Raw genomic sequence first — 52048 nt, 5'->3', positions numbered from 1 at the left:
TGGGGCTACCTCACGCCCCACGAAACACGCCTGCGCTACCAGCAGGGACAGGCCCTCGCGGCATAACGGAAACGTGTCCATGATCACGGGGAAACTTCATTGTCCACGAGAACGACTTCCGGCTCAGGCTGCCCCCAGCTTCAACCCGACTGCTGCGACAGCGGGTTGGTGCTGGCTTTCCACCTCCACTCGAACCAACAGCGCCTCACGGCGCAAACAGAAGCTGCTGCGGGACAAGGACGCCGGTGACGATGAGTGACAAGAGCCGAGAGTCGGCCTCCGCCCACGTTCTGCCGAACGTCGAGGCCCCAGTCGCCGCAGAGGTCGTCGCGGACTGCGCTGGTAATGCCCGGCACCGCTTCGGATGGATACGCGGCCCGTTCCCGAGCTCTTGGGGGCTCCGTCCGAAGCTGTCAGGCTGGCTGCGGCCCTGCGGCCCTGCGGCCCTGCGGCCCCGCAGCGACGACAGCGCACGTGTTCTACCCGGCGTCGGCAAGCGGGGCGCACTCGGGTCCGTTGCGCCACAGCCGGTCGGCCGTGCCGGCGGTGAGGTGCTGGGCGTAGATCTCGACCTTCGTGCGGATGATGCCGAGGGCCTCCTGCAAGTCGGCCACCTGCTGCTGCACCCTCGCCTCGTGCCGGCGCAGGATCTCGAAGCGCTCGGCCTCGTTGCCGGCGCCCTCCCGCGCCAGCTCCGCATAGCGGCGGATCTCGGGCAACGGCATCCCCGACGAGCGCAGCTTCGTACACACCTTCAGCCACTCCACCTCTTTCTGGGTGAACATGCGCCGCCCCGCCGCGTTACGCCGCAGGGGTGCGGCGAACAACCCCTCCTGCTCGTAAAAGCGCAGGGTGTGCGTGGTCAGGCCGGTCAGTGCGCTGACCTCGCCGATGCTCAGGGCGGTCTCCGCAGTCGTCATGCCCGCCAGTGTACGAGCTTGACTTCAAGTCGACTCGAACTCATAGCGTCCATGACGTTACCGACGAAAGGAACACCGTGCCCACCACATGGTTCATCACCGGCACCTCTTCCGGCTTCGGGCGTCTGCTCACCGAGCGCCTGCTGGCACGTGGCGACCGCGTCGCGGCGACCCTGCGCCGGCCCGAGGCGCTGGACGACCTGCACGCCAAGCACGGCGACCGCCTCTGGACAGCCTTGCTCGACGTCACCGACGCCGAGCAGGTGCACCGGGTCGTGGACGACGCCTTCAAGGCGCTCGGCACGATCGACGTGGTCGTCAATAACGCGGGCTATGGCGTCTTCGCCTCCGTCGAGGAGGCCGCCGACGAGCAGATCCGACGGGTGATCGACACCAACCTGCTCGGTTCGATCCACGTCATCCGCGCCGCGCTGCCGCATCTGCGCGCTCAGGGGCGCGGCCGCATCCTGCAGGTCTCGACCTCCGGCGGCCAGACCGTCTACCCGAACTTCAGCTACTACCACGCCTCGAAGTGGGGGATCGAGGGCTTCTGCGAGACGGTGGCCCGCGAAATCGCCCCGTTCGGCATCGGCCTGACCATTGTCGAGCCCGGTGCGACGCCGACCGGATTCGGCGCCTCCCTCGACACCGCGCCGGTCATGCCGGAATACGAGAACACCCCGGCAGGCGAGATGCGCCGCGCAATCACCAGCGGCGCCTTCAACCTCCCCAACGACCCGCAGAAGATCGCGGAGGCGATCATCAACCTCGTCGATACCGGCGCGGCGCCGCTCCGGCTCCCCCTCGGGTCCGACACCTACGACGACGTGCGCGCATCCCTTGTCGCCCGGCTCGCCGAACACGACGCGCATCGCGATGTCGCGTACTCCGTCGTGACGGATGAGCTCATATAACCGCAGCGGTCAACCTCCCGTACTCAACCAGTGACAGGTGTGCGAGCCTCGCACGCCTTCGCCGCCGGACGGAAGGAGGCCCTGCTCGCAGGACAGCCGCACCAGCCTGATGCCGCCCTTCGTCGCCGAGCACCCGGTCACGGACACCCTTCCCGGTGCAGCGATTGGCACTGAGGACACAGACCGCAGGCCGCGCACGCCGAACTCACCAGCCTGCCCGCGCCGGGCGACCGTGTCTCGTAGGCGGCCACGGTCCACGCGGTCTCGTGGGCCGGAGTTTCGTGGACGCGTTCGATGCGCAGGGTCTGGGACTCGTGGATGGCGTGGGTCGTCTTGTCCGACCAGGTCCGTTCCCTGTCAAGTTCTGCGTGTTGAGCTGAGAGCAGTACGCCGCGGACCGTAAGAAACACTCGTCCAAGGCCGACGGAGAGGGGGAGTTGTGGCGGAGTGAGGCACCCGTTTGGACGACGGAGCACTCAGGTGCGCCAATTGTGATCGCCCTACATACCGCGCGGCTTAAGGTGACCGCATGGAACAGGACGAACGGCTTCTTCACAGCTCGTCGTTCGGCGCGGCGGCGGCCTCGTATGCCGAGCACCGCCCGGACTACGCGCAGGCCGCGGTGCGCTGGGCGCTTGAGCCCGCGCCCGGTCCGCGCGTGCTCGACCTCGGCGCCGGAACCGGCAAGCTGACCGCCACGCTGGTCGCGTCGGGTGCCGAAGTCATCGCTGTCGAGCCCGGCCCGGAGATGCTGACCGAGCTGCGCCGCGCGCTGCCGGCCGTCCGTGCCCTGCCGGGTAGTGCGGAGGCGATACCGCTGCCGGACGGGTCCGTCGATGCCGTGCTGGCCGGCAACGCCATGCACTGGTTCGATATGGCCGTGGCGGGACCCGAGATCGCCAGGGTCCTCGCACCTGGCGGTGTCCTGGCGGGCCTGTGGAACGTCGTCGACGACCGGGTCGACTGGGTTGCCGGACTTGAGCGGGTCAGCGGGAGCGCGGCCATCGGCCCGCGCGACACGCTCAGCAGTTGGCGCGCCGCGACAGCGGACATGCACCTTCCAGACATCGGCGTCGCCCGGTTCGGCTCGCCGGAGCAGGACGAGTTCTCACACGGGCAGCGCCGCACGGCCGACTCCCTCGTCGCGACACTTGCGACGCGCGCGGGGATGCTCGTCATGCCGGAGCTGGAACAACAGACCATGCTCGGCCGGATCCGCGCTTTCCTCACGAGCAGACCGGAGACCGCCCGCGGCGAGTTCACCCTCCCGATGCTGACCGGTGTGCTGCGCGTCCGGAGACTGTGAAAAAACGTCACTGGTTCTGTTCGAGTGCGGCGAGTATGGCGAGGGCAGCGAGTTGCACTGACCGTTCTATGGCGGCTCGGACATCGGGTGAGGGGTAGAGCCGCGGCGTGACACGCAGAGCGTCGGACACGTCGAGGGCTTCCCGGGACAGCCCTTAGGCGCGGATCTTGCGTTTGGTTACCCATTCGGCCGGGGTCGGCAGCCGTGAGGGGTTGTGCCAGTAGAACTCCTGGGCGAGGTGGATCCGAGGCGGTCGGTGCAGGCGAGCAGGATGCGGAACTGGTGCAACGACCGCGTGGGTCGGGCACGTTGGTAAGCGCCGCCTATCTTCGCCACAAGGCTGCCGGTCGGGCTGGAGTGCCCGGTGGGCCGCGGCTGACGGAGTCCGCGCGATCGTGCCGTCTCCGCCGTCCTTCGACAGCAGGTAGAGGGTGTGTCAGTACTGGTGACGAGTCGGACGGCCGGAATTCGGGGATGTTCTCCTGTGGGGTGACCCACGAGGCGATCTCCGAGTTCAGCAGGGCGGCGGCGTACTGCCTCGCGGTCTTGTAGATGCCGTCCCGGGTTTCGGGCGGTCCCTCCAAGGTTCCCTTGAGCTGGGCGGCGACGGCTGTGACGGCGTGGTCGCGGAGGATGCCGAGGGGGCGCGGGCGGCGGGTGGCCCGGTCCCATCGGTCGGTCATCGCCAGCGAGACCGCGCGACGCTACTCCGAGGCCAAGTAACTCGGATAGTGGGGGCATTGGCCAACGGTGAGGGGATGCTTCGCCCTGGAACCAGGGGTGTGAGCTTGTCGGTATGCGCATCCGCGACATAGCCCCGCTGGCCTTTGTCGAATGGCACTACCTCACCGTCCGGATCTGCGAACCCGATGAGGGCGTAGCACCCAGTTTTGGGATCCATCTCGTACGCCATGCCCCAGCCGGCCGCTGCCGCTGTCGCTCCCGCTGAGGCGGTCCGACAGCTCGTTCCACTGGGTGTCCGTGAGATAGCCGCCTGCGGCGACCTCCAGCAGAGTGGGCGGCAGAGCCGGGCCGAGGCCCAGTCTGCGGGCATCGATGGCGGCGTCGATGAGTGCCCGTGCTCCTGTCACTCGGGTCGGGGTACGCGGTGAGCTCGGCCCAGTACTCCGGCCAGATGGTTCCCAGCACAAGCACCGGCCCGCGGCCTGGATCACGCAACGGCTCGCGCAGCCCGGCGGCCACGCGTTCCCCCACGTCGGAGGCCGGGGTAAGCAGGTAGTGCTGAGCCTCGTTCAGCCAGATCACCGTGCGGGGGCCGATCTCCTGCATCTCCGCAAGGGCGGCCTCTGGACGGGAGGGATCAATGGGATGCCACAGCCGCCAGCCGTCGGGCAGCAACTCAAGGGCTTCCCAGCACGCACGGGTCTTGCCCGTAGACGAGCCGCTCACCAGCACCACCACGCGGCTCACGCCGCTCACCGCCTCACTCACGATCGCGCCCAGCCGCGCATCATGAGCTCGGGGGATGTACGCGGGCAGGACGGGCAGTGTTACCGCCCGCGTCGGCTCAGCCTCGATCGCCTTATGCACTTCCAGCGCGAAGGGACCGGTGAAGAGGGCGACCGGGCGACCCGGCGAGGTACTCGCGATGCGATGCGTTCGTGCTGACTGGGCCCGGTCCAGCAGCGTGCGCCATTGGCGTTCCCTCGGCTCCTCCCCGGCCCAGCGGCTCCACAACTGCACCAGCGCCCACACCTTTTCGCTGCTGGCCGAGCTGGGGACCTTCGCTGCTCCAGGGTCGTCCGGAAGCCAGTCGCTGATCCGCTGCCCGCTCAGCTCCATCCGGTACGGCGCAGCTCTCAACGCTTGTTCTGTCTCACGGCGGGAGTACAGCCGGCCTGCCCTGTGACACGCTGCCTCAGCCCGCTTCTCCAAGGCGCGCAACTGGTCGTAGAAGGCGCGACCCTGCTCGTTCACCAATCCCCCTGAACACGCTGCCCGACTGGCGATACCGCCCGGAGCGGGAACAACGGGCACCGCCGCTGACCAGCAGAGCAGAACCAAAGCACCCGCCGCGCCCGCCGCTTCGGACGGAAGTATTGGCCCGACCGCACGCTCAGTCCTCCCGCCCGGCATCCCGTCGTGTGCGGTCAGTCAAAGGAGCCTCTGTGAGTCACGAGGGCATGAATGACAACCGGAACAGGAAGCGGACCGTTCGTCGTCTGATCCGTACCGCTGTCTTTGGCTTGGTTCGCGGCAGTGCCTCCGCAGCCGGATCCGCTGTTGTCGCCGGAATCGCGTGGTGGATACAGCGATAATCCTCGGCTGCCTCAAGTGCACTGGCTGGCGGCTTGTCATCTCCGGCAACGATCACTGCCCCCCGGCGCTGGAAGACGTCCTGAGCGGATCAGCCCTACTACCGGCGAATAGCTGAGGGCTGTCCTGTCGCGACGCATCTGGCGGGCGGAGGCCGCTGACCCGCTGGCGTGCCATGTCGTATGAGAACGTCGCCCCTCGGCGTTCTCAAACGACACGGCTTTCGCGGGTAGAGGTTCCGGGACTGCGGCAAGCCAGAGACGATATGCGAACACCGAAGCAGCTTGACAGACCATTTTCATCTGGGTCGGCCCCTCGGCGAGGCCAGTCGGACGACCCATCGGACAGTGCTCCGGCCTGCTGTCTGTCGCTCGGGCCGCTGGTGAAGAAGGCGAGCGCCTGCTCGGTCCGTCCTCGCTGAACATGGTCTTGAGGTTGCCCGGGCAGTGCCGTCCTCGTCTTCGGTACACGTGAGTCACCCCGGCGGGGGTGCTCACAGGTCGAAGACGAGCTGGCGCGTCCCACGGAGGGAGTCGGATTTCGGTGGTCCGCCACCATCCGCGGAGCAGAGGAGCGCGCGCCACCTGCGCGGTCTCGGTCCGCGGGCTCAGGCGAGGGCGGCGACCAGCAGGGCGAAGGCGGCGATGATGACGGCGACGCGGACATAGTGGAAGCGGTCCCAGCGGTTCATCTGCTGCTTCCAGTCGGCCGGCAGGCCGTCGGCGGTCCATGTCTTGACCCGGTTGTTGATCGGGACGAGCAGCAGGATCGACATGACCACGCTAAGGATCAGCAGCCCGGCGGCGGTGACGACGAGGCCGGCGCCGTGGTGGTGCCATCCGGCGATGGCCCAGATCGCGGCGAGGACGAGCGAGCCGATGTACCAGAACGGCATCACGGCGCCGAGCAGCCGGGCCCCGTGGGTGCGGCCGCGCAGGCCGTTGTCGCCGGGGAGGCCGTCGAGGATCGGGTTGACGAAGAAGGCGACGGAGAACTCCACCCCCACCATCACGCCGACGGCCACGATGGTGAAGACCTCAAGTGCGTTGAGCATGATGACCCCTCCTGGATCTAGCGCCGCTAGGTGACGAGGCAACGCTAGTACTTCTGTCGCTCGATTGTCTAGCGGTGCTAGGATCGAATCATGTCGGTACAGGAACGCAAGGAGCGCGAACGGGCGGGCCGCGAACGTCTCATCGTGGCGACGGCCCGCGAACTCGCCGAGCGGCAGGGCTGGGACGCGGTCACCACCCGCCGGCTCGCCGAGCGCATCGAGTACAGCCAGCCCGTCCTCTACAGCCACTTTCGCGGCAAGCGCGAGATCATCGGCGCCGTCGCCCTTGAGGGCGCCGCCGAGATGGCCGCGGCGCTGCGGGCCGCGGCCTCCGCCGTGGACGGGCCGCGCGCCCGGGTCAGCGCCCTCGCCCGCGCCTACCTCGACTTCGCCGCACGCAACCCGGCGGTCTACGACGCGATGTTCCAGCTCGACGGCGGCCTGGCGTTCGCGAGGGAGGACACCCCGGAGCCGCTGAAGGACGCCTTCGCCGCCCTGCTGGAGAGCCTCGGCGAGGTCGCCGGGGACGGCGTCCGCCCGGCGCTGTTCACCGAGGTGTTCTGGGCGGCCCTGCACGGGCTGGCGACCCTGACCCGGGCGGGACGGCTGCCACCGGGGGACGCCGAGCGGAGGGTGGAGTTGCTGGTGGACCGGCTCGCCATGGTCTGACGCACCGTCCGGGCGGCCAGCCGGGGTCTTCCGGCCCGGCTGCCCGCCTGTGGTCTTGCTCGTACCAGGTCCGCCATTGCCCAATGCGGGTGGCCGTGTGCTGGGTGCGGCGGAAACGAGGCGGACTCCCGTCCATCCGGGTTTCGGGGCAGCAGGTGGATGGCGTGTGCCGTAGTGGTGTTCAGAGCCTGCGCAACCTGGGCGATGGAGAAGTCGGCGCCGGGGACGGCCTGGTGGAGCTGGGCGGCGTTGGTGATGTCCGGGTCAGGTCCCGGCAGCCGGAGGTTGCGCAGGCTCGCGGCGTCGAGTTGTGGCGCCCATTGGACGGGCTTGTCGATGCCGTACTCGTCGAGGATCGTGCGTGCGGTGTGGGTGAGCAGTCCGGCCCCGGCAGACAGGATGCGCCAGCGAAGAGGACGGCGCACGCAAGTGCGCGGAGGCGCGCGACCGCCTGCAATCTGAGCGGGCAGGGCGACACCAGCGTGGCTCCCCGCTGTCGTCCTCCGGAGAGGGGCCGTGGCGGCTCGGGGTGTGCGCGGATTCCTCGATTGCGGGAATCTACAAGCGGGCAAGGTCAGCCAGCGCCAAACGCACCACAGCAGTCTGTCGCTCCAGCGGAGGGCGTACGTTCCTCGGAGCCCTCGACCCTCGTCACGGCGGCGGCACTCTGTAGTCGGCTCCGCCGTGCAACACCCACTTGGCTCTAACTGTCTGTTACGCGATCCTGCTGTATGTCACCCCGAGGGGCGCGGGTAAATTTGCCGCTCGGACACGACGGCCACAGGCAGGGGGACTGGCACGTGGGCTGGCGCGAGGAGATCGCCACGGCGCTCGGTGAGTGGATCAACCTGGAAGGTGGCGCCGGCAAGCAGCCCCGCTGGCAGCGTATCGGTCGGGCGGCCCGCACCGGGGGTGTCGGCCAGTATGTCGTTGACCTCCGTGGCTCCGACATCGGTCCCGATCAGCTCGACAGCCTGCGGCTCGCCGGACCGGAGAACGACGGCGTCGCGACGGACGGCTTCGCGGTCTCCGAGATGGTCCAGAACGGTTCTCTGCTGAGTTTGCGGGTGGCCGAGTTCGCCGACGTGGCCGACCCGCACTTGTGGATGTTGAAGCAGCCGCCCACGTTCCTCATCGAGGCTCTGCGCAGCGGCATCTCCGGTCTCGGTGAACATCCTCTGGCGGCAGCCCTGGCTGCTGGCCGCATCGGTGGAACACCGGCCCGTGACGCAGACCCGCCCGGATTCCACCCAGCGCAGGGAGACGCGTACCGAGCCTGTCTCGGCGAGGGGGTGTACCTGGTATGGGGTCCTCCGGGCACGGGGAAAACAACCGTCTTGAAGCGGGCGATCGGCGATCTCATCGCAAGGGGCGATCGGGTACTGCTGGTCTCAGCCACGAACATCGCCGTGGACAACGCACTGCTCGGAGTGATGCGGGCCAAGCAGTACAACCCTGGCGACATAGTCCGGGTGGGCCCACCGCATCTGCGCGAGGTGGCCGAGGACGCTTCGGTGTCGCTGCCGTTGATGGTCAGGGCGCGCCTAGCAGAGACGGCCGCCCGGCGCAGCGCTCTCGAAACCGAGCTCGTCGCGATCAAGAACCGGGCCGAACAGCTCGGCGCCCTGGACAGAGGTCTGGCCGGATTCGACTCCTCCGCCTACTTCGCAGCGCTGCAGCTGCTCCGTACGCCCGGTGAGGATCTCGCATCGGTGCGTTCACGAGAGGAAGTCGCCGGTCGACGTCTGGCTGATGCCGAGGCGATGTTCCGAAACGCGCTGTCCGCCGCCGAGACGGCCGCGGCCCGGGACAAGGCCGCGGAGATGTCGCGGGAACAGTGGCGTCAAGCCGACCGGTTGTCCGAGGAAGTGGTCCAGGTACGGAAGGCAGCGGAGCTCCGGGAGGCAGCTGCGCTCCTGGCGGACGGCGCCTGCGGCACCCTGCGCCAGGAACTGGAAGAAATAGAGGGCAAGGGCGCGGTGAAGAAGTGGCGTCTGCGTGAGAAGGCCGGTGAGCTGCAGCGGCTGCTAGCCGACGCCGAGCAGGCTGCCGCGTCTGCCAGGCAATCGGCGATCGAGGCCCGTGCGACTGCTACCACCCATATCGCGGCTCTGGGAGCTCAGGTTGCTGCCCTGGTTGACACCATTGCACTCACTCGGGAACAGACCGCCAGCCTGGCAGCCGACATAAAAGCCCGATTGGCGGCAGAACAGCAGGCTGGACGCCACTACGACAGGTGTAAAGCGGAACAGTCCCAGGCGGAGAAGGCCGTGGAGCGGGCTCAGCAGGCCAGCGAGCTGGCTGAGCAGGCAGAGCGGCAAGGCTGGCCGGCCCGGTTCGACCGTGCTCGCCGACTGCGCCCGGTTGTAGCCGCTGATACGACCCGGCAGCCTGTACTGGAGAAGCAATACCAGGAAGCCCAGGAGGAGTACGAGCGCTTCGCGCGCAATGCCGAGAGCGAGATCGTCAAAGGCGCCAAGCTGGTCGCCACGACCCTGGCCCGGTTTCGCACGAACCGGGCTGTCTTCGAGGGGCCGTACGACATCGTCCTCGTGGACGAGGCGGGAGCGGCCACTTTGCCCGAAGTTCTGCTCGCCGCGGGCAAGGCCGATCGGACCGCGGTCCTTCTCGGGGACTTCATGCAGCTGGGCGCGGTCATCCCGTCCGAGCTCAAAGGGCATGATCGCGCGGATGTCAGACGCTGGCTGCTTCCAGACGTCTTCCAGCACTGCGGAATCATGGAACCGTCTGATGCTCAGGCTCATCCGGCCTGCGTGACGCTCACCCAGCAACACCGTTTCGGCCCCGCCGTGATGCAGTTGGCCAATGGCCTCGCGTACGGCGGCGTCCTCGGCGGAGGCAGCCAGACACAGGCGGCACGTCCGGCCGACGATCCGGAGATCGTGCTGATCGACACGGACGGGCTGCACGAGCTGGCCAGAGCACACCTGACCGGGAGCCGGAGCGGCTGGTGGCCGGCGGGCTCGCTGATCGCGCGGGCGCTCGTGGAACTGCACCACGAGCTGGGTGAGGAGACGGGCATCGTCACGCCCTACCGTGTCCAGTCCGATGCCACTCTGGAGGCGCTACGGGACGTTGAGGGCCCCGGAGGTGGCGTGCTGGCAGAAGTTGGTACCGCGCACAAATTCCAGGGCCGGGAGTTCGACATCGTCGTCTTCGACACAGTGGAAGGTGGGGAGGGCAGCCGTGATTTGTGGATGGCCTGCGCCCATCTTCAACCGGCGGCCAGCAGCTGGCCCCGGGACGGTGTCCGCCTCTTCAACGTGGCTGTTACCCGGGTCAAGACCCGTCTTTACGTCATCGCCAGCGGTAAGCGTGTCAAGAACGCCGAAGCAGGAACGGCCCTGGCGCATCTCGCGGCCCTCATCGATACCCGGCGCGGGGTGCGGGTCCTCCAGGCCAAGACTTTGATCACCCCACCGACCGCGCCGTCCATGTTCCGTGGGGAGTTCGGCACAGCACTTGCCGAGGTATTGAGTCGGCACGTCGAGGTGACGGAGATCGACGACGAACGCGACTTCTACCGCACGTTCACCGAGGAGATCCGCCACGCACGGCATTCCCTGTGGCTCTGGGCTCCCTGGGTGGCGAGGCGGGTCAGTTCCCTTCTGCCCGAGCTACGCGCGGCGGCCGACCGCGGAGTGCGGATCAACGTTTTCATCCGAGACGACACCGACCAACTCCAGAAGAAGCCGGCCAACCAGAAACTCATCACCGACCTGCGAACCGTTGCGCACGTGGTCGTACCGATGAACGTCATGCACCAGAAGATCGCGGTCATCGACGAACGGACGGTAATGATCGGCAGCCTCAATGTTCTTTCTCAGAGCTGGACCCGCGAGGTCATGCTGACGATGCGGGGCGCCCACTTCGCCCGGAAGCTCCTGGAGCACGAACACGCGACGGTCTTCGCGGCTCCGCCGCGCTGCGGTCGTTGCGGAGGGGCGGAGATCGAGATCCGCCGCAGAGGGAATGGCACATGGGTGTGGCGCTGCTACGCCATCACCTGCAAGACCACACCGAAGGGCGGGACGAACGCCTGGACCCAGAACATCCGCTTGGGGCGCGGTAGCTGAGAAGCTGACCCGTGGCTTTTGACGGCACCGCTCGCCTTCGCATCAGGAGGAGAGTCGTGGCCGAGTGCCAGGTAGACATCCTGGATCTGGAAGGGGCGAGCAGCCCGAGTGCTTGGGCAGGGGCCGGCCAATGAGAGCAGCGGCGTTCCCCGGGGTGGCGCGGTGGTTCACCGCCGTAACACACGTATGACGCACAGCCTGACGCCTTGTCAGGTGGCACGCGTCGGCATGAACTGGCTGGAGGCTTCACCAAAACCGTTCGGAGGATGGGGAGTTGGTGCCGCGTCGGCCGGCGCGGAAGTGGCGGTCTCGATCAGCAGCGGCCGGCGGCCACCGACGCGTTCTTCCGGCTTGGTGCCTCAGTGTTCTAGTATGGTGCGAACAGTTGGGTTGACGTGGCTGCGGACTCGTCGGCCATGTACCGGCCCGCCGTGGGGAGGAGGCTTCGATGAATGGTCCGATCCCGGCGCTTGGTCCGAAGGGACGCGCCGCACTGGCCGTACTGCCCGGGGCAGTTGCCTGTGCGGGCATGGTGGCGGTCGCCGTGGCCCGGTGGGACGCGATTCCGGATCCCATCGCCATCCATTTCGCTGACGGTGGTGCCGACGGGTTCGCGCCCCGCGCGGTCGGAATTCTGGGCATGGTCGCGTTCTGCGTGCTGGAGACCGTGCTCTTCGCCGTTGTGGCCTACCGGCGCCCGGCGGCGAGGCACTCGCTGTATGCCACGGTCTTCGCGGTCCAGGCGGCCCTGGGATGTGCCTTCGTGGTGACGCTGCTGGCCAACGCCGCCGTTGCCGACGCCGAGCGGGCCGACTGGTCGGGATGGCGGAGCCTTGCTCCGATTGGTGCGGCCCTGGCGGGAGCGGCCGTCGGAGCACTGCTCGCGCCGGCGTCCGCGGGCCGGGGAGCGACCATCGGCAGCCCTCTCTCCGTAGGCCTGGCAGCTACGGAGACCGCGGTATGGAGCCGGTCAGCGTCTTCAGCCCGGACCAAAGGCGTGTTCACCGCTCTGATCGCGGCTGGCGTGGCAGGCGTGCTCTTCGACGTCGAGGAGCTGGCGTGGCTGGGTCTGCCGCTCGGGCTGATCGGGCTGGTGATGTCCCTGATGCGGGCCAGTGTCAGTGCGAACGGGTTTGCTCTCAGACTGCCGCTGCTGCCTTTTCCCCGGGTGACGGTCCCGCTGGAGGACATCCGCCAGGCCCACGTGCGGCTGGTCAGCCCCATGGGGGATCTCGGTGGCTGGGGCTACCGGTCGATGGGCGGCCGCCGGGGGCTTGCCTTCCACTCGGGCGAGGGCCTGTGGCTGGAGTTGGCCAACGACCTTGAGTTCCTCATCGTCATTGAGGACGCGGAATCAGCCGCCGGGCTGATCAATGACCTGCTCGCACGCTCCGCGGGCGAGCGCTGACATGCTGATCCGGATTGATGCCTCGTCATCCCAGCCTCTGGCCGAGCAGATCGCCGCATCCGTACGCCGTGCCTTGAGCGAAGGGACACTGCGCATCGGCGACAAGCTGCCCAGTGCGCGGGAGAGCGCGCGGCTGCTCAGGGTCAACATGCACACGGTGCTGCGGGGCTACCAGACCCTGAAGGCGGAAGGGCTGATCGACCTGCGTGCCGGGCGTGGTGCGTTCGTGGTGGCCGCACCACGCCGGGCGGGACTGCGGGAGATGGCCCGTCAGCTCGTCACGGAGGCACGCAGGGCCGGGCTGTCGGACGAGGAAGTGGCCGAGCTGGTGGGTTCCGTGCTCTCCGGCTCGCCGGGCTCGGGCCCGGTGGGCGCGTGAGCCTTGCGGAGGCTGAGGGAGGTGCCCAGCGGCAAGCACAGGAGCGCAAGGCCGCCCCACATCGCGGCGGCGAAGCTCCACAGGCCCGTCATCACCGCGATCGAGAGGTGGAAGGCCAGGCCGACGACCAGGAGCACTTTCCGCACCTTGAGCGGCAGCAGGAGTGAGGCGGCGAGTGACAGCTCGATCAGCAGCGGCACCCAGGTCAGCAGCGCCACCCAGAGGGGCGTGGTGACGAAGGGGTCAAGCAGCGGGCGGAGCCAGGAAGGCGCCCCGAACGACGGGTCGTTGGCCCAGTAGTACATGGCCGAGCCGTCCGCCCACTCGGCATGGCTGAACTTGGCGACGGACGACTGGAAGTACAGGATCGACATCTGCAGTTGGGCCATGGCCAGAGCACTGATGCCCAGCACGGACCAGACTTGCCGTGCCTTACTCGAAGGCACTTCCTCGCTCGGACTCCAATGCCACCGCCGTCGGTCGCCCAGGGCCGGCAGGACCAGCAAAAGCGACAGGTTCATGGCGATCTGGTCTCCGCCGTCGCTGATCGCGATGCCGGTGTAGACGCTGAAGTTGACGTAGGCATGGGGCAGTGCGGTCCATCGAGGCCGCCATCCAGCGGCGATGACCAGGAGCACCGCTATGCAGGCCCACTGCACCCACCCAAGGTCGTCTTTGGCGACCATGCAAAACGCGCCGGCGGCTTTGACGCCATCGCACTGAGGATGGTCTCCGACGGTCGCGACCGGCCTGAAGAGCGTTTCGGTGCTGCTGAACAGCAGCGTGCCGGCCGTGCCCAGAGCGATCAGTGTCCGGGCGATGCCGTAGACGTTGGTCCACGGCACCGGTATCCGCATCAGCATGCGACCTCCAGGGCCAGGACGCTCTTGGGAATCAGCTTCTCGGCTCTGAGGTCCCGCCAGGCAAACGGCGTCGGCGCCTCCTGGACGAGCGCGACGCGACCGCACAAGGAAGGCTCCGGAGAACGGTTGCTCGTCGCCACCGGCACATGAGCAGAGGCCAGACAGGTCGGCAGGTCGCCGCTGCACTCCTTCCACTTCGCTTCCTTGGGCGCCTCCAGGGAGAGCATCGCTATCTCTATCCCCTGCGAGCGCGAACGCCGGTCGAACCCGAACGCGTTGCGCGGCTCCGAGTGCGGAGCCAGCAACTCGTTCCGCCACACGCCGCCGCGCTGTATATAGGGAATCAGCGCGGGATCGCGCGGCGATTTCGTAAAGAACGCCCACCCCTGTGCCGCCACCGAGTTCGCCACGGGCGTCACAGCCTGCTGCCCCGGCAGGGTGAGCACGTTCCGTGGCAGATGGACCTGCGCGACATACAGCGAGAGAATCACGCACACGGCCACCGCGGCCCAAACCAGCTTCCGGGGAACGTCCATCGTGAGCCGCTGGTCCGTGCGCAATGGCAGCCGCTCCCGCCAGTCATTCAGGAATCTCTTCATTCGTCACCTCAGCTCTCCAGGATTCCGAGGACGTAAATCGGGCCACTCCGGCGTCCAAGGAGTGACCCGATCCGGTACCTCGGCTCGGCTTGATCAGGCAGTGCGCAGATGCGTGGTCAGCCTGGCCGTTGACTCGTCCTTGCCCAGCCCTTCGTCCTGAGCCGCCGAAATGGTCCAGAACTGGTTATACAGAACAACGAAGTTGACGCCCAGGGCGGTGGTGGCGACGTTGAAGGCAGCCACGACGTTGAACACGCACAGCCCTCGTGCGGCCCCGAGGTCGGCTTCGGAACTGTCGGCGACGTACTTCTTCAGCTCATCGGCGCTGGCGGACATGGCCTGGTCGACCTGTACGGGGTCTCCGCTGCGGAGCTTGGCCGAGAAATCGGCGAAGAACGTGGGAGACTTCTTGGCCACGTCGCCGACAATCCTGGCCACGGCTCTGCGTCCCTCGGGAGTCTTGTTCTTGGCCAGTGCGCCGGTGTCGTATTTGACGCCGAGCGCCTTGTAGATGCTCTCTCCGGTCTTTCCCAGTCCGAAGTAGAATCCGGCGAAAAGGTCCTGACCGTCTGCGGCGGCACTCTTGGCCGAGTGCGAAACAGAGGCGGTCGGCACCTCGCGAGCGGTGGACGCGGTCGCCATCGTTGTCGTTGTGCCGGCCAGGACGCCGGCGGCTGCGACCACTGCGATTAAGCCGGGTATGACCTTGCGACTCTTCACGAGATTCTCCTCTGCATCAACCCAGTCGGACAGCCGCCCGCCATGTCGCGTTGCGGCTACGAGAGATGTCATGAGCACGCGGTAAGGGCGATCATGGTTACATCTGGCTCGTCGTGGTCACTGTGTCGGGACAGTCTTGGGAAAACCTTGAGGAAAGCTGCAATCGGCACTCAACACGGCCTGTGTCCCGGAGATTTAGCCCGGACATCAGTCGCAAAGCAGGCCGCGCGATACGGCTGGCGCCGGGCCGCGGATCCGCCGCCGGCCGAGGCCCGCCCCGTGTTCACAGCTGTCCGCCGCCCGCCGGGCTCAGGGGCGAGTCGTGGCGTCGCAGCCGTGGCAATCGAACTGACAGATGCCCTGGTCAGCCTTTGGCGAAAGACGCTTGAGAAAGAGGCCAAGGCGAGGGCCGTCCCGTAATCCCCGGCGGGCGCGCGACGACAGCTACGGCAATCCGCCGCGTTGCCGGAGCGTCCCCATACATTCAGTACGGGGACGCTCCTCCGCCTCGCGATCCACCGCGTCTGACGCGCCGCGCGCTGTGATCCACCAGGGATCACGGGACAGTCCTCAGGCTGCCATCAGGTCAGATCGTCGGTGTGTCATCGATGACCTCCTTGTGCAGTTCGACAATGAACCTCCAGCCATCGCTGGGCTCCAGGAACCGCACCCGGGTCGGGTAGATGTCCAAGGCGCGGCGGTCGCGGTTCTGGCTGCTTGTGTTCTTCCGTCCCCGGGCCGGCTCCTCGAACAGGTCGACCTTGACGTCCGGCACCGCGACGACTTCCTCGCTCCAGCGCTGAACGGTCCCCGCGCCGAACGCGTCCCGTGCGGCGGAGTAGAGCGACTCCAGGGACTCCTTGTTCCCGTTGGGCACGAAAAGGGCGAGGTTCAGGAGGACGCCAGCGCTCTGGAGAACCTCGATTTCTTCCCCTGCCTTGTCGGCAATCCAGATCCCGCGCTCTTCAGTATCGTCAGGGAGAACACGGACTTCCTCACCGAAGATCGTCCTTGCGGTGAAGGAGCCTCCCTCGAAATTCTTACCCGGCTCCGTGAGGAAAGCCGGGGCGTAGCAGTCGAGAGGAAGGCCATCCATCTCTGCCAGGACGAAGATGCCGTCCTGGAGGCCCAATTCTGAAACCTCCACGGCCGTAAGACGTCGAGCCGTAACCTTCTCGGTATTCACGCCATTCCCCTTTTTTTCGCGGCGTCCTATGAATTCATTAAGACTCTACCACGACAACGTCGGTGCCTCATAAAGCTGACCGGCGCCGTATTGGAGTGGACGCGACCTTTCTCCCGGATCTCCGGGAGGAGTACTGGAAGCGCGATGCGCGACCTCGATCGTGGATATGTGAACCTAAAGGGTCAAAGTCACCAAGAGGTAGAACAGCAGGCGAATCTTCTCGCATCGCCGGCGAAGCTCGGCAGCATAGAGAAACGCGGTGAGGATCAAAGACGGACTAAAGGCTGTCCCGTAATCCCGGTGGGCGTGCGATGTCAGCCATGGCACCTCGCCGCGTTGTCGGAACTCCCTCATACGCCCAGTACGAAGACGTCCCTCCGCCTTGCGATGCACCGCGTCTGACACCGTGCGCTGATCCGCCAGAGATCACGGGACAAGCCTTAGCCGCTTCGGCGGTGTTTTCGATAAAGAGGTGAGTCGCCAAGTGGAATGCGAGCGGACTCAACTGAACGGCAACAAGCCGGCAAGAGGCGATTGATGCGCGGCATCGCGCTGTGCTTGTGCTCGCATCCGCTCGAAACTCTGCCCCGTCCTGGCCGCGAGCCGGACGCGTCACCTCGGGCATCGCTTGGTGGCGGATCAGGTGTGGACATTTCCGAGTCCGTATCCCCATGCCCTCCAAGGCAGCGGGACGGCTACGGCACCTCGCCGCGTTGTTTCGGAACGTCCCCATACACCCAGTACGGGGACATCCCTCCGCCTTGCGATCCACCGCATCCGAAATGCCGCGCGCTGATTTACCAGGGATTACGGGACGGCCCTCAGGATTGCTTGCTCTGGGCCGCTCTGCGGAAGAAGTTTCCGGTGAGCCTGGCCGCGGTCCGCGACGGGAGCACACGGCTGAATACGAAGGCCTGGAGCACATAGGCCCGGCCGTCGACGACCGCGGGGGCGCGGCCGCGCAGGGCGGCCATGACGGTTTCGGCGACCTGCTCGGGCTGGCGCTTGCCGCGAGCGCGACCGGGATTCATCGGGGTCTCGATCGCGCCCGGGCTGACCGCCACCACCCGGACGCCCGTGCCGCGGGTCTCGTGCCAGAGCGCTTGGGTGAAGGAGAGAACGAACGCTTTCGATGCGGCGTACGCGGCGTTGTAGGGCGCGGGCGCGTACGCGGCGGTGCTCGCGATGTTCACGATCGCGCCCCGTCCGCGGGCGAGCATGGCGGGCAGGAAGAGCGCGGTCGTCTCCGCGACCGCCGTGGCGTTCAGATCGACCAGCTCGCGTATCCGCGCCGGATCGATGTCACCGACCGGCCCGACGAGGGCAGCACCCGCGTTGTTGACCAGGATGTCGATCTCGACCCCCGCGTCCTTCAGATGCTTGGCCAGGTGCGCGGGCGCGTCCGGCCGGGACAGATCCAGCGGTACGGTCAGCACGTCGACCCGGTGCTCGGCGCGCAGCCGCTCGGCCGCCGTCTCCAGCCGTACGGAGTCGCGCGCCACCAGCACCAGGTCCCTTCCCTGCGCGGCCAGTCTTTCCGTGATCGCGGCTCCAATACCCGTTCCGGCTCCGGTGACCAGCGCCGCGCCCTGGTCGATGGCCCGCTGTCCGATTCGTTCAGTCGATGTCATGACCGTCACGCTAAACTTTCACATTGACGTCAATGTCAAGCCAGCGAGCGGGTTGGATGGAGAAGGTGGCGGAAGATGCGGATCGGGGAGCTCGCCAAGGCGGCCGGAATCAGCACACGCGCACTGCGGTACTACGAGGAACAGGGACTGCTGCCGGCCGAACGCCGTGCCAACGGATATCGGGAGTACGACGAGCAGGCGGTGCTCCAGGTCGCCTTCATCCAGGACCTGTACCGCGCGGGCCTTACGTCCGAGATCATCCGGGAAATCATTCCGTGTGCGGGGTCGAAGCGGCCGGACGGCGACTGCGACGCACTTGTCGGCCGCGTCCGGCAGGTCCGCGACCAACTGGCCCAGCAGGAGAAGCAGCTCGCCGAGCGGCGCGAAATGCTGGAGCGCTACCTCTCCGGCGCCGCACTCCCGGCCGGCCTCGACTCCCACCTGGACGACTAAGGGCTGTTTTGGAGCCGCACAGCAGCCCCGGCCGGCGGCTGGAGCCAATGCGCGGAGCCGCGACCGATCCCGGAGCGGTTTAACCGTTGGGGCTCCGCTCTCTCTCACGCTGTGGCCGACGCTGGGCTGGACCGGCACGGAGCCGGTCCGGCCCAGCAGGGCATCGTGACCACGAAGGGTCAGCGAGTGACCATGAGCTTGCGGACGCCGTAGTTGGTGCCGGTGAAGTCCATGGGGACCTCTTCCAGTGGAGTGGCGAGCCGCAGGTTCGGGAAGCGCTGGAAGAGCTTGGGCAGGACGGTCTTCAGCTCGGCGCGGGCGACGTTCTGCCCCAGGCAGGCGTGGACGCCGTAACCGAAGCCGATGTGGCGGGTCATCTTGCGGTCGATGTCCAGGGTGTCGGGGTCCTGGAAGGCGCGCGGGTCGCGGTTGGCCGCGTTCATCGCGACCACGACCAGTTCGCCCTTCTTGATCTGGGCGCCGCCGATCTCCAGGTCTTCCTTGGCCACCCGGCCCAGGCCGAACTGGACGATGGTCAGGTAGCGCGTCAGCTCCTCGACCGCGGTGCCGATCTTCTCGGGGTGCTCCTTCAGCTCCTCGCGCTGTTCGTCGTGGGTGAGCAGAGTGAGGGTGGAGAGGCCCATCATGGCGGCCGTGGTGTCGTGTCCGGCGAACAGCAGCAGTACGCCGAGGCCGATGAGCTGCCGTTCGGTCAGCATCGCGCCCTCGCCCTCGGTCTTGTTGATGAGCTCGGCGAGGATGCCGTCGGTGGCTCCGGTGCGGCGCTTCTCGGCGACCAGGCGGGTGATGTAGTCGATCAGCCAGTGGGCGCCCTTGTCGCGTTCCTCCCGGCTCTTGCCCATGTCCATCAGGTCCACGGTGGCCTCGTGGAAGCCGTCGCGGTCCTTGTAGGGGACGCCGAGCAGCTCGCAGATCACCAGGCACGGGATGGGCAGCGCCATGGCCTGGACGAAGTCGAATGTCTCCGGGCCGGCGGCGATGGCGTCCAGGTGCTCGTCGACGATCTTGTCGAGGTAGGGCTGGAGCTTGTTCTGTACGGCCTTGGGAGTGAAGCGGCCGGTGAGCAGCCGGCGGTAGGCGCCGTGCTCGGGCTCGTCCATCATCACGAACCCCGCGTCGAACGGCGCGTCCTCGCCGGCCTCCTCGACCTCGCCCTCGGGTGTGTCGTGGCGCGGACGCCGCGCGCTCAACCTCGGATCGTTGAAGACCTGGCTGCCCTCCTCGAAACGGGTGACCATCCAGCCGGTCGAGCCATTGGGAAAGCGCACCTTGACGATGGGCTGGTCCTCCCGCAGCCGGGTGTACTCCGCGGGCGGGTCGAGAGGGTTGTGGGGATCGCGGGTGACGGGCTGGTTGGTGAGGATCTCGGTCATTTCTGCTCCTGCGCGGTGGGGGGACGGGACGCGGTGTACGTGTCGATGGCGGCGGTGACGCCCGCGTGGGTGGCGGTGGCCTTGCACCAGCCGGTGTAGACGGCCAGGTGCAGTACGGCCTCACGGAGCTGGTCGGGAGTCAGCTCGTCGTTGACCAGGCCGCCGTTGGCGATGATCTGGATGAGTTCGGCGCGGCCGACGGTCGCGGCGACGCCGAGGGTGAGCAGCCGGCGGTCGCGTACGGACAGGCCCTCGCGGCCCCAGACCTGGGCGAAGAGGTAGTCGACGGTCTCGTCGGTGAAGGGATCGCCGCTGCCCTGGACCGCGGTGCTGAAGCCGGGGCCGTAGACCTGGTCCATCATCTCCAGGCCGTACTGGTGCAGATCGGCCTTGGCCGGAGGCGGTTGTTCGTCCAGTTCCAGCGTCTGGCGGGCCCGGGCGCGGACCACCTCCACGAGGGGGATGTCGGCGCCGAGTGTGGCGGCCAGCTCCCGGGCGGCGTCGAGGTCTTTGGTCATCAGGGGCTCGATCTGCCGGCCGACGGCGTCGGGCAGCACACCGTCCGGGCCGTGCATGCGCAGCAACTGCAACAGGGTGCGGCCCTCGGGGTCCGCGGTGTCGATGACCTCGGCGAGCCGGGCCGGATCCACTCCCGCGGCGCGGGCCAGCGAGGTGGCCTCGGCGACGGCGCGCCAACTGCCGTACGTGATGACGTTGCGGGCGATCTTGGTGGCCATGCCGGCGCCGAGCGGGCCGCACCGCACGACCTTCTTGGCCCAGTCGCTCAGTACGGGCAGCGCGGTGTCCAGCGTGGCCTGTTCTCCTCCGAGGATGGCGACCATGCCGTTCTCGGCGGCCTTGTCGCCCGGCGTCACTCCGCAGTCGAGGAAGCCCACGTCGTGCCGGGCGCACAGGTCCCCCAGCTCGTGGACGACCGGCAGAGCGACGGTGGCCAGCAGAACGATGGTCAAGCCCGGGCGCGCGGCCGACAGCAGACCGTTCTCCCCGCCGATCACCTCGTGCGCCTGGTCGGCGTTGACCACCGCGACCATCACCACGTCGCTGGCCTTGGCCACCTCGGCGGGGGAGCCCAGCGGGTCTGGGACGCCGGCCAGGTTCGCCGAGGCGTCCGGCGGGATGTCGTGGACCGCCGGGACGCGTCCGCTGCGGGCCAGGCTGACGGCCACGCCGCCGCCGATCATGCCCAGGCCGACCACACCGGCCCGGAGATTCCCGTCGTCGGTCATGCCGCGCTCCTCGCGTCGATGGTGGTCGCCTCGGCTACCTGCGGGCGGTAACTCCGCAGGGCCCGCGCCATGTTGATGCCGACCGCCGCGCAGACCCGGCCGTTTTTGCCGTACACGGCGACCAGCCTGCGCTCGGCCAGGCCGCCCTCGACGATCCGCACATCGTCGGCGCCGCGGGTGCGGCCGTAGATCTGGATCTTGAGGTCGTACTGGTCGGTCCACACGTACGGGACCGTCTCGAACGGAGTCGCCCGCTCCGGGCCGGCCAGCATGTTGCGGGCGACCGCCAGGCCCTGCTCGGCGGCGTTCGTGCGGTGCTCGACACGTACCGGCTCACCGGTCAGCGGATGCGGCCACGACGCGACGTCACCGGCCGCCCAGACGCCGGAGCCGGCGTGAAGCGTGGCGTCACACACGACCCCGTCGGAGACCGGGACACCGCTGTCGGCGAGCCACTCCACGTTGGGCTGCGCGCCGATGCCGACGAGAACGGTGTCGGCGGCGATGGTGCGGCCGTCGACGAGCCGGACGCCGGTGGCCCGTCCGCCGGCCGTGAGCACATGGTCGACCAGGGCGCCGGTCATCAGGCGGACGCCGTGCTCGGTGTGGACGGCACGGAGCATGGTTCCCAGGCCGTCGCCGAGAGCGTCGCCCATGGGCTGGGCGGTGTCGGTGACCAGCGTGACCTCACAGCCCAGACCGCGGGCCACGGCGGCGGTCTCGGCGCCGACGAAGCCGCCACCGACGACCACCAGATGCGGCTTCGCGGCCAGGTCCTCCCGCAGGGCGAGGGCATCCTCCAGGGTGCGCAGGACATGCACCCCGCTGATCCCGTCAGTGCCGCGCAAACGGCGGGCCCGAGTGCCTGTGGCCACCGCGAGAGCGTCGTAGCCGACACGACTGCCGTCGGCCAGCGCGACCTCACCGGCTCCGGTGTCGAGGGAAACGGCCGCGGTACCGAGCCGCAGATCGAGATCCAGGGCGTTTACAGCGCCGGAGGCGCGTAGTTGCAGCCGCTCGGCCTCCCATTCGCCGGACAGTAGCTGTTTCGACAGCGGTGGCCGGTCGTAGGGGAGATGCGCTTCCTCGCCGACGAGTGTCAGCCGGCCGGTGTAGCCCTCGCGCCGCAGTCCCTCCACGACGCTCAGACCGGCCGCGGAGGCACCGACGACGACGATCCGGGACGGGGCTCCGGTCCTCACTGCCGCACCTGGATGGCGGCAGCCGGGCACACCGCTGCGGCCTGACGCGCGTTCTCGTACTGCCCGGCCGGCGGATCGGCGTCGAGCAGCATCACGATGCCGTCCTCGTCCCGCTGGTCGAAGACCTCCGGAGCGGCCAGCACGCACTGGCCGGCACCGCAGCACTTGTCGATGTCGATGGAGATCTGCATGGGGGATCCACCTCCGTCAAGCCCCTTCGGGGGCGACGCGGGTCAGGCACCAGGAGTGGTTGCCTAAGTCACCTAACTAAGTTCAGCGGCGACTGTACTCCTGGCTGAGGGAGGCGGCAACTGACCGTCTGGATAAGGGTGTTCACCCCATACGATTCCAGCCGTACATGACGTTGGGGCACGCCGGCGGTCTTCCTACGGCCGCGGGTCGCCCTGCCGCGGGGCGGCCAGGATCTCCCGGATCCGGCGTGATGCCTCGGTCTCCGCGACAGCCGTGGGGAAAAGGGACGAGGCGCCGGGGGCGCCGGCGACGAGCGAGTCCACCAGCCCGTCCGCCAGATGCAGCGTCAGTGTTTCCGTCGACTCGTCGCGATAGAGACTGTGATGGAGCGCCACCATGCCGTGCAGTCCGGCCCACAAGGTCTGCGCCGCCTGTTCGACCGGCAGGGACAGCGCGTACCCGGACTCCTGGCACCTGCGCAGTCCCGCACGGAGACTGGCCGAGACATGACGGGCGGGATGGCCGCTGATCCTCGACGGCTCGACCGTCGGCTGACGCACCTCGAACATGAGCCGGTAGTGGCCGGGGTTGCTCATGGCGAACAGGCAATAGGCCTGCGCCTGCGCCCGCAGTCGGCTCCGCGGACCCGCCCCGTGACCGGCCTCGTCGGCGGCGGCCATCCGCGCGACGAGCTCGTCGTACCGGTCGGCCAGGGCCGCCCACACCAACTCGGTCTTGTCGGTGAAGTGGAGGTAGATACTCGGGGCGGAGATCCCCACCTCTTTGGCGACCGCGCGCATGGTCAGCCTGTCGGAACTGCCCCACTCCGCGAGGAGGCGTTGGACCGCGGCCACGATCTCCTGACGTCGCAGGGCGCCCTGGCCGCGCTCCCGTCCGCTACCCGCCCCGGTGCTCGCCGGCTGTGTCGCCATCAGGTGTCCTTCCCTTCCGGCTACAGGTTAGCCAGGCGAAGCACCGCGGGGCCTGGTCGAGCTCCCGGAGTTCGGCCAGGACGGCCGGGCCCCGGTCCCTCGCCTCGCCGAACAGCGGCGTGATCCCGGAGTCGCCCTTGAAGCCCGACGGGCCGTATGCCGACGGCACCGCGACCGGACAGCACTGAGGGCGAGCACCCAGGTGCTCGCCCTCAGTCGGGCCGCCTCCCCTGTCGGACCGCTCAGAAGCCGGCCCGCGGCGACTGCCCGCCGGTGTTGGTGACGGTCACCTACCGCCGTGCTTGTCCGGCACGACCTGGATGGTCTTCGAGGTCGTGATCGGCGCGAGCGAGCTGTCGTCGGTGTAGGCACGCATGGAGTCGTTCGTCACCGATACGGTCACGGTGCCCCGGTGCAGCGCGGTGAGCGTCCGGGTCCGCGGGTCGAGGATCGCGACCTTGCCATGGCTGCGAGCCTTGTCGATGGCGGCCTTTCCGCTGCCGATCGCCAGATTGGACGAGCCGCTCCAGTCGACCGACATCGGGTACCGCAGCGGCACCACCCGCGTGCCCGTCCCCACACCCTGCGGCTGCACGATGCTGCCGGAGAGCTGCGCCGTCCTGCTCACTTCGAGCGAGTCCGGGGTGTTGAGCGTGATGGACTGCGCGAAGGCACGTACGTCGGCCTCCAGCCACTGCTCATCGGCGTTCTGCCGCGAATCGACAGACCAGTCGACCCAGCCGGTGAAACCGCCGCGGTCGGGTGTGCCGTACGGGTCCTTGCCCGACGACGGCAGCACCATGTACGGCACGCCCTCGACGCGGTGGACATGGGCGACCTGGGCGTGGGATCCGACCATCACGGCGCCCTTGCCCGTGGAGTCACGGAAGTCCGTCAGCATGTTCTCGATGAGCGCGACCTCGTCGCGGTCGCCGAGCTGGCTGGACTTCCCCTCGCTGGGATCGTCCACCGGGTGGTGGGCGAAGACCGCGACGTTGTGCACCGACCGGTCCTTCTTGGCGTCGGCGAGCGCTTCCCGCACCATCGGGAGCTGGTCCCACGACGTGGCGCGCAGCGAGCCGAGAGAGCTGGCGAGCAGGATGAACCGCGTGCCCTTGTGGTCGAACGTACGGTACGGCCGGCCGAACTCGGCGGTGAAGTTGGTCAAGTCGCTCTGGACGTTGTTGAGGCCGTACGACTCGTGGTTGCCCGGCACGTAGTAGCACGGGACCGAGCCGGCCTTCGGGTTCGGTGTGCTGTTCTCCGACGGTTCCTGGCCGACCGGGATGAGGTCGCACCCGGCGTCGGTGAGCACCTGGCGGGCCAGCGCGAGGTCCTGCGGCAGTCCGCGGTCGGTGACATCACCGTTGAGGACGATCAGGTCGGGACGGGTCTTGCGGATCCGCTGGATGGCGGCCGTCGCGACCTGGGTCAGCGCCGGGTTGTCGGCCGTGAACTGTACGTCCGACAGTGTGGCGAACCGCCATGTGTCGCGGCCCTCGGGCAGCGAGCCGTCGTCGGACACGAGCGAATCCGGCTCCAGGTCCCGCTGGGCGGGCAGGTCGACCGACGTCGGTACGTCGGCCTCGATGCGGTCCAGGACGAACGTGCCCGCCTTCTGCTGGGCGACGTTCGTGTTGATGCCCTGGAAGCTGGAGACCGAGATCGGGAACGCCGCGGTCGCCGGCACCGTGAACGTCGCGTACTGCCAGTCGGAGCTCGCGGTGAGGGCGGTGCCGTAGACGCCGTTGCCCTTGCCGGCCGCGTCGGTGTAGCCCAGATAGGTCAGACCGCTCGGCACGCTGATGCTCGACTTGATCCGTACCCGCAGGCGCAGCGGCTGGCCGGGCACCGGGATGCGCCGGGCCGATGCCGCCGCGACGCCCACGTTGCGCATCGCGTCGAAGTCGATGCGCAGGCCGTCGGGGTCCACCGAGAACTTCGTGGCCGCGGTGCTGTTGTTGCTCCAGCGGGCGAGCACGTCGTCATCGAAGTCGTAGAGCGTCTGGGTCTGCACGCCGATCGTGATGGGGAGCTGGACCGACGTGCCGCCGACCGAGACCGTGAGGATCGTGCTCGCGCTGGTGCGCGGTGTGATCTTCAGCTTGCCGTCCACGGGCTGGATGTCCACGACGCTGTGGTCGTAGTCGAGCGAGAGGTCCCGCGGGTCGATCGGCGTCGTATAGCCCTGCTCGTCGCGGCCGGTCACGGCGACAGTGGCCGCGTCCTCGGGCTTCGCGTCGGCGATCGACAGGAGCTGGGAGGACAGTTCCACGCTGTGGACCGGACCGAGAACGGTGACCTTCTCCCGCGCCTTCTTGTTGCCCACACGCGCGTTGACCGTGATGCTGCCGTGCGCCTTGGCGGGAACCGTGAGCACGCCACCCTTGACGGAGGCCCCCTGTGCGGACCACCGCACGGACTTCGCACCGACCGTCACCGGCGTCTGGTGGTTGTCGACGCCGGCCGCGACGAGCGCACGGTGCAACCCCGGGAAGACCTTCACGCCACCGTCGGCCGACGCCGCGCCCGGCGCGGGCTTGAGGAGGAGCTGGTCCAGCCTGCCGTCGCCCTTCGCGACGAACACTCCCACGCCGTTCGGGTCGTTTCGCTCGTGGCCGTCGGACGGGACGTTACGGACGGTCGCCTCGTCCTCGCCGAGTTCGCGGGCCACCATGGTGGCCGAGCCGCCGCCGTCGAGGTTGACCGCGGTCTCCACGCCCATCGCGACGAGGTCACGTGCCTCCTTGTCGATCCCGACGCCGCCCTTGCCGGTGCCGCCCGGGCCGTCCCAGGTGGCGAGCACGAGCGTCCGGCCGTGGTCCTTGAAGCCGAGCGCGGTGCGCGGGGCTATCGAGGTGTCGAGGCCGTTGACGACCTTGCCGTCGGAGACGACGGCGCCGCCGTGGCCGATCGCGAACTTCAGCTTCTTGGCAGCGTCGTTGGCGAGCGTGTGGCTGAGCTTCGCCGGGTCGCCGGGCCGCAGCGCGCGGATCGCGGTCGCCGCGGCGCCGCGCCCGACGAGTACGAAGCCGCCGTCCGGGATCGTCCCCGAGCCCGCGGGCCCGTTCGGCGTGACGGAGACGACCGAGCCGTTCCTGACCAGGACCTCGGCGATCTGGTCGTTGGCCACGCCCGTCAGCCCGCCGTTGCGGCTGTAGTCGCCCCAGGCGGGAGTGAACGCGACCAGGCCGTCCGCGGGGATCCCGCCGCCGTTCGCGGCGTTGATCGACAGGACCGTGTGGTCCGTGCCGGCGAAGTTCGCCGTCGTGTTGACCGTGAGGTCCACGAGCTGGGCGATGCCCTTGTCGCTGACGCCGACGTGCTGGCGGCCGCCGGTGATGTCGGCGGTCTTGACGAGCTGCCCGTCCTGAACCTCGCCACCGAGCGCCGCGTTGGAGTTGCCGATGTCAAAGAAATCGCCATTGACACCCGCGACGGCGCCGGCCTTCTTGGCGGCCTCGCTGAGCGGGCCGCCGGACGCGACCGGTCCGGAGGTCAGCAAGTCGGTGCCGACCGCGCGCTCGGACAGGTCCACGGTCAGGAACTGCGCGTCGTACCAGCCCTTCTGGTCGAGCGCCTTCACATGCCGCAGGTTGATTCCCGGACCGATCTTCTCGGCCGTGTTGATCAAGGGAATTCCGCCGGTGACCGGCGCGGGCCGACCACTGTCCGCGTACGCGACGGAAGGTGCGACCGCCAGCGCGGTCGCCGTGGCGAGGACCACGAGCAGTGGCCTCGTACACCGATGGTTCAAGACCATCAATTTCATTGGAACCTCGGGTCAGGAGACGACACGGAGGCAACGCCTCCGCTACGCCCACTTCGATCGCGGGCGCGTACCCGATTAGAAAGATCAACTGAGAAGCGCGGATGACGCCATTGAGAGATTGCAATGAACCCTCGCTGTGGAATCGCGTCTTGTTCTTGTGACGGGCCGCAAGATTTCGCCGCGCCCATCCGCGAGGCGATGGGATGGTCTGGACTATTCCCCGGTCGGAGGCGAAAGGTGTGTGGTGACTGACCGGATCCCGTCCGAGGCTCGGCGCTTTTGGATTTTTATATAACGGGCGTTTCCCCGGCGGGAGTTGAGCCTGGATTCCGGGCTGGTTCGCGGGCATCAGGAAAGGGGCCCGTCACTCGCCGGCGTGCGGGTTACGCACAGTGGACGGGCCGGTTCCCGGCGTCGGCTTCGCGGCGACTCGATGGAGCGCCGCGTAAGCCACCGCCGCTCACGATCGTGTGGCGGTCCCGCACTGGGCTTCGCCGGCTTCCCGCATGCGCGCGTCCATCGACGCGCTCCGGTCGTACGGGTCGACCTCGGGGCCGTCTCCCGAGCCCGTGGCCGCGCGCTCGGCGCTGAACGCGGGGGTGAAATAGCCGGTGAAGGTGGCGCAGCCGCCGTTGGTGGTGTCCACCTTGTAGGAGACGAGGGAAAATGTTCCCGGCTCGATGACCACCTTCGCCGGGTTGTCCCAGCTCATCACGATCTCGCGGCGCGCGATGGTACGAGCGACCTCGTCGCTGCCCGCCGCGGCGCGTACGACCGGATAGACGTATGTGACATCGGTGGTCACCTCGACCGCACCGAGCCGGCCCTCCCGGTATGTGATCCGGCCTCGTGTCTTGACCACGTCCCCGACAAGCCGCGTCTTCGTTCCGGCGAAACGGCTGAACAGCAGCAGAGGATCGTTCTCCCGGCTGGGCGCGCGGAAGGCGTTCGCCAGGTAGTCCTGGACGTCCTGCTGATGCGGATTGATCAACGCGATCGCCTCCTTCGGCCGCTCCCCGCGCAGCACGCCGGGATCCAGACTGGACGCGACGAGGAAGTCCCGGGTCCGGTCGAGCACCTGCGCGACCTGTTCCTTGCTCATCCAGCCGGTCGCCCGCGCCGCGGGCAGGCTGATCCCGGCCGTCCCGTCGCCCCACCGCGCCGCAGGCGATCCCCTGAACGGCTCGTCCAACGTGGGCAGTTGAGCGGCCGCCTGGGTCGCGGGCGGCTGATCCGGACGTTCCGACTCCGCGGCGAGCGGCGTGCTGTCTCCGTCTCCGCCACCGAACCATCCGACCACCTGTCCCGGAGCCAGCGCCACGACCAGCAGGCCGACCGCGGCCAACAGGCCGACCACGTACCAGCCCTTGCCCCGCCGGCGCCGCGGCGGCTGGTGAGTCCGCCACCCCGTCGGCGGTCCGGTCTCTTCCCGCAGCCGCCGGGCCACCATCCGGGCCCGTGCCGACGGCTCCTCGGGCGCTTCCCGCGTCCCGGCCTCGGCCTCCCGCAGGAAGCGCTCCCACTCCTCGTCCGGTATGGACGCCCCGTCCTTGCCCACCCTGCGCTCCCGCTTCTGCTTACGCACCACGCCCCGCCCCGGGACGGGCCGACATCCGTGCATCATCACACAGCTCGACCGCACCGGAACGACCGCCAGTCCCCGCCTGACGAGCCCTGGAACTCCGCGTGTTCAGGGGTTCGTGGCCGGGCGCCGAAGGCGGAGCACTGTCGGCCCGGTGGCCCCCGTCGTCGGCCGCGCTCCCGGAGCGGACGGACTGACCGAGAACGCCAGACCGTCGGCCAGTCCCACGATCGCGTCGTCCGCCAGAGCCACTTGGGACGAGGCGGTACGCGTGGACCGGGCCTCGGCGCCGCTTCGGACCGGCGTCTGCCACAGCTTCTCACCATCACTCGCGCGCAGGGCCAGCAGCCGCCCGTAGCCGTTGACGAAGTACAGCGCCCCGTACTTCTCCGACAGCACGGGTGCGGAGAGACGCTCCACCTCCGTCGCGCGCCGCCACCGTGACGTGCCCGTGCGCGCCGACAGCGCGGTGACCGTGCCGTTGGCCCGCACCACATACAGCGTCCCGTCGAACACCCGCAGTGTGTCTTCCAGCGCCGCCGACGTCCCGTCCGGCAGTGGCACCGCACTGCTCTTGCCGCTGTCGGTGTGCACCCGCCGGAGTTTTGTGTACGGGCCCGGGCTGCCCGTGGCATCGGTCTCGTACTCCGCGAGCACCAGCGAGTCCCCGTCCACACCGGCCGGACGCGCGTACAGCGGTACCTGTCCCAGCTTCCGTGCGGCGCCGTCCGCCTGGTCGAAGCGCCACAGCGTTCCCTGGTAGGAATTGGCGGCGCTCGGATAGCAGAAGGCGTACAGGACTCCGTCTCCCACCCAGGGTTCGCAGGAGTCGTCGGGCGGCAACTGCCAGCGCCATGCCTCCGCGCCGTCGGTGGCGTTCATGGCGATCAGGCTCCGCTCGTCCAGCGACAGCACCACGATCCGCTCTCCGAAGGCCACCGGAGCCGAGCCCATGGCGACCGAATGCGTCCAGCGTGTTTTTCCGTCCTTCGCCGCGAGGCCGGTCACCCACTGCCGGTTGTCGTCCGACCACGCCGGCCCCTCGAAGTCGTTGACCACCACCGTCTCGTCGCGCACCAGCAGCGGTACGGAGGAGTCCGCCTCCGAGGAGACCCGCCACTCGGCCTTTCCCGTGGCGGAGTCCAGCCGGGACGCTCTGAACCCCTCACCGCCGCAGTACAGGGCCTGGCCCGCCGCGACGCAGCCGCTGTCGAAGCCGGTGTTTCCGGCGCTCAGCGACTCCTGCCGCAGTGTGGTCTGCCAGGGCCGCCAGCCGTCGGGCAGCGCCGGGTCAGGGCTGTGCGGAGCCGCGGACTCCGGGCTCGCGTCGGCGCCGGCTTGGGTGCGCCCGCTCCAGGCCACCGCCGTCACACCCAGTCCGGTCAGGGCCAGCGCCACGCTCAGCGAGACGAACAGCGTCCGCCGATCCGGCCTCCGTCGTCGCGGCCGGCCCTCCATGGTGGTGTTCCGCAGCGCGGTGGGAGGCTCGTCCGGCGTACCGGCCAGTGTGATGTCGGCGCCCACGCCTTCGACGGCGCCGCCCGGCAACCGCGCGAAAAGAGCGAGCAGTTCGTCCAGGCCCGGCCGGTTCACCGGATCCTTGTCGAGGCACCGCGTCACGATCGTCCGCAGTGGTTCCGGCACCGCGTCCACCACCGGCGCGTCGTGCACCACGTGATACGCCGTCATATACGGACTGTCCGCGTCGAACGGACCCTGTCCCGTGGCCGCGTGGACCAGCAGCGCGGCCAGCGAGAAGACGTCCGAGGCGGGACTGACGTCACGCGCCGAGTTCAACTGCTCGGGAGACATGAAGGGCGGTGTGCCGAACGTCCGTCCCGTCGCGGTCAGGGTCTGCCTGTCGGCGGCCCGCGAGATCCCGAAGTCGATGACCCGCGGTCCTTCCGCCGACATCAGCACATTGGCCGGCTTCAGATCCCGGTGCACCAGACCCGCCCGATGGATGTCCCGCAGCGCCTCGACCAGTCCGAGCGCCAGCCTCTTCAACTCCACGCCCGCCAGCGGACCGCCCTCGGCGACCCGCTGCGCCAGATTCGGCCCGGGGATGTACAGCGTCGCCATCCAGGGCTGTTCGGCATCCGGATCGGCGTCCAGCACGGGAGCCGTGAACGCACCACTCACCCGCCGAGCCGCCGCCACCTCCTGCCGGAACCGCACCCGGAACTCCTCGTCCTCGGCGAACTGGGCGTGCACCACCTTCACCGCCACCCGCCGGCCGGAAGCCGACCGGGCCAGGTAGACCACACCCATGCCACCGGCTCCGAGCCGCTCCATCAGCCCGTATCCGCCGATCGACTGTCCCCCCACACCGCTCAGCGGCACGCCCGCCACCCTCCCGTCGACATCGGAACGCGCTCAGCGTAGTGCGCGGCACGAGACGCGTAACGCACGCGAGTACGAAGGCCGTTACGCCGACGCCCCGTTGGGACGTACGGTCAGGTGGCCACAGCCTCGGTAACGGTGTCTCCGGAGCGTCCCGCGGTGTGCACGATGTTGGTCTGCCCCTTCACGGCCGAGCTCTGTCCCTCATGGCCGAGACACAATGGGGCCATGGCGGATCTCGACTTGCGCAAGGTGCGGTACTTCCTGGCCGTGGCCGAACATCTCAACTTCGGCCGCGCCGCCGCGGCCCTGCATATCGCCCAGCCCGTCCTCACCCGGCAGATCCGCGCCCTGGAGAAGGAACTGCACGCGCGGCTCTTCGACCGCGACCAGCGCCATGTCGAACTGACCGAGGCCGGAAAGCAGCTCGCCACCGACGCCCCAGGGCTGCTCGCCGAGGCCGACGCGGCCCGGCTGCGTGTCAGCCGCGCCGCTCGTGGCTCCGGCACCTTCGTCGTCGGCTTCATGCCGGGCCTGATCGTCTCCGGCCCGGTCAGGTCGCTGGGCGAGGCCCATCCCGACCTGTCCGTCGAGGTGCGGCGCACCGGATGGGACGACCAGGTGGCCGTCATCCTCGACGGCCGCGTCGACGTCGGCTATGTCCGCCTGCCGGTGGACCAGCGCGGTCTGACCGTGGAGCGGCTCTTCGAGGAGCCCCGCGTGGCGGTGCTGCCCGCCGGGCATCCGCTGGCCGGTGCCGGCGAGATCACCGTCGCCGAACTCGCCGACGAGCATCTGCTCCAGGATCCCGGCGCCGTACCGGAGTGGCGCGACATCGCCACTGAACCGCGCGGCCGTGACACGGCCCGTCGCGCTCCCTCCCTCCTTACCGTCGAGGAGAAGTTGGAGCATGTGGCCATCGGCCATGGCATCGTCGTCCTGCCGCTGTCCACCGCCGCCTTCTACCGCCGTCCCGATGTCGCCCAGGCCACCATCACCGACATCGGTCCCAACCGGGTGTGCCTGGCCTGGCGCGCGGGCCGCCGTAGCCGTCTGATCAGTGAATTCGTCGCGCTCGCCCGCGCCGAGCACGCCGACCGCCACTGACCGCACGCTCCTGGAGCGATACCCGCCGGGTATCGCGGCGCGCGATCTGGGTCTTGGACGCGTACCCGCCCTACGGCGCAGGCTTGGTCCCACGAGGACAACCGGCCTGACACAGGAGCACAGCACATGAACATGCGGGACCAGCGCGTTGTCGTCATCGGCGGAACTTCCGGTATCGGCCTGGCCGTCGCCCGCGCCGCCGCCGCGGCCGGAGCCCGGCTGAGTGTCGCCTCCAGCCGGCAGGAGCGAGTGGACGCGGCCGTCGCGCGACTGGGCGGCGATGCCACCGGCAGGACCGTCGATGTCCTGGACGGAGCCTCGCTCGACGCGTTCTTGCGTAGCTCCGGCGAGATCGACCACCTCGTCTACACCGCCGGCGGCGAGTTGTCGATGATGCCGATCGCCGGCCTCGACCTCGACGGCGCCCGTGACTTCTTCGAAGTCCGCTACTTCGGCGCTCTGAACGCCGTCCACGCCGCACTGCCGCACCTGGCCACGAGGGCTTCCATCACTCTCACCTCCGGCACCGCCGCCGACCGCCCCGGCGCCGGCTGGGCCCTGGGCGCCAGCGTCTGCGGCGCGATGAACTCCTTCACCAAGGCCATGGCACTGGAGCTGGCACCGGTGCGCGTCAACGCCGTCGCCCCCGGCGTCACCCGCAGCCCTCTGTGGTCCGGCATGAGCGAGACCGACCGCGAGGCCATGTACGACAACCTCGGCAAGGCGCTGCCCGTCGGCCGCGTCGGCGATGTCGAGGACGCCGCGGCCGCGTATCTCTACTGCATGACCCAGCCCTACACCACCGGCACTGTCCTGACCGTCGACGGCGGCGCTCTCCTGGTCTGATCGGCGCGCACCGAGTGGTCTGATCGCTGCGCACCGAAGGAAAGGCCTCCGGTGACGGGCCGCGTTGTGTTTCCCGTACACACGTGAGTGCGCGCCGTGCCACGGCTGGCAGGATCAGTGCCGTGAAGGTACTCGTCATAGGCGCGACAGGGACCATTGGCAGCGCTGTCGTCAGCGCGTTGGAAGTCTCGCATCAGGTCGTCGGCGCATCGCGTAGCGGCTCGATACGAGCGGACCTGGAGGATCCGTCCTCCTTGGACGCTCTGTTCGACGCGGTGGCGGACCTCGACGCGGTGGTGTGCTGCGCGGCCAGTGGTCCACTGGTGGCACTGGACTCGGCGACGGACGACGAGATGGCGGCCGGGACGCGAGGCAAACTGCTCGGCCAGGTGGCGCTCGCCCGGCGTGCTGTGCGCCATCTCCGGGACGGTGGCTCCATCACGCTGACCGGAGGCACGTTCTCCGCTCCGATGCCCGGCGGCTCACTGGGAGCCCTCATCAACGCCGGGCTGGAAGGCTTTGTCCACAACGCCGCGAGCGAGCTTCCGCGCGATCTGCGTATCAACCTCATCAGTCCTGGCTGGATCAAGGAGACCCTGGAAGGCATGGGAGCGGACGCGGCCGGCGGCACGCCCGTCGCCGAGGTGGCCCGGGCCTATGTACAGGCCGTGGAAGGCAGCGCGCGGGGCCGGACCGTCCGTCCATGACCGGTCGCCACCGGTGACACGACGCGAGCGCTTCGCCGTCAGCGCGGCCCGAGTCCGGAGATGATCTTCGCGCGGCGCGCATCCGGTCGCTCGTCCGATGTGTCTCATTCGGTGCGTGATCAAGCGCTATGGTCATGTGGCCGCGCAGTAGGGATATTTGGAGATTTTATTTTGAGAACCGGTATGAAGGACATGCGTCGCGCGTCCGCGATCACTGTCACCGCGGGAGTCGTCCTGACGGCCGGGGCATTCAGCGCCCCGGCGCAGGCCGCCACGCTCAAGACGCCGACGATCGTCGCCAAGGGCGGCTTCGTGATGAACAACGGGACAGGAAAGGCGCTCTTCAGCAAGGCCGCCGACACCCGTCGTCCCACCGGCTCCACCACCAAGATCATGACGGCCCAGGTCGTTCTCGCGCAGAAGAATCTCAACCTGGATTCCAAGGTCACGATCCAGAAGGCGTACAGCGACTACATCGTCTCCAAGAACGCGTCGTCGGCCCGTCTGATCGTCGGTGACAAGGTCACTGTCCGCCAGCTTCTGTACGGACTGATGCTGCCGTCCGGCTGCGACGCCGCGTACGCGCTGGCCGACAAGTACGGCGCCGGTTCCACGCGGGCCGCTCGCGTGAAGTCGTTCATCGGCAAGATGAACTCCACCGCCAAGAGCCTCGGTCTGAAGAACACGCACTTCGATTCGTTCGACGGGATAGGGAATGCCGCGAACTACTCGACGCCGCGCGACCTGACGAAGCTCGCGAGCGGCGCGATGAAGAACGCCACGTTCCGTACGGTCGTGAAGACGAAGTCGACAAAGCAGAAGGTCACGACGAAGAACGGCGGCTACCGCTATATGTCGTGGACCAACACCAACAAGCTGCTGGGCAGTTACACGGGCACCATCGGCCTGAAGACCGGCTCGGGCCCGCAGGCCAAGTACTGTCTGGTCTTCGCCGCCACCAGAAGCGGCAAGACGGTCATCGGTACGGTCCTCGCCTCCTCCTCGGAGGCCAACCGCACCGCGGACGCCAAGAAGCTGATGGATTACGGCTTCAAGAAGTAGGCCGTCCGGCACAGGTGTGGGGCCTGCTCGCGATCGTCGGGTCGCGAGCAGGCCCCTTTGTCGTCACAACAGACGCACAACAGACGCACAACAGACGCACAACAGATCTCGTCACACTGAAACGGCCCGCTCCGTCCGTACGGCCTTTCCGGCGATAGGTACCAGCCGTTCCGAGCTTAGGAATTGCCGGATATGTTCTGTGTGTCCCTCTTTGTCGGTGGGTACTGGGCAGGGTAGAGCGGCGCGGGTCGCCTGCCGCGTCATCCGGCCGCATCACAGGACAGCCGAGGTGAGGACGCCATGACCCACCACAACAAGGATTCGGCGGACCGTCTGGCCCGAGGGCTGGGATGGTTCAGCGCCACGCTCGGTCTGACACGGACCACGGTGCCGCACGCCGTCTGCCGATTGAGCGGGGTCGACGACTCCACCTGGGCCCGGACCCTGATGCCGGTGCTCGGAGTCCGGGAGCTGGGCCAGGGCGCACTGCTGCTGGGCAGCCGCAGACCCGCGCCTTGGGTCTGGACCAGGATCGCCGGAGACGCACTCGACCTGACGCTGCTGGTCCGCGCTCTGCGAAGCCGTACCGGTGGCAGGCAGCTAAGAGTCATGGCCGCCACGGCCGCCGTCTCGGCGATCACCGGCTTCGACCTCTACACGGCGGTCCGGTCGCTCGGACGGAGCGGTCCGAGGAGGAGTGACAGCATGCACACGCACGCGTCCGTCACGGTCAACCGGCCACGGAGCGAGGTGTACCGGTACTGGCACGCCTTCGAGAATCTGCCCGACTTCATGAGCCACCTGGAGGCGGTGCGGGCGGACGGCGACGGCCAGTCGCACTGGATCGCCAAGGCTCCTGTGAAAAAGCGCGTCGAGTGGGACGCGGAGGTGGCCCTGGACCGTCCGGGCGAGCTGATCGCCTGGCGCTCGCTCAAGGGCGCCGACGTGGACAACGCCGGATCGGTCAGCTTCCAGGACGCTCCCGGCGGCCAGGGCACCGAAGTCAGGGTGGAACTGGACTTCACTCCGCCCGGCGGCAAAGCCGGAGCGGCGGTCGCCAGGCTGCTCGGCGAACATCCCGAACAGCAGATACATGACGACCTCCGCCGCTTCAAGCAGGTCATGGAGGTCGGCGAGGTGGTCCGCTCGGAGGGCAGCTCCGAGGGCACCCACACCTGGCGTCCGGGCAGGCAGCACCCGGCGCAGCCGCACCACGAGAAGCTCTGAAGCAGCCCGTCATGTCCCTCCGTCGGGTACGGACGGGACAGTGGCCGGAAAGGAAGCAGCATCGTGAAAGGCAACTGCTGGATGGGCCGGAACTCCGTCGAGGTGCTGACCGTGCCCGATCCCCAGATCCTCAACGCCCAGGACGCCATCGTCAAGATCACGTCGACCGCCATATGCGGCTCCGACCTGCATCTTTACGACGGTTACATTCCGACGATGGAGAAAGGGGATGTCCTCGGCCACGAGTTCATGGGCGAGGTCGTCGAGACCGGACCCGCTGTGAAACACCTGACGACCGGCGACCGCGTGGTCGTGCCCTTCCCGATCGCCTGCGGACACTGCACCGCCTGCCGGCACGAGATGTACTCGGTCTGCGAGAACTCCAATCCCAACGCGGGTCTCGCGGAGAAGCTCATGGGCTACTCTCCGGCGGGCTTCTTCGGTTACTCCCATATGCTCGGCGGCTATCCGGGCGGCCAGGCGGAGTACGCGCGTGTGCCGTTCGCCGATGTCGGTCCCATCAAGATCGAAGATGATCTGCCGGACGACCAGGTGCTCTTCCTCTCCGACATCTTTCCCACCGGCTTCATGGGAGCGGAGATGTGCGACATCAAGCCGGGTGACACCGTGGCGGTGTGGGGCGCGGGGCCGGTGGGTCAGTTCGCGGTCGCCAGCGCCTATCTGCTCGGAGCGGACCGGGTGATCGCGATCGACCGCTTTCCCTACCGGCTGGACATAGCGCGGGAAAGGGCCGGGGCCGAGACCATCAACTACGAGGAGATGGACGTCCTGGACACCCTCAAGGAGATGACCGCCGGGCGTGGGCCCGACTCCTGCATCGACGCCGTCGGCCTCGAAGCTCACCATCCCACCTCGGTCATCCATGCCTACGACCGCGCCAAGCAGGCGAGCCGGCTGGAGACCGAGCGGCCGCACGCGCTGCGGGAGGCGATTCTGGCCTGTCGCAACGGCGGCACGGTGGCCGTCATCGGTGTCTACGGCGGACTGCTCGACAAGTTCCCCATGGGATCGCTCATGAACCGGTCGCTGACGCTCAAGGCCGGCCAGTGCCATGTCCAGCGGTATCTCCAACCGCTCCTGGAACGGATCAGGAACGGGGAGATCGATCCCAGCTTTGTCATCTCGCACCACCTGCGGCTCGACGAGGCACCACACGGGTACGAGATCTTCAAGAACAAGCAGGAAGAGTGCAACAAGGTCGTCATGTCGGCGCTCTAGACGCACGGACCCGTGCCGGACATCGGTCTGTGATAATTTTATGCGCTTTTGCCCTATTCATGGGCAAATCATCATAGGGTGCTTACTGAGAGTCCTTCCCGGGCTGGGTAAGGACCGCTCGACCTCTGTAAGGAGGTGTTTCCATGACTGACGCCGAGTTCTACACGCGTGACCGACCGAAGAACCCGCGGCTTCCGGAGGACCGGCCTCGCGGAGGAGGCCCGAAGGGCACACCGGCGGGATATCGCGGGCTGCGGACCACCACGACCGTTCTCATCATCATCGTCGCGGTGGTCATCCTGGGAATCATGCTGTTTCCCTAGCCGGCCCGTCAGGCGCCTCGGATCAGGCGCCTCGGGTCAGGCCGTACGCGGACCGCTTCAGGCGATCATGTCGAGCGACACCCGCCACAGCCGCTCGGCGGCGACTGGGTCGAGTGCGTGGTCCGCGACGCCACCGGATGTGCCCGGCACATGGCGGAGGGCTTCGTTGCAGTCCTCGAAGTAACGGCCGCCCACGCCTTCGAGTGGCGGCCATGTCGCGAGCAGTACGGACGTGGCCGCGCCCTGTTGCGGCGTCTTGAACACATAGGCGCCGGAAGCCACCAGGCCGTCGAGCACCTCCTGCTCGATGTGGCGTGTGAGGTTGGAGAGAATCGCCCCGGGATGCGCCGCGTTGACGGTGATCCCGTCGCCGGCCCAGCGCCGGTGCGCCTCGACCGCGAACAGGGCGTTGGCCGTCTTGGACTGGTCGTACGCCACGTTCGGGTCGTACGCGCGCTCGTGGAAGTGGATGTCGTCGAAGTCCACCGGAGCCCGCAGATGGCCGACCGAACTGAGTGACACGACGCGAGCGCGGCCGGCCGCCGCGAGCGCCGGACGCAGTCCGGTGGCGAGCGCGAAGTGGCCGAGGTGGTTGGTGGCGAACTGGAGTTCCCAGCCCTCCGGTGTCCGGGTCTCGGGCGTCGCCATCACACCGGCGTTGTTGACGAGGATGTGCAGAGGGCCGTGCCAGGCGGCGGTGAAGGCGGCGACGGACCGCTGATCGGCGAGATCCAGCGGCGCGACCAGGACGTTCTTGTTGCCGGTGGTCGCGGTGATGTCCTCGGCGGCCCGCGCGCCGCTCTGCACGTCGCGTACCGCCAGCGTCACCTCCGCACCGGCGCCCGCCAGCGCGCGGGCGGTCTCGACGCCGATGCCGGAGGTCGCACCGGTCACGACGGCACGGTGACCGGTGAGGTCAATGCCGTCCACCACCTCGGCGGCGGTGGACTGGGCGGTGAAGGGCGTGGTGATGCGAGTCTGTTCGGTCATGAGATGCCTTCTCTGTGACGCTCCGGTCCGGCTGCCGACGAGGGAGGCGGTCGGCCGCGATGCCGGAGTCCGGCGCCGGACGGAGCATTTCTGATGCTTCAGGTGGTGCTTCTCCAGCCAACACCGGCAGGGCCTTCCGACGGCTCGGTAAAGGGGCCTGCCTCCACCAGGGGTCCCGCCGACCGGGGGTCCGGCAGTACCCCTCACGGCGGCGGTGAGCCGGCATCGCCGTGAGGGGCACTGCCTCCGCCGCTGCCGTGAAGCGCTGATCCGGGACCGCGTCGCGGGATCCGCGGGTCATGGCTCCGAAGGCCGCCGGCCCCTTTACCCCTTTCGGGGGATATGCCCCTGGTGTGGATCGCTGCCACCATCTTGCTGGCTCGAAGGGAAACGCCGAAGGCGATGTCCGTGCGGGAGCTGTACGCGCGAACGCCTCGCGGCCGACCCGTGCCACACGAGAAGAGGAGTGCGCATGAAGAAGACCGGACCTCTGTCCGCCCTCGCCGCGATCGCGTCAATCGGCTCGGTACTGTTCACGGCGGGCGCCGCGGACGCCGCGCCGGCGAAGTGGGCCAACCACCACCACGCGGCGGCGCAGTTCAAGAAGGCCGGAGTCGCCTGGTCCTCCAGCGGAGGCTGCTCCAACTGGAACAGGCGTACCTGTACGTCCTTCACGAACATCAACAAGGCGACGGTCTCCGGCGCGATCGCGTTCAAGAGGACCACCGGATGCAGGGTGAACATCACCGGTGGCACCGAGGTGGGGCATGCGGCGGGGACGTACAGCCACCGGAAGGGCTACAAGGTCGACATGGCGTTGACCACCTGCCTCAACAAATACATCACCGGCACATTCAGGCATGCCGGAAAGCGCGGCGACGGGGCCACGACGTACAAGTCCCCGGCCGGAAACGTATACGCGCGCGAGGGCAGCCACTGGGACGTCACCTACTACCACGGCAGGCCCTGACGCACGACGCCGTGATTCACGTCCGGGCCGGTCCGGATCGAGGACCACCGAGGCCCGCTCCCGGAAAGGTACGCCTTTCCGGGAGCGGGCCTCTTTCCTGTCCTGGCTGTCCTGGCTGCTCTGGCTGTTCTAGGGCGTGTTTCGAAAGTCCCGCCTGGCACGCACGCTCGCCGCGTTGTCGGAGTCGTCCCAGTACATCCAGTACGCGAACGATCCTCCGCCTTGCGATCGCACGCACCAGACGCCGCGAGCCCCGCCCCAGGGGCGGACGGCGCTACTTTCGAAACACGCCCTAGCCGTCCGCGCTGCGCGCGCGGGCGCCCGCGCGCGTGCGGCCCGCGGCCGGCACCCGGTGCGGATGGCGCCGTAGATACTCGTTCTCCAGAGCTGCCATCCGAGCGGTGTGTGTGGCCAGCGCGTCCTCGGGTCCGTGCAGGAGCGTCTCGTGGCGTGTCCGGTGCAAGGTCTCCACTTCCTTGAGGAGCAGTTCATCGTCGAGCTGCTCCGGCGGTACCCCGCTCTCGTGGTCGGTCACGGCTCGCTCCCTCCGGTTCGCCCCCTGTCGGCCCCCTCTGCCGAAAATACCCGTACCGCAGTGAATTCGTACAAATTACACATCGGGACCGGTGGGTCGGAGTCGTATGGTCGTCGCGCAGCGTGACTGCCTGGCGGTCGGCGGGCCGTACCGGTGTCCGTCGTCCGCCGTGTGCTGGCGTATCTCCGCATGAAAAGCGCGGCAAGGAGCACACGACAGACAGTGCGGCGGAGCGGCCGTGTCCACCGTCAGCCGGCAGCGGCACGGCGGTGCGGTACGGCGGCTCACGCCGCACAACGGCAATCATCACTCAGGTCGGAGTTCCGCTGTTCCGCCGCACCCGGCATCGCCGCCGGAGGACCGGCGGCCACAGGGCCGAGACGGAAGGCAGTCCTCGTGCGCAGTGTCGGAGTGGAGGAGGAACTCCTCTTGGTGGACATGGAGACCAACGAACCCCGGGCCTTGTCCACCGCCGTGCTGGCCGTCGCCTCCCGCGACGGCCGGCACGGCCAGATCTTCGAGAAGGAGCTGCAGCGCGAGCAGCTTGAGTTCGCGACGCATCCCCAGACCGGGATGGGTGAACTGGCGGCGGAGATCGAGCGCTGGCGCGCCGAGGCCGGGCGCCATGCGGGTGAGGTGGGTGCCGCGGTGGCCGCGCTGGCGACCTCGCCGCTGCCGGTGAGTCCGTCGATCACTCCTGACGAGCGCTACCAGTGGCTGGAGAAGGAGTTCGGACTCACCGCGCAGGAACAGCTCACCTGCGGCTGCCACGTACATGTCTCGGTCGACTCGGACGAGGAAGGCGTGGCGGTCCTCGACCGCGTCCGGCCCTGGCTGCCGGTGCTTCTGGCGCTGAGCGCCAACTCTCCCTACTGGCAGGGCGAGGACAGTGGTTACAGCAGCTACCGCAGCCGGGTGTGGGGCCGCTGGCCGTCGGCCGGACCTGTGGAGATCTTCGGTTCCGCCGACCGGTATCACGCGCAGGTCCAGGCCATGGTGGACACCGGCGTACTGCGTGACGAGGGCATGGTCTATTTCGACGCCAGGCTCTCCAACGCCTATCCGACCGTCGAGATCCGTGTCGCGGACGTGTGTCTGAACGCCTCGGACACGGTACTGCTGGCGACCCTCGCGCGTGCTCTGGTGGAAACCGCGGCCCGGGCCTGGCAGGCCGGTGAGCCGCCTGCCCGCCAAGGTGTCGGGCTGCTGCGGCTGGCGGCGTGGTCGGCGGCCCGGTCCGGGCTGGAGCGGCAGTTGATCCATCCCGTCACCATGCGGCCCGTGCCCGCCGAGGCCGCGGTGCGGGCGCTCTTCGATCATGTACGGGACGCTCTTGACGACAGCCGTGATCTGATACCGGTGCAGGACGCCATCACCGAGCTGCTGCGGCGCGGCAATGGCGCGCGGGTGCAGCGCGAGCTGTTCCGGCGGACGGGGAGCCTGCGGGACGTGATCGCCGAGTGCTCGCGTCTGACCACCGGCTGACGACTCCCGGACGGTGAACGGCCGCCCGCCGCCGTGTGCCGGGCGCGGCGCGTACGGATGCCGCCGGAGGCCCGGGTGCCACTCGATTGGCTCCGGCGTGGCAAGGGCCCGCCGGGGCGCCGGGCGATAGCGTCGAAGTCCCGCTGCCCGCAGGTGTCGGGCCGGGCTGCCGGCGCCGCGCCGACCGAACTGTTCCAGCCGCGCCGCCGCGCCTGGTCCGTGTCGCCCGTCCGCGGACCAGGTCCCGTCCCGCCCGATCCCACGGGGTGTCTCGTATATGGCCGACTTCAGCTACGTCGTGGTGATCATCGCTGTCTTCGCTCTCATCGGCCTGGTCGCGAAGGGAGTGAGCCGGCTGTGAGCGTCGAGAACATCGTCGGACTGGTCGTCGCGGTGATCCTGATCGGCTATCTCGTGGTCTGTCTGATCTTTCCCGAGCGGTTCTAGGCCATGCCTTGAGGGCCCCGACCGGCGCGGCTGCCCTCCGTCGCGGCGCGGCGTCCTCCGGCCGCCTCCGCATGAGATCCCGAACCATGAGGTCCCGAACGACGAAAGGTCCTCGATGAACGGCACTCTCGCGGGATGGCTGCAGATCCTCGCCCTGGTGGCGGCCCTCGCGCTGTCCTTCCGGCCGCTGGGCGACTACATCGCGTACGTCCTCACCTCACCGCGGCACTGGCGCCTGGAGCGAGTGCTGTACCGGGTCGGCGGAGTCGACGCGGACGTGGACCAGAAGTGGACCTCGTTTCTCCGCGGCGTCCTGGCCTTCTCGCTGATCTCGCTGCTGTTCCTCTACGGATTCCTGCGCCTGCAGAGCGGTCTGCCGCTGTCGCTGAACACACCTGCCATGGATCCCGGCCAGTCGTTCAACACGGCGGCGTCCTTTGTCACGAACACCAACTGGCAGTCGTACTCCGGCGAGTCGGCGCTGGGCCATCTGGTGCAGATGTCGGGTCTGGCGGTCCAGAACTTCGTCTCGGCCGCGGTCGGCATCGCGGTGATGGCCGCGCTCATCCGCGGATTCACCCGGAAGAAGACGGACCGGGTCGGAAACTTCTGGGTGGACCTCACCAGGATCGTCCTGCGCGTCCTGCTGCCGCTGGCCGTGGTCTTCGCGATCGTGCTGGTGGCGGCCGGAGTGATCCAGAATTTGCACGGTTTCCACTCGGTCACCACCATCGCGGGAGAGAGCCAGACCATTCCCGGCGGCCCGGTGGCCTCTCAGGAGGCCATCAAGGAGCTGGGTACCAACGGCGGCGGCTTCTACAACGCCAACTCCGCGCATCCCTTCGAGAGTCCGAACGGCTTCACCAACTGGCTGGAGATCTATCTGCTGTCGGTGATCGCCTTCTCGCTGCCCCGCACCTTCGGCACGATGACCGGCGACCGGCGCCAGAGCTACGCGATCGTCGCCGTCATGGCCCTGATCTGGATGGCCTCCGTCGCCATCGTCACGGCCAATGAGCTGCACAGCGTGAGCAGTACGGCAGGCCACGCCGCCGGCGGAATGATGGAAGGCAAGGAACAGCGCTTCGGCGTCTGGGCCTCAGCGCTCTTCGCGGTAGCCACCACACTGACGTCCTGCGGGGCCGTCAACTCCTTCCACGACTCGTACTCGCCCGGCGGCGGCGGGATGACGATCTTCAACATGATGCTGGGTGAGATCGCTCCCGGCGGTACGGGATCCGGCCTCTACGGCATCCTCGTGCTGGCGGTCGTCGGAGTCTTCGTCGCGGGTCTGATGGTCGGCCGTACGCCCGAGTATCTGGGCAAGAAGCTGCGCGGGCGGCAGATGAAGTTCGCCTCGCTGTACATCCTCACCACGCCCGCCGTGGTCCTGACCGGCGCCGGCCTCGCGATGGCGCTGCCGGGCGAGCGCGCGGCGATGCTCAACCCCGGGCCGCACGGATTCTCGGAGGTGCTGTACGCCTTCACCTCGGCCGCCAACAACAATGGTTCGGCCTTCGCCGGGCTGTCCGCGAATACGGACTGGTACAACACCGCACTGGGCCTTGCGATGATCATCGGCCGGTTTCTGCCGATCGTGTTCGTGCTGGCGCTCGCCGGATCTCTCGCCGAGCAGCAGCCGGTCCCGGCCAACGCGGGAACACTGCCGACGCACCGGCCGCTCTTCGTCGGCCTGCTCACCGGTGTGATCCTCATCGTCGTCGGCCTCACCTACTTCCCGGCGCTCGCGCTGGGCCCGCTCGCGGAAGGGCTGCGCTGATGTCCACGACCACCGGACAGCCCCCGGCGCCGAAGGACCCGCTGGCGGTGAACAGCCGCCGGATCTCCGGCGGACTGCTGGACCCGAGACAACTGGTCAGCTCCTTCCCGGACGCGCTGCGCAAGCTCGATCCCCGGGTGATGTTCCACAACCCGGTGATGTTCGCCGTCGAGGTGTGCGCGGTGCTGACCACTCTGTCGGCCATCAAGAACCCCGGCGTCTTCGCCTGGGTGATCACCGCCTGGCTCTGGCTGACGAGTGTCTTCGCCAACTTGTCCGAGGCGGTCGCCGAGGGCCGGGGCAAGGCGCAGGCCGAGACCCTGCGCCGGACGAAGACCGACACCACGGCTCGCCGGCTGGCCCGCGACTGGCGGCCGGGAGCACAGCACACGGCGGAGGAGGAGGCGCCGGCGAACGAGCTGCTGCCCGGCGATCTCGTGGTCGTCGAGGCCGGGCAGATCATCCCGGGTGACGGTGATGTGGTCGAAGGGGTCGCCTCCGTCGACGAGTCGGCGATCACCGGCGAGTCGGCGCCGGTGATCCGTGAGTCGGGCGGCGACCGCTCGGCCGTGACCGGCGGCACAAAGGTGCTGTCGGACCGGATCGTCGTACGGATCACCTCGCGGCCGGGTGAGACCTTCATCGACCGGATGATCGCGCTCGTCGAGGGCGCGGCCCGGCAGAAGACACCGAACGAGATCGCGCTGAACATCCTGCTCGCCTCGCTGACCATCGTCTTCCTGATCGCCGTGGTGACTCTGCAGCCCTTCGCGGTCTTCGCAAACGCGGAGCAGCCACTGGTGATTCTGGTGGCGCTGGTGGTCGCGCTGATCCCGACCACCATCGGGGCCCTGCTGTCCGCGATCGGTATCGCGGGCATGGACCGGCTCGTCCAGCGCAATGTGCTGGCCATGTCGGGACGCGCGGTCGAGGCCGCCGGTGATGTCAACACGCTGCTGCTGGACAAGACCGGCACGATCACTCTCGGCAACCGCCAGGCCGCCGAGTTCCTGCCGGCCGAGGGTGTTGGCGTCGCGGAACTGGCCGACGCCGCGCAGCTCTCGTCGATCGTCGACGAGACACCGGAGGGCCGCTCGATCGTGGTTCTCGCCAAGGAGCGTCACGCACTGCGCGGCCGGAGCGAAGGAGAGCTGGCGGACGCCGTATTCGTACCTTTCACCGCGCGGAGCCGGATGAGCGGCGTCGACCTCACCGGCCCGGACGGTCCTCGTTCGCTGCGCAAGGGCGCCGCCGCGGCCGTGATGCGCTGGGTGCGCGAGAACGGCGGCCAGACCGGCGCCGATATCGGCGGGATCGTGGACGGCATCTCGGCGAGCGGCGGTACTCCGCTGGTCGTCGCCGAGCTGACCGGGCGCGGTGGCGCGAGGACCGGCCGGGTGCTGGGTGTCATCCATCTCAAGGATGTCGTCAAGGAAGGGATGCGGGAGCGGTTCGACGAGCTGCGCCGTATGGGCATCAGGACGGTCATGATCACGGGTGACAATCCGCTGACCGCCAGAGCGATCGCGGAGGAGGCCGGTGTGGACGACTTCCTCGCCGAGGCTACTCCGGAGGACAAGATGGCGCTCATCAGACGGGAGCAGGCGGGCGGCAAGCTGGTCGCCATGGCGGGTGACGGTACGAACGACGCTCCGGCGCTGGCGCAGGCGGATGTCGGCGTGGCCATGAACACCGGTACCTCGGCCGCCAAGGAGGCCGGGAACATGGTGGATCTGGACTCCAATCCGACGAAGCTCATCGAGATCGTCGAGATCGGCAAGCAGTTGCTGATCACTCGTGGTGCGCTGACGACGTTCTCGATCGCCAACGATGTCGCGAAGTACTTCGCCATCATTCCCGCGATGTTCGCGGTCGTCTATCCCGGGCTGGACAACCTCAACATCATGCGGTTGCACAGCCCGACCTCGGCCATCTCCGCCGCGATCATCTTCAACGCGCTGATCATCGTGGCGCTGATCCCGCTCGCTCTGCGCGGTGTCCGTTACCGGCCGTCGTCGGCGTCCGCGCTGCTGAGCCGCAATATCTGGCTGTACGGAGTGGGCGGTCTGATCCTTCCGTTCGTCGGAATCAAGGTGATCGACCTCATCATCCAGTTCATTCCCGGCCTGCGCTGACCCACAGCCCGCGCCGACCCACAGCCCGTGCTGACTCACAGGAGAAGACGACCGCCATGACCCTCGCGCTCCGTCCCGTTGTCCGCCGTCATCTGTCGGCGCTGCGGATGCTGCTGGTGTTCACCGTGATCACCGGTGCCGGCTATCCGCTGCTGATCACGGGTATCGCCCAGGCCGTCTTTCCGCACCAGGCCAACGGCTCGCTGATCGAGGAGAACGGCAGGCCGGTGGCGTCCGCCCTGATCGGCCAGAACTTCGTCCTGCCGGAGCGGCGGGGCCGGGCCGCCGGCCGGCCGGACCCGAAGTGGTTCCAGCCCCGGCCCTCGGCGGCCGGGCCCGCCGGCTATGACGCCGCCGGTTCGGCTGCCTCCAATCTGGGTCCCAACAACCCCGTCCTGGTCAGGCTCGTCAAGGAACGGAGAGCCGCGGTGGCCGCGTTCGACGGTGTCCCACCGAGCAGCGTGCCCGTCGACGCGGTGACCGCCTCGGGCTCCGGCCTCGATCCGGACATCTCGCGGGCGTACGCGGACCAGCAGGTCAACCGGGTGGCCAGGGCACGCGGACTGCGTACGGCGACGGTGCGACGGCTGGTCGCCGAGCATGCCGAGGGCCGTGACATCGGCTTCCTGGGCCAGGACGGCGTCAATGTCGTCGAGCTGAACCACGCTCTCAGCACGGTGAAGTGACCGTGCGGTGAGCGCGGGTGAGTACGGATCAGCTCAGATGGCGGCGTCTTCCTCACGCTCCCGCACCCGGGCGAGCAGCGAGGCGGGATCGGGATCCGTCTGGAGCGCGGGCAGAAGCAGCAGCCACAGATCGTGCAGACCGTCCTCGATCCGCCGGCGTCCCTCCAGCGCGTCGGAGACGGTGTGCAGTCCGAAGAACGCGGACACCAGCCCCTGAGCGGCCACCTCGGGAGTGACACCGATGGCGAATTCGTCTTCGCGGTGGGCCTCTTCGAGCAGTTCGGTGACTGTCTCGATCCAGCCGACGAAAGGGCGCGGCAGCGTGACATCGATGGACTTGCGCTCGGCCCAGAGACGCGATCCGGCCCGGATGACGACATCGTCGCGGAATGCTCTGGCGACGGCGAAACTCAGCCCGATCAGCCTTTCGAGTGCCGGAAGTCCGGCCGATCTGTACTGATCGATCAGCTTCGGCCAAGCCGCGAAATGTGCCTCGACAACGGCCAGGGCCAGATTCTCCTTGCTGGCGTAATGGAAGTAGATGGCCCCGCTGGTACGGCCCGACCGCGCGCTGATATCACTGATGCTGGTGCCGGCGTAACCTCGTTCATCGAACAGGTGTGCCGCCGCCTCCAAGAGAAACCTGCGTGTCGTTTCCGCACGTACCCGCTTCGCCTGAACCTGCATATGCGCCCCGGATTCCCGTCCCGTCGATGACAGCACGCAATGTAGTGCTTTCGCGGACCGGGTGGCGCACCGGGTGCATCTTCACAAGAATTACGATTTTCTTATCGCATGGATACCTCGGTTGGCGACATCGCCGGCGAAGTCCGGCCACTGACCTGGTCGCGCACCGTCGCCCGTGAGACAGTGCACCGGAGCTCCGTGGCGGAAGTGCTTCTCACGGATGTACGGAGGCTCGAAAACGGCGATTTCGAGGCCGCGGCGTCATGGTCGCGGTCGCATCCGACCTTTCCGCGTGACGGAGTGGGACTGCACAGCCCGCTGGTCATCGTCGAGACGCTGCGGCAGCTCGGCATCCACATTCCGCTGCGGTATTTCGCGGTTCCCGTGTCTTCGCGTCTGCTCATCAGTGATCTGTACTTCGGGATCGATCCGTCGGCGGAACCTCGGGCCGTCACCGGTGCCACCGGAGTCACCTGTCTGGTGCGTGTGAGCGAGGTCCGGCGAGGACCGGACGACACCGTCACCGGACTGCGGCTGCGTGTGCGCTTCAGCGCGCATGGCGTGCCTTTCGCGCAGGCCGGAGGAGGTGCGCGATTCCTGGACGGCGAACAGTACGCCGCCCGGCGGGAAGGGCGTACGGAATTCGTCTCGCCGCGGGCGGGGACCGCGGAGGTGGCCCGCCCCGACGCCCGGAGCCTCGGAGTGACCGGAGCGCACGATGTGGTCATCGGACTCGACGGCGGCGGAGTTCTGGTGGCCCCGGCCGATCCGACGCATCCATTCTTCTTCGACCATGCCACGGATCATGTACCGGGGATGGTCCTTCTGGAGGCGGCCCGTCAGGCCGCGGCCGTGGAAAGCCGGGGAACTCTGCTGCGTCCCGCGTCCGGACGGCTGAAAGCCGCGCGCTTCGTCGAATTCAGCCCGCCGGCCCGAGTCCTGTGCGTGGCGCACCACGAGACCTGCGTCTTTCGATTTTTCCAGGATGGCGAACAGAAGGCTTTCGGCATCCTCGGCTACAGGTAAACAGCTAGAAATACTATGCGCAGTCACTTGACTACCGAGAGTTTTCCTCTCTAGCGTAGCGACCGTTATGTTCTTCGGCGGACGCCGAAAACGGCCTTCGAAGGCTGCGCCCGCCTGGGACCGCACCCGCCCGAGAGTGGCTGACCAACGCGCCCGCGGTGTTTTGTGCCGTCGTGGCGGCGAGTGCCGCCGCTTTCCGGGCTCTCCTGAACGGAAAGCAATCGGATGACAGTTCATCGCATCCATTCCTGGACTCCGGCAGCGGTCGTCTTCGACTGCGACGGCACTCTCATGGACACCGAACGCCACTGGCAGGACGCGCGAATTCGCGCCCTGCGCGAGTACGAGTGCGAGCCGGCCGCCGGGTTCGCGGAGCGCGCCAAGGGGCTGCACTACACCGAATGCGGACGCCTCATGGCCGAGGAGGCCGGCCGGCCCGATCTCGCCGCGGAGATGACCGGCCGCCTTCTCGCGCATTTCCGCGTTCTGGTCGCCGGCAATCCCATGATCATGCCCGGCGCCCGTCAACTGGTGGAGAGCTGCGCGAAGTTCGCGCCGCTGGCCGTCGCCAGCAACTGCCCGAGAGAGGTCGTCGAGTCCTCGCTCGGAAGATCCGGGCTGCTGGGCCGCTTCGACCATGTCGTCGTACCGGAAGGCGAAATCCGGCCCAAGCCTCATCCGGACGTGTATCTCACCGCCGCACGGCTCTGCGGCGCCGCGCCGGCCGACACTCTGGCCGTCGAGGACTCCCTCTGCGGCATCCGGGCCGCGGTCGGTGCGGGCACGCGCATCCTCGGGGTCGGTCCCTGGCCCGGCGAGCAGGTCGCGGAACTGGTCGACCTGTGGGTCCGCTCGCTGGACGAGCCCGAACTCTCCGTCTGGGCCGCGGGCCGGGCCGGTGTCCAGGGGCCGGACTGACGGCGCCCGGCCGCGCCGTTGATCGTGCGACGGATGTCCGCCTACCATGACTCCAGTGAACATATCGGTTCATAAGTCGCCGTGCGGAGAGTTGGTCATCCGAATGGATGAGGAACGTGCCGGCCGTCTCGTCTCGTCGCTGCGGGCCCGCGGCGTCATGGCCCATCTGGCCCACCTGGGTGTCTATGAGTTCGGCGTGCAGATTGTGCTCGCCGACGGTGGTGAGGCGGTCTGGGACATCGATGAAGCGGTGGGTCTGAGGGCGGAGGTCGTCGAGGACGGTGTGCTCATGGGCTATGTGCCTCATGTGCCGGGTTCGGAGAATTTCACCGAGGAACAGCTCATGGCGGTGATCGCCGCCACCACCTACGACAAGGAAGGGCTGCATCCGCCCACGGACGGCCCCGCCCGCTCCGGCGAGGACACCGCGCGCCCACCGGAGTCCGCCGCCGGGCCCGTAGGCGCACCGCGCCGGGCCCACCACCGCGGTCGTGGATTTCCCTGGCTGCCCCGGCGCCCGGACCAGTGAGGAAGCCGGCGAGTGCCCGAAGGGCCCGGCCGGGAATCCGGCCGAGCCCAGGACGTTCATCTCGTGCTCCGGTCGCCCGGGGCGTTACTCCTTGATCGCGCCCGAGTTGGCGCCGTTGACGAAGTACCGCTGGAAGCAGAAGAACAGCGCCGCCACCGGAAGCGTGGAGAGCAGGGCCGCGGCCAGCTTCAGCGGATACTGCGTGCCGCCGCCGAGACCGCCCGAGACAAAGCGGGACAGGCCCGTGGTGAGCGTCTCGTACTGGCTGGACTGGGTGGCGACGAGGAAGTGGGTGAACTCGTTCCAGGAACCCTGGAACGACAGGATGGTCAGAGTGATCAGCGCGGGTCTGGCCATCGGCAGGACGATCGACCAGAAGATCCGGAACACACCGGCTCCGTCGACCCGCGCCGCCTCCTCGACCTCACGCGGCACCGACTCGAAGAACTGCTTCATGATGAAGATGCCCGCCGCGTCCACCAGCAGCGGCAAGATCATGCCGGTGTAGGTGTCGAAGATCCCGAAGGTGTTGAGCACCAGGAACTTCGGGATGAGCAGTGTCACACCGGGCACCGCCATCACCGAGACCACGAAGACGAACAGCACCGAACGGCCCCGGAACCGCAGCCGCGCCAGCGCGTAACCCGCCATCGAGTCGAAGAGCACCCGTCCCGCGGTGACGACCACCGCCACCAGCGACGAGTTGCCGAGCCAGCGCAGGAAGGGCACCCCGTCGGCGGACTCGCTCAGCCCGAACAGCCGCTGGTAGGCCGCCGTCGTCGGAGTGGTGGGCAGCAGCGACAGCGGATTCGCCGCGGCGTCCGGGTCCGTCTTGAATCCGGTCACCAACTGCACGACGAACGGCAGCAGATAGAGCAGGGCCAGCCCGACCACCAGGGCGTAACCCAGCACGCGCAGCGGAAGGGAGAAGCGGCCCAGCACGGGGAGGGCCCGCTCGCGTGAGGCGCGGCGCGCCCGGGCCCGCTCGGCCCGGTCGCGTACGGCCGTACCGGCGGTGCTCATCGGTTCCTCCTGATACGTGTGCCGCGCTCGCGCAGCGCCCAGCGCTGGAACGCGGTCAGAGTGAGGATCAGGACCAGCAGGACGAACGCGATCGCCGATCCCTGGCCGAAGTCCGCGTTGTCGAAGCCCGAGGAGTACGACAGGAAGGCGGGCGTCAGTGTCGTATTGCCCGGCGCGCCCTGGCCCATCACGTATACCTGGTCGAAGACCTGCCAGGTGGCGATCAGTCCCAGCGTGAGCACCAGGAACAGCACGGGACGCAGCGCGGGCAGCGTCACGTACCGCAGGAGCTGACGGCGGTTGACGCCTTCCAGGGCCGCCGTCTCCTCCAGCTCACGAGGGATGTCCTGGAGCGCCGCGAGGAAGATCAGCATGAAGGTGCCGGACGTGGTCCACACGGCCAGCAGGATGATCGTGCACATCGCGATGGAGGGTCCGGACAGCCACTCGAACCACGAGAGGCCCATGAAGGAATGGTCGGCCAGCAAGCCGGTCGGCTGCTCCGGATCGACGATCCCGAGGCCGCCCAGGATCAGCGAGAGCACTCCGCGCGGGTCCGCGAACCAGTTCGGTCCTTTCACTCCGATCCACGACAGCAGGGCGTTGACGGCGCCGCTGCCCTGGAAGAGGAAGAGGAAGATCGTGGCGACGGCGATGGAGCTGGTGACCGACGGGAAGAAGAACGTCGTACGCAGCGCGCCGCGCCCGCGCAGCATCCGCTGGTTGAGGATCAGCGCCAGGCCCAGTGCCAGACCGGTCTGGAGAGGCACGGTCAGCAGCACGTAGTAGGCGTTGTTGCGCAGTGCGGTCGCGAAGAGGGTGCGGTCGAGACCGTCCTGAGTGAAGAGCGTCCGGTAGTTCTCCAGACCCACGAAGTCGGCCTGGCCGCTGAACGGATTGGACTGGCCGTCCCAGTGCAGCAGGCTCACCCACAGCGCCATCAGGATGGGAAGGACCAGGAACAGGCCGAGGATCAGCACCATGGGGCTGACGAACAGCCAGCCCCACGCGCCTTCCCGGCGCCGGCCCGCGCGCCGTGCGCGGGCCGTGCCGGTGGTGTCGGTCCCGCCGGGTGCGCTCGGCGTACGGCCTCCGGGAGGCGTACGGCTCGCGAGCATCGTGCGGATACGCATGGGGCTCAATTGCCCTTCGCGATCGCCTGTTCGCCGTTGCGCTGCAGGTCGGC

The 52048-nt window shown here is 68.3% G+C and carries 45 protein-coding genes and 1 pseudogene (1 of these 46 running past the window's edge); 23 read left to right on the top strand and 23 right to left on the bottom strand.

Annotation, left to right across the window (positions count from 1 at the left end):
* Positions 1-479 precede the first annotated feature (479 nt).
* Positions 480-920, bottom strand: a complete 441-nt coding sequence (locus PV679_RS22730) for a MerR family transcriptional regulator (RefSeq protein ID WP_319682198.1) — start codon at positions 918-920, stop codon at positions 480-482.
* 77 nt (positions 921-997) lie between these two features.
* Between PV679_RS22730 and PV679_RS22725 the strand changes: the two genes are divergently transcribed.
* Entirely contained in the window at positions 998-1834 is an 837-nt protein-coding gene (locus PV679_RS22725) for an SDR family oxidoreductase (protein ID WP_319682197.1), read from the top strand.
* 529 nt (positions 1835-2363) lie between these two features.
* A complete protein-coding gene (locus PV679_RS22720) occupies positions 2364-3140 on the top strand; it encodes a class I SAM-dependent methyltransferase (RefSeq protein ID WP_319682196.1) in 777 nt (258 codons plus the stop codon).
* 370 nt (positions 3141-3510) lie between these two features.
* On the opposite strand, the pseudogene PV679_RS22715 reads toward PV679_RS22720, so the two are convergent.
* From PV679_RS22715 to PV679_RS22705, 3 genes and pseudogenes are all read right to left on the bottom strand, one after another.
* Positions 3511-3784 (bottom strand): annotated as a pseudogene (locus tag PV679_RS22715) (hypothetical protein); the annotation flags it as partial.
* A gap of 201 nt (positions 3785-3985) precedes the next feature.
* A complete protein-coding gene (locus tag PV679_RS22710; protein ID WP_319682195.1) occupies positions 3986-4231 on the bottom strand; it encodes a hypothetical protein in 246 nt (81 codons plus the stop codon).
* 1793 nt (positions 4232-6024) lie between these two features.
* Positions 6025-6471: a DUF1772 domain-containing protein gene (locus tag PV679_RS22705; RefSeq protein WP_319682194.1), complete on the bottom strand. Its 447-nt coding sequence runs from the start codon at positions 6469-6471 to the stop codon at positions 6025-6027.
* A 90-nt stretch (positions 6472-6561) separates the two neighbouring features.
* On the opposite strand from PV679_RS22705, the gene PV679_RS22700 reads away from it, so the two are divergent.
* The 4 genes from PV679_RS22700 to PV679_RS22685 all read left to right on the top strand — a co-directional run bounded on the left by PV679_RS22700 (position 6562) and on the right by PV679_RS22685 (position 13024).
* Positions 6562-7140, top strand: a complete 579-nt coding sequence (locus tag PV679_RS22700; protein ID WP_319682193.1) for a TetR/AcrR family transcriptional regulator — start codon at positions 6562-6564, stop codon at positions 7138-7140.
* An 800-nt stretch (positions 7141-7940) separates the two neighbouring features.
* Positions 7941-11237 carry an AAA domain-containing protein gene (locus PV679_RS22695; protein ID WP_319682192.1) on the top strand — a complete coding sequence of 1099 codons (3297 nt, stop codon included), beginning with the start codon at positions 7941-7943 and terminating at the stop codon, positions 11235-11237.
* A gap of 448 nt (positions 11238-11685) precedes the next feature.
* Positions 11686-12645 (top strand): DUF1648 domain-containing protein, encoded by a 960-nt coding sequence (locus tag PV679_RS22690; RefSeq protein WP_319682191.1) that lies wholly within the window; start codon positions 11686-11688, stop codon positions 12643-12645.
* A gap of 1 nt (position 12646) precedes the next feature.
* Complete coding sequence (locus tag PV679_RS22685) at positions 12647-13024, top strand: GntR family transcriptional regulator (protein ID WP_319682190.1); 378 nt, start codon at positions 12647-12649, stop codon at positions 13022-13024.
* Here the strand turns inward: PV679_RS22685 and PV679_RS22680 are convergent.
* From PV679_RS22680 to PV679_RS22660, 5 genes are all read right to left on the bottom strand, one after another.
* Positions 12916-13887, bottom strand: coding sequence for a sporulation-delaying protein SdpB family protein (locus PV679_RS22680; protein ID WP_319682189.1), 972 nt, complete (start codon positions 13885-13887; stop codon positions 12916-12918). The two genes, PV679_RS22685 and PV679_RS22680, sit on opposite strands and share 109 nt — an antisense overlap.
* Positions 13881-14486: an SdpA family antimicrobial peptide system protein gene (locus PV679_RS22675; protein ID WP_319682188.1), complete on the bottom strand. Its 606-nt coding sequence runs from the start codon at positions 14484-14486 to the stop codon at positions 13881-13883. The genes PV679_RS22680 and PV679_RS22675 overlap by 7 nt, the downstream gene beginning before the upstream one ends.
* A 93-nt stretch (positions 14487-14579) precedes the next feature.
* Positions 14580-15278 carry a hypothetical protein gene (locus PV679_RS22670; RefSeq protein WP_319682187.1) on the bottom strand — a complete coding sequence of 233 codons (699 nt, stop codon included), beginning with the start codon at positions 15276-15278 and terminating at the stop codon, positions 14580-14582.
* A gap of 514 nt (positions 15279-15792) precedes the next feature.
* Positions 15793-16392, bottom strand: a complete 600-nt coding sequence (locus PV679_RS22665; RefSeq protein WP_319682186.1) for a hypothetical protein — start codon at positions 16390-16392, stop codon at positions 15793-15795.
* A gap of 821 nt (positions 16393-17213) precedes the next feature.
* A complete protein-coding gene (locus PV679_RS22660; protein ID WP_319682185.1) occupies positions 17214-18023 on the bottom strand; it encodes an SDR family NAD(P)-dependent oxidoreductase in 810 nt (269 codons plus the stop codon).
* 75 nt (positions 18024-18098) lie between these two features.
* Here PV679_RS22660 and PV679_RS22655 point away from each other — a divergent pair, with 75 nt between their 5' ends.
* Complete coding sequence (locus tag PV679_RS22655) at positions 18099-18476, top strand: MerR family transcriptional regulator (protein ID WP_319682184.1); 378 nt, start codon at positions 18099-18101, stop codon at positions 18474-18476.
* 179 nt (positions 18477-18655) lie between these two features.
* Here PV679_RS22655 and PV679_RS22650 read toward each other — a convergent pair whose 3' ends face one another.
* The 8 genes from PV679_RS22650 to PV679_RS22615 form a co-directional block, all read right to left on the bottom strand.
* Positions 18656-19870, bottom strand: a complete 1215-nt coding sequence (locus PV679_RS22650; RefSeq protein WP_319682183.1) for a cytochrome P450 — start codon at positions 19868-19870, stop codon at positions 18656-18658.
* Positions 19867-21117 (bottom strand): NAD(P)-binding domain-containing protein, encoded by a 1251-nt coding sequence (locus PV679_RS22645; RefSeq protein ID WP_319682182.1) that lies wholly within the window; start codon positions 21115-21117, stop codon positions 19867-19869. Before PV679_RS22645 ends, PV679_RS22650 begins: the two co-directional genes overlap by 4 nt.
* Positions 21114-22319 carry an NAD(P)/FAD-dependent oxidoreductase gene (locus PV679_RS22640; protein ID WP_319682181.1) on the bottom strand — a complete coding sequence of 402 codons (1206 nt, stop codon included), beginning with the start codon at positions 22317-22319 and terminating at the stop codon, positions 21114-21116. The genes PV679_RS22645 and PV679_RS22640 overlap by 4 nt, the downstream gene beginning before the upstream one ends.
* Positions 22316-22510 carry a ferredoxin gene (locus PV679_RS22635; RefSeq protein ID WP_319682180.1) on the bottom strand — a complete coding sequence of 65 codons (195 nt, stop codon included), beginning with the start codon at positions 22508-22510 and terminating at the stop codon, positions 22316-22318. Before PV679_RS22635 ends, PV679_RS22640 begins: the two co-directional genes overlap by 4 nt.
* 195 nt (positions 22511-22705) lie before the next feature.
* A complete protein-coding gene (locus PV679_RS22630) occupies positions 22706-23443 on the bottom strand; it encodes a TetR/AcrR family transcriptional regulator (RefSeq protein ID WP_319682179.1) in 738 nt (245 codons plus the stop codon).
* Positions 23444-23729: 286 nt separating this feature from the next.
* Positions 23730-27206, bottom strand: coding sequence for a phosphodiester glycosidase family protein (locus PV679_RS22625; RefSeq protein ID WP_319682178.1), 3477 nt, complete (start codon positions 27204-27206; stop codon positions 23730-23732).
* Between the two features lie 469 nt (positions 27207-27675).
* Positions 27676-28773 carry a hypothetical protein gene (locus PV679_RS22620; RefSeq protein WP_319682199.1) on the bottom strand — a complete coding sequence of 366 codons (1098 nt, stop codon included), beginning with the start codon at positions 28771-28773 and terminating at the stop codon, positions 27676-27678.
* 132 nt (positions 28774-28905) lie between these two features.
* Positions 28906-31140 (bottom strand): serine/threonine-protein kinase, encoded by a 2235-nt coding sequence (locus PV679_RS22615; protein WP_319682177.1) that lies wholly within the window; start codon positions 31138-31140, stop codon positions 28906-28908.
* A 228-nt stretch (positions 31141-31368) separates the two neighbouring features.
* On the opposite strand from PV679_RS22615, the gene PV679_RS22610 reads away from it, so the two are divergent.
* From PV679_RS22610 to PV679_RS22580, 7 genes are all read left to right on the top strand, one after another.
* Complete coding sequence (locus PV679_RS22610) at positions 31369-32247, top strand: LysR family transcriptional regulator (protein ID WP_319682176.1); 879 nt, start codon at positions 31369-31371, stop codon at positions 32245-32247.
* A 126-nt stretch (positions 32248-32373) separates the two neighbouring features.
* Positions 32374-33093, top strand: coding sequence for an SDR family oxidoreductase (locus PV679_RS22605; protein ID WP_319682175.1), 720 nt, complete (start codon positions 32374-32376; stop codon positions 33091-33093).
* A 122-nt stretch (positions 33094-33215) separates the two neighbouring features.
* On the top strand, positions 33216-33800 hold the full coding sequence (locus PV679_RS22600; protein ID WP_319682174.1) for a short chain dehydrogenase: 585 nt from the start codon (positions 33216-33218) through the stop codon (positions 33798-33800).
* Between the two features lie 183 nt (positions 33801-33983).
* Complete coding sequence (locus tag PV679_RS22595; protein ID WP_319682173.1) at positions 33984-34862, top strand: D-alanyl-D-alanine carboxypeptidase family protein; 879 nt, start codon at positions 33984-33986, stop codon at positions 34860-34862.
* 300 nt (positions 34863-35162) lie between these two features.
* A complete protein-coding gene (locus PV679_RS22590) occupies positions 35163-36089 on the top strand; it encodes an SRPBCC family protein (protein ID WP_319682172.1) in 927 nt (308 codons plus the stop codon).
* A 63-nt stretch (positions 36090-36152) separates the two neighbouring features.
* The gene (locus tag PV679_RS22585) at positions 36153-37328 is read left to right on the top strand and encodes a zinc-dependent alcohol dehydrogenase (RefSeq protein ID WP_319682171.1); all 1176 of its coding nucleotides are present in this window, start codon (positions 36153-36155) and stop codon (positions 37326-37328) included.
* Positions 37329-37471: 143 nt separating this feature from the next.
* The gene (locus tag PV679_RS22580; RefSeq protein ID WP_319682170.1) at positions 37472-37651 is read left to right on the top strand and encodes a hypothetical protein; all 180 of its coding nucleotides are present in this window, start codon (positions 37472-37474) and stop codon (positions 37649-37651) included.
* Between the two features lie 57 nt (positions 37652-37708).
* On the opposite strand, the gene PV679_RS22575 is transcribed toward PV679_RS22580, so the two are convergent.
* Positions 37709-38641, bottom strand: coding sequence for an SDR family NAD(P)-dependent oxidoreductase (locus PV679_RS22575; protein ID WP_319682169.1), 933 nt, complete (start codon positions 38639-38641; stop codon positions 37709-37711).
* A 472-nt stretch (positions 38642-39113) separates the two neighbouring features.
* On the opposite strand from PV679_RS22575, the gene PV679_RS22570 reads away from it, so the two are divergent.
* On the top strand, positions 39114-39611 hold the full coding sequence (locus PV679_RS22570; RefSeq protein ID WP_319682168.1) for a hypothetical protein: 498 nt from the start codon (positions 39114-39116) through the stop codon (positions 39609-39611).
* Between the two features lie 292 nt (positions 39612-39903).
* On the opposite strand, the gene PV679_RS22565 is transcribed toward PV679_RS22570, so the two are convergent.
* Complete coding sequence (locus PV679_RS22565) at positions 39904-40146, bottom strand: DUF6158 family protein (RefSeq protein WP_319682167.1); 243 nt, start codon at positions 40144-40146, stop codon at positions 39904-39906.
* Positions 40147-40542: 396 nt separating this feature from the next.
* On the opposite strand from PV679_RS22565, the gene PV679_RS22560 reads away from it, so the two are divergent.
* From PV679_RS22560 to kdpC, 5 genes are all read left to right on the top strand, one after another.
* Positions 40543-41631: a glutamate--cysteine ligase gene (locus tag PV679_RS22560; RefSeq protein ID WP_319682166.1), complete on the top strand. Its 1089-nt coding sequence runs from the start codon at positions 40543-40545 to the stop codon at positions 41629-41631.
* Between the two features lie 357 nt (positions 41632-41988).
* Entirely contained in the window at positions 41989-42078 is a 90-nt protein-coding gene (kdpF, locus tag PV679_RS22555; protein WP_319682165.1) for a K(+)-transporting ATPase subunit F, read from the top strand.
* Between the two features lie 115 nt (positions 42079-42193).
* On the top strand, positions 42194-43858 hold the full coding sequence (gene kdpA / locus PV679_RS22550) for a potassium-transporting ATPase subunit KdpA (RefSeq protein WP_319682164.1): 1665 nt from the start codon (positions 42194-42196) through the stop codon (positions 43856-43858).
* Positions 43858-45993 carry a potassium-transporting ATPase subunit KdpB gene (gene kdpB, locus PV679_RS22545; protein WP_319682163.1) on the top strand — a complete coding sequence of 712 codons (2136 nt, stop codon included), beginning with the start codon at positions 43858-43860 and terminating at the stop codon, positions 45991-45993. The genes kdpA and kdpB overlap by 1 nt, the downstream gene beginning before the upstream one ends.
* Before the next feature lie 56 nt (positions 45994-46049).
* Positions 46050-46679 carry a potassium-transporting ATPase subunit KdpC gene (kdpC, locus tag PV679_RS22540; RefSeq protein WP_319682162.1) on the top strand — a complete coding sequence of 210 codons (630 nt, stop codon included), beginning with the start codon at positions 46050-46052 and terminating at the stop codon, positions 46677-46679.
* A 33-nt stretch (positions 46680-46712) separates the two neighbouring features.
* Here the strand turns inward: kdpC and PV679_RS22535 are convergent, their stop codons facing one another.
* Positions 46713-47366: a ScbR family autoregulator-binding transcription factor gene (locus PV679_RS22535; RefSeq protein WP_319682161.1), complete on the bottom strand. Its 654-nt coding sequence runs from the start codon at positions 47364-47366 to the stop codon at positions 46713-46715.
* A 108-nt stretch (positions 47367-47474) separates the two neighbouring features.
* Here PV679_RS22535 and PV679_RS22530 point away from each other — a divergent pair, with 108 nt between their 5' ends.
* The 3 genes from PV679_RS22530 to PV679_RS22520 all read left to right on the top strand — a co-directional run bounded on the left by PV679_RS22530 (position 47475) and on the right by PV679_RS22520 (position 49839).
* A complete protein-coding gene (locus PV679_RS22530; RefSeq protein WP_319682160.1) occupies positions 47475-48392 on the top strand; it encodes a ScbA/BarX family gamma-butyrolactone biosynthesis protein in 918 nt (305 codons plus the stop codon).
* Between the two features lie 225 nt (positions 48393-48617).
* Positions 48618-49310 (top strand): HAD family phosphatase, encoded by a 693-nt coding sequence (locus PV679_RS22525; protein WP_319682159.1) that lies wholly within the window; start codon positions 48618-48620, stop codon positions 49308-49310.
* Between the two features lie 103 nt (positions 49311-49413).
* A complete protein-coding gene (locus tag PV679_RS22520; RefSeq protein WP_319682158.1) occupies positions 49414-49839 on the top strand; it encodes a hypothetical protein in 426 nt (141 codons plus the stop codon).
* An 84-nt stretch (positions 49840-49923) separates the two neighbouring features.
* Here the strand turns inward: PV679_RS22520 and PV679_RS22515 are convergent, their stop codons facing one another.
* The 3 genes in view from PV679_RS22515 to PV679_RS22505 are tightly spaced (at most 5 nt apart) and all read right to left on the bottom strand, a layout consistent with a single transcriptional unit that may run on beyond the window.
* Positions 49924-50862: a carbohydrate ABC transporter permease gene (locus tag PV679_RS22515; RefSeq protein ID WP_319682157.1), complete on the bottom strand. Its 939-nt coding sequence runs from the start codon at positions 50860-50862 to the stop codon at positions 49924-49926.
* Complete coding sequence (locus PV679_RS22510) at positions 50859-51995, bottom strand: sugar ABC transporter permease (RefSeq protein WP_319682156.1); 1137 nt, start codon at positions 51993-51995, stop codon at positions 50859-50861. Before PV679_RS22510 ends, PV679_RS22515 begins: the two co-directional genes overlap by 4 nt.
* Before the next feature lie 5 nt (positions 51996-52000).
* Positions 52001-52048, bottom strand: the 3' end of a protein-coding gene (locus tag PV679_RS22505; RefSeq protein ID WP_319682155.1) for an extracellular solute-binding protein. The gene runs 1197 nt beyond the window's last position; only the last 48 of its 1245 coding nucleotides appear in the window; its start codon lies off the right edge, out of view — the gene reads right to left on this strand; the stop codon is at positions 52001-52003.

Origin of the sequence: Streptomyces sp. AK02-01A, assembly GCF_033795305.1 — a bacterium.
Classification (GTDB): domain Bacteria; phylum Actinomycetota; class Actinomycetes; order Streptomycetales; family Streptomycetaceae; genus Streptomyces.
The sequence above is the reverse complement of the archived record's forward strand: the minus strand, read 5'-3'. Positions and strand labels throughout refer to the sequence as shown.

Bases quoted from the DNA above. Each gene is read 5' to 3' on its own strand.
- PV679_RS22730 (WP_319682198.1), bottom strand. From the start codon at position 920: ATGACGACTGCGGAGACCGCCCTGAGCATCGGCGAGGTCAGCGCACTG.
- PV679_RS22720 (WP_319682196.1), top strand. From the start codon at position 2,364: ATGGAACAGGACGAACGGCTTCTTCACAGCTCGTCGTTCGGCGCGGCG.
- PV679_RS22705 (WP_319682194.1), bottom strand. From the start codon at position 6,471: ATGCTCAACGCACTTGAGGTCTTCACCATCGTGGCCGTCGGCGTGATG.
- PV679_RS22700 (WP_319682193.1), top strand. From the start codon at position 6,562: ATGTCGGTACAGGAACGCAAGGAGCGCGAACGGGCGGGCCGCGAACGT.
- PV679_RS22690 (WP_319682191.1), top strand. From the start codon at position 11,686: ATGAATGGTCCGATCCCGGCGCTTGGTCCGAAGGGACGCGCCGCACTG.
- PV679_RS22685 (WP_319682190.1), top strand. From the start codon at position 12,647: ATGCTGATCCGGATTGATGCCTCGTCATCCCAGCCTCTGGCCGAGCAG.
- PV679_RS22680 (WP_319682189.1), bottom strand. From the start codon at position 13,887: ATGCTGATGCGGATACCGGTGCCGTGGACCAACGTCTACGGCATCGCC.
- PV679_RS22675 (WP_319682188.1), bottom strand. From the start codon at position 14,486: ATGAAGAGATTCCTGAATGACTGGCGGGAGCGGCTGCCATTGCGCACG.
- PV679_RS22670 (WP_319682187.1), bottom strand. From the start codon at position 15,278: ATGACATCTCTCGTAGCCGCAACGCGACATGGCGGGCGGCTGTCCGAC.
- PV679_RS22660 (WP_319682185.1), bottom strand. From the start codon at position 18,023: ATGACATCGACTGAACGAATCGGACAGCGGGCCATCGACCAGGGCGCG.
- PV679_RS22655 (WP_319682184.1), top strand. From the start codon at position 18,099: ATGCGGATCGGGGAGCTCGCCAAGGCGGCCGGAATCAGCACACGCGCA.
- PV679_RS22650 (WP_319682183.1), bottom strand. From the start codon at position 19,870: ATGACCGAGATCCTCACCAACCAGCCCGTCACCCGCGATCCCCACAAC.
- PV679_RS22645 (WP_319682182.1), bottom strand. From the start codon at position 21,117: ATGACCGACGACGGGAATCTCCGGGCCGGTGTGGTCGGCCTGGGCATG.
- PV679_RS22635 (WP_319682180.1), bottom strand. From the start codon at position 22,510: ATGCAGATCTCCATCGACATCGACAAGTGCTGCGGTGCCGGCCAGTGC.
- PV679_RS22630 (WP_319682179.1), bottom strand. From the start codon at position 23,443: ATGGCGACACAGCCGGCGAGCACCGGGGCGGGTAGCGGACGGGAGCGC.
- PV679_RS22625 (WP_319682178.1), bottom strand. From the start codon at position 27,206: ATGGTCTTGAACCATCGGTGTACGAGGCCACTGCTCGTGGTCCTCGCC.
- PV679_RS22610 (WP_319682176.1), top strand. From the start codon at position 31,369: ATGGCGGATCTCGACTTGCGCAAGGTGCGGTACTTCCTGGCCGTGGCC.
- PV679_RS22605 (WP_319682175.1), top strand. From the start codon at position 32,374: ATGAACATGCGGGACCAGCGCGTTGTCGTCATCGGCGGAACTTCCGGT.
- PV679_RS22595 (WP_319682173.1), top strand. From the start codon at position 33,984: ATGAAGGACATGCGTCGCGCGTCCGCGATCACTGTCACCGCGGGAGTC.
- PV679_RS22590 (WP_319682172.1), top strand. From the start codon at position 35,163: ATGACCCACCACAACAAGGATTCGGCGGACCGTCTGGCCCGAGGGCTG.
- PV679_RS22580 (WP_319682170.1), top strand. From the start codon at position 37,472: ATGACTGACGCCGAGTTCTACACGCGTGACCGACCGAAGAACCCGCGG.
- PV679_RS22575 (WP_319682169.1), bottom strand. From the start codon at position 38,641: ATGACCGAACAGACTCGCATCACCACGCCCTTCACCGCCCAGTCCACC.
- PV679_RS22570 (WP_319682168.1), top strand. From the start codon at position 39,114: ATGAAGAAGACCGGACCTCTGTCCGCCCTCGCCGCGATCGCGTCAATC.
- kdpA (WP_319682164.1), top strand. From the start codon at position 42,194: ATGAACGGCACTCTCGCGGGATGGCTGCAGATCCTCGCCCTGGTGGCG.
- kdpB (WP_319682163.1), top strand. From the start codon at position 43,858: ATGTCCACGACCACCGGACAGCCCCCGGCGCCGAAGGACCCGCTGGCG.
- kdpC (WP_319682162.1), top strand. From the start codon at position 46,050: ATGACCCTCGCGCTCCGTCCCGTTGTCCGCCGTCATCTGTCGGCGCTG.
- PV679_RS22535 (WP_319682161.1), bottom strand. From the start codon at position 47,366: ATGCAGGTTCAGGCGAAGCGGGTACGTGCGGAAACGACACGCAGGTTT.
- PV679_RS22530 (WP_319682160.1), top strand. From the start codon at position 47,475: ATGGATACCTCGGTTGGCGACATCGCCGGCGAAGTCCGGCCACTGACC.
- PV679_RS22525 (WP_319682159.1), top strand. From the start codon at position 48,618: ATGACAGTTCATCGCATCCATTCCTGGACTCCGGCAGCGGTCGTCTTC.
- PV679_RS22520 (WP_319682158.1), top strand. From the start codon at position 49,414: ATGGATGAGGAACGTGCCGGCCGTCTCGTCTCGTCGCTGCGGGCCCGC.
- PV679_RS22515 (WP_319682157.1), bottom strand. From the start codon at position 50,862: ATGAGCACCGCCGGTACGGCCGTACGCGACCGGGCCGAGCGGGCCCGG.
- PV679_RS22510 (WP_319682156.1), bottom strand. From the start codon at position 51,995: ATGCGTATCCGCACGATGCTCGCGAGCCGTACGCCTCCCGGAGGCCGT.